This window comes from Caulobacter sp. 05L422 (assembly GCF_056397765.1).
In genome coordinates this window covers 1-54,926 of record NZ_JBFTOB010000017.1, presented here as the reverse complement: position 1 = coordinate 54,926, position 54,926 = coordinate 1, and the positions used below count along the sequence as shown (strand labels likewise).

Sequence of the window (54,926 nt, the reverse complement as noted above, 5' to 3'; positions counted from 1 at the left end):
CCTCGCGACGGCGGCCGGTGACCACGACGCGGTCGCCGGCGGCCAGGGCCGCCTTGGCAATTTCGGCGCCGAGGCCGCGGGCCGCGCCGGTGACGAACCAGATCTTGCTCATGGGGTATCTCCTTGTCTGTGGCGCTATTGAAGGCCTCGGGACCCCATGGACGTTAGGGCGTTGCTCGCAAGCTCTTGCACGATCCGATCAGTCGCGACGTCTCGCGCTTGATGCGCGCGCTCGGCTGGGCGCATGTGGAGGCATGGATCCGTTGACCGAAATCCGCGCGCTGCTCGACCGCCACGCCCCCGAGGGAACCTGGGAGACGCCGGTCCCCGGCCTGACCCTGTTCCTGGCCAGCGCCCCGACCGAGCCGATGCCGATCGTCTATCAGCCGCTGCTGTGCCTGATTGTGACCGGGGCCAAGCACACGGTGCTGGGCGATCGGATCTTCCGCTACGACGCGGGCAAGTTCCTGACCGTGTCGGTCGACCTGCCGGTCACCGGCCAGGTGATCGAGGCGCCCTATGCGGCCCTCGCCGTCGTCCTGGACCCGGCCAAGATCGCCCGCCTGATCCTGGAGGCGCCCGCGCCGGCGACTCCGGTCGCGCCGGGCGGCCTGCAAGTGAACGAGGCGGGCCCTGACCTGCTGGACGCCATCCTGCGGCTGCTGCGTCTGCTGGATCGGCCGGCCGATATCCCGGTGCTGGCGCCGATGCTGGAGCGGGAAGTGCTGTGGCGGTTGCTGCAAGGGCCCACCGGCGGGATGGTCCGGCAGATCGGCCTGGCCGAAAGCCGTCTGTCGCAGGTGAACCGCGCGATCCAGTGGCTGCAGGCCAATCTGGCCGCGCCCATGCAGGTGGAGGCCCTGGCGCGCCTGGCGGGCATGAGCCCGGCCTCGTTCCATCGCCACTTCAAGGCGGTCACGGCCATGAGCCCGCTGCAGTACCAGAAGCAGCTGCGCCTTCAGGCGGCGCGGACCCTGCTGCTGACCCGGCCGGGCGACGTGGCCGGAGCCGGCTTCAGCGTCGGCTACGACAGCGCCAGCCAGTTCAGCCGCGAATACGCCCGCCTGTTCGGCGCGCCTCCGGGCCGCGACGCCGCCCGATTACGGGCGTCTCCCCAGGCCGCGTTCGCCGTGGCCTGAGGCGAGCGTCTAGCCGCCGGCGTTGGGCGGGACGAACCGTCTGGAGCAGGCCTTGCCGATCGGTAGGCGTTCGATGGTTTCGGCCTGGGTCTCGCCGAAGCGGATCGCGGCCCGGCGAGCGTCGACCGTGGCGGGGTCCTTGGTCGTCCAGATCGCCCAACGAGTCCCGTCGCACACCGCCTGGCTGCCGTAGACCTGCGGCTTGCCCTTGTACATCTCCACCCGGTCCAGCAGCAGGGCGTAGTCGTGGCCGTTCACCTCGCCGCGCCGGGCCAGCGGGGCCATGGCGGCCAGGCTGCGGGCCATGAAGGCGTTGTCGGGCGAGTGCTGGACGATCAGCCAGGCGTTGGTGGCGGTCTGCACGCCGTCGCGACTGTTGCGGAACCAGCCGTCCTTGGGAACCAGCGCCTTCAGGCGTTCGGTATTGGCGGCGTCGAGAGCGGTGATGTCGCGCCACATGGCCGCCTGGGCGGCCTTGGCCTCGGCGTCGCTCAGGCTGTCGGGGACGTCCTTGCTCTTGCGGGCGGTCTGGTCGAGCTCGACCATGCGGGCGATCTCGCCGGCGGTGCTTTCCGGCGGGCCTGCTTGGCGATGCCGGGCGCGCACGGCGTCCATCTTGGCGCGGAAGGCCTCCAGCGCCGCCTGGGCGGGCGGGGAAAGGGGCGTCGGCGCCGCATCCGGCGAGGCCAGCACGGCGAAGGCGAGCAGGATCGAGATCATGCCCGCAGCTTCACCGTTCCAGCCTAGGGTTGCAACGCCCTAGACGGCGCCTAGTCGACGCAGATCGCGCCAGTCGCCTTGCCGCCGACGATCTTGGCGTAGCAGCCGAACTGGACGTTGGTCTTCTGGCACTGGCCGGTGGTCGCGCCCTGGGCTTCCAGATTGCCCTCGGCGATGCAGGCGCCCTGGCAGTCGGCCTTGTCCGAGCAGGTCTTGCCGGCGTCGGCATAGGGCACGACGCAGGTGGGGCGCTGCATTCGGCCGACCGGCTGCATCGAGCCGCCACGCTGGGCGCATGAAGCGTCGGCGCTCTGGGCGGCGGGGGCAGGCGCCTGGGCCGTCGGGGCGCAGGCCGCCATCAGACTGACGGCCAGGCTCGCCGCGGCGAGGATCGAGAACTTACGCATGCCAAACTCCGAGAAGGCGGGATGGAGCCGCATCGCGCGATGCGGCTCCTTGGTTCCGGTCTGTGCGGTGCGTCTATGTCCGCGTGATGACGCCCGTCTAGGTTAGGCGGCGCCCATGAAGCCCGGCAGCCAGGCCTCGTGGGCCGTGCGCAGGGTTTCCAGCGGGATGCTGAACAGGTCGGTCGAAGCGAAGGCCTCGCCGCCCGCCACGCCGGCCACGATGGCGTGGACGCCGGCCTCCTTGGCCGCGGCCAGCACCGCGTCCGGGTCGGGCGTGGCGACCAGGTAGCGGGCCTGGTCCTCGCCGAACAGATAAGGGTGGGCGTGGGCCTGGCTGGTGGCGTTCAGGGTGACGCCGACCTTGCTGGCCAGGGCGATGTCGGCCGCGGCGATCAGCAGGCCGCCGTCCGACAGGTCGTGCAGGCCCGCGACCAGGCCGGTCGGGATCAGGCCGCGCACGAAGTCGCCGTTCTTGCGCTCGACGGCCAGGTCGACCGGCGGCGGGGCGCCGTCCTCGCGGCCCAGGATCTCGCGCAGATAGATCGAGGCGCCCAGTTCGCCGTGGGTCTCGCCGATCAGCACCAGGGTGTCGCCCTCGGCCACGTTGCCGAAGCCCATGCGCAGGTCGTAGTCGTCGATCAGGCCCACGGCGCCGACCGTCGGGGTCGGCGGAATGGCGACGCCGTTGGTCTCGTTGTAGAGGCTGACGTTGCCGCTCACGACCGGGAAGTCCAGCGCCCGGCAGGCCTCGGCCATGCCGTCGGTGGCGCGGACGATCTGGCCCATGGTCTCGGGCTTTTCGGGGCTGCCGAAGTTGAGGTTGTCGGTGATGGCGATCGGGGTCGAGCCGGCGGCCGTCAGGTTGCGCCAGGCCTCGGCCACGGCCTGCTTGCCGCCCTCGTAGGGGTCGTTCTGGACGTAGCGCGGGGTGACGTCGCTGGTCACGGCGATGGCCTTGCCCTTGCCGTGGATGCGCACGATGCCGGCGTCGCAGCCGGTGGCGCTGTCCTCCAGGGTGTCGGCCATCACGTGGCGGTCGTACTGCTCCCACAGCCAGCGCTTGGAGGCCATGTCGGGGCTGCCGACCACCTTCAGCACGGCGGCGTTCCAGTCGGCCGGGGCGGCGATCTTGCCCGGGTCCAGGTGCGGATGCAGCGTCGGCTGGACCCAGGGGCGGTCATACAGCGGCGCATCGTCGAACAGCGGGGCCAGCGGCACGTCGCAGACGGTCTCGCCGTGGTGCTTGAGCACCAGGCGGCCAGTGTCGGTGGTGTAGCCGATGACGGCGGCGTCCAGGCCCCACTTCTCGAAGATGGCGTGGCCGTCGCGCTCGCGGCCGGGCTTCAACACCGCCAGCATGCGCTCCTGGCTTTCCGAGAGCATCATCTCGTAGGCGCTCATGCCGGTTTCGCGCTGGGGCACCATGTCCATGTTCAGCTCGATGCCGACCCCGCCCTTGCCGGCCATCTCGACCGACGAGGAGGTCAGGCCCGCCGCGCCCATGTCCTGGATGGCGGCGACGGCGCCGGTGGCCATCAGCTCCAGCGTGGCCTCGATCAGCAGCTTCTCGGCGAAGGGGTCGCCGACTTGGACGGTGGGGCGCTTCTCCTCGGAGTCTTCCGAGAATTCGGCCGACGACATGGTCGCGCCGTGGATGCCGTCGCGGCCGGTCTTGGAGCCGAAATAGACCACGGCCAGGCCCGAACCGGGGGCGGCCGAGTAGAAGATCTTGTCGGCGTCGGCCAGGCCCACGCACATGGCGTTGACCAGGATGTTGCCGTTGTAGCCCTTGTGGAAGTTGGTCTCGCCCGCGACCGTAGGCACGCCCACGCAGTTGCCGTAGCCGGCGATGCCGGCCACCACGCCGTCGACCAGGCGCTTGGTCTTGGGGTGCTCGGGCTCGCCGAAGCGCAGGGCGTTCAACAGGGCGATCGGCCGCGCGCCCATCGTGAAGACGTCGCGCATGATCCCGCCCACGCCCGTCGCCGCGCCTTGGTAGGGCTCGATGTAGGAGGGGTGATTGTGGCTCTCCATCTTGAAGATGATGGCGTCGCCGTCGCCGATGTCGATCACGCCGGCGTTCTCGCCGGGGCCGCAGATCACCCGCGGACCGGTGATCGGGAACTTCTTCAGCTGGTTCTTCGACGACTTGTACGAGCAGTGCTCGGACCACATCACCGAGAACACCCCCAGCTCGACCAGGTTGGGCTCTCGGCCCAGGCGGTCGAGGACGACGCCGTACTCCTCCGCGTTGAGGCCAAATTCACGGGCCGTGTCGGCCATGGACTTCGTGGGGGAGGGCGAGGTGCTCATGGGCGGGCCTTCTAGCGCGGCCGGGGGGATTCCGCTATATTCTAGAAACGTCAAAGGTGGTTCTAGAATGGGCATTAGCATCAAGCGCGCCGATACAGAGGACCTCGTCCGCAAGGTCGCAGCCGCGACAGGCGAGAGTTTGACCGAAACAATTCACCAGGCCGTGGCGGAAAAGGCGTCGCGGCTGGAGCCCGACGGATCTGCGCAGGCCAAGCGTAAGGCTGAGCTTGCGGCCTTCTTTGCCGAATTGGACGCCCGCCCGAGAAATGGCCGTACGCGTGAAGAGATCGAAGCCGAGATGTACGGCGAGTTCGGCGAACTCATTTGATGGTCGTCGACACCTCGGCAATCTACGCCATGATCGCTGGCGAACCCGAGCGGGATAGGTTCTCCGAAGCCATGGAAGCCGCCGCCTCCAAATGGGTCTCGACCATGACCTTGGTCGAATGCGCTTCGGTCTTGCTTGGCAAAGATTTCGAGGGGGAGCCAACGGACATCCTGGACGAATTCATCCGGCTCTATGACCTGACGGTGGTTCCGTTTGACCAAGCGCAGCAGCGCTTGGCGACCGAAGGCCTGATGCGCTTTGGCAAAGGCCGCCATCGCGCCAAGCTCAACATCGGCGACAGCGTAGCCTACGGCCTTTCGCGCAGCCTCGATCAGCCGCTGCTGTTCAAGGGCAACGACTTTGGCCTCACGGACGTAAAGCGAGTTTTCGAATGATCTCCCGCCGCCATCTGCTGGCGCTCGCCGCCGCCCTGCCGCTGACCGCCGCGGGGGCCGCGCCTGTCCGGGTGCGGATGGTCACGGATCTCGGGCCGATCGTCATCGAGCTCTATCCGGACAAGGCGCCGATCACCGTGGCCAATTTCCTGGCCTATGCGGACCAGCATTTGCTGGACGGCGGCGCTTTCTACCGGACGGTCTCGCCGAAGAACGACAACAACCCCGCCACCATCAGCGTCATCCAGGGCGGGCTGAACCGCGACGACAGCCCGCTGCCCGCCATCACCCACGAGACCACCAAGGTCACGGGCGTGCTGCACACCGACGGGGTGATCTCGATGGCGCGTGACCAGCCGGGCTCGGCGGGTTCGGAGTTCTTCATTTGCATCGGCGACAATCCGGCCCTGGATTTCGGCGGCGCCCGCAACAAGGACGGCCAGGGCTTCGCGGCGTTCGGCAAGGTGGTCGAGGGCATGGACGTGGTCCGCAAGATCCACGACGCCCCCACCGTGACCAAGGCCGACGACCCTTATATGAAGGGGCAGATTATCGAAAATCCGGTGAAGATTCAAAAGCTAAGCCGGAACTAAGGCAGCTTGGCGCTGGGAACGGGGTGAATCCCGAGCCGTTTTCTCCTTCGTGCGCGATCGGCGCGCTGTCCAAGGAGAAAGCCATGGGTGAAGACAAAAAGACCCGGAATCCGCAACAGCAGCAGAACGACCCGCAGCGACAGTCCCCGGGTCAGCAGCAGCAACAGGGCGATCGCAATCGCCAGAACGAACAGGGCCGCAATCCGGGCGGCCAGGCCAACCAGGCCGATCAGCAGCGGCGCGACCGCTGACGACGACTGCTCCGTGAATGTGAAGGAGGGCCGGAGGCGCAAGCCTCCGGCCCTTTTCGTTGTAACTGACCACTTGCCCCCTACGGGTCGCTTCGCGACCGTCTTCCCCCATTAGGGGGAAGAGGAACGAGCACGCATCCTCCGCCCCCTATGGGGGCGGACAGACCGCGCAGCGGGCAGGTGGGGGCAAGTCCGTGAGCTACTGAGCCACCACCGGCAGCTCGATGAAGCTGGCCGTATCCCCCGCGTGATAGACCCGCTGCGTCGCCTTCACATAGTCCGCCGGCTTGGCGAAGAAGATGTTGGGCACGAAGGTCTGCGGGTTGCGGTCATAGAGCGGGAACCAGCTGGACTGCACCTGCACCATGATCCGGTGGCCCGGCTGGAAGGTGTAGTTCGCGGTCGGCAGGATGAACTGGTACTTCAGCGGCGCATTGGGCTTCAGCGCCTTGGGATCGCTGAAGCTCTCGCGATAGCGGCCGCGGAAGATGTCCATGCCCACGGCCAGCTGGTAGCCGCCCAGTTCGGGCTGGCTGGGGACCTCGTCGGGGAAGACGTCGATCAGCTTGACCACCCAGTCGCTGTCCGTCCCGCTGGTCGAGGCGGTCAGGTTGACCTTCGGCACGCCGGCGATCTTCAGCGGCGCGGTCAGGGGCTCGGACACATAGCTGAGCACGTCGGTGCGGTCGGCGACGCTGCGCTGGTCGGTGACCAGCCACGGCGTCCAGCGGCTGCGGTCGCCGAACTGCATCGGGCGCGGGATGTAGGGCACGGGCTTGGCCGGATCGGAGACATATTCGTCATAGGCCGCCGGACCCTTGGCGGCCGCCGGGGCGCTGAAGCCCAGGCCGCCGTTGGGCTCCAGGTACAACGCCTTGGTCCCGCCTTGCGGCCAGGACTTGTAGCGATCCCAGTGGTTCTGGCCCGGATCGTAGATCAGCACCGGCGGGGTGTCGGCCTTGGGCGCGCCGTCCTTTAGGTACTGATTGAAGAACGGCAGCAGGACGTCGCGGCGGAACTGCAGGGCGGTGTCGCCGTCCCACTTGAAGACGCCCAGGTTGAAGGCGTCGTAATTGACCTGGCTGTGCCGCCAGGGGCCCAGCACCAGGTAGTTCTTGTCGTTGGCCCCGTCCTTGGGCTCGACGGCGGCGTAGCTGTGCACCGCGCCCCACATGTCTTCCTGGTCCCACAGGCCCTGGATCCACATGGTCGGCACCGTCAAGGGCTGCTTGGCCATGGTCTTGTCGAGGGCCTGCTCCTGCCAGAAGGCGTCGTAGGCCGGGTGTTCGCTGACCTTCTTCCACCAGGGCAGGGCGTCCAGGCCGTGGGCCTTGGCGAAGTCGCCGGCCGAACCGGCCTTCAGGAAGGTCTGGTAGTCGTCATAGGCGCCGCGCTGGACGCTTTCGCCGGCGCCGCGCTTGGTGGTCTGGCCGGTGAAGTAGTCGAAGTTCGGCTGGCGGAAGGCGCCGTGGTGGAACCAGTCGTCGCCCATCCAGCCGTCGACCATCGGGCTCATCGGCGCGGCGACCTTCAGCGCCGGGTGCGGGTTCACCAGCGCCATCACCACGGTGAAGCCCTCATACGAGCTGCCCAGCATGCCGACCTTGCCGTTGGTCTCGGGCACGTTCTTGGTCAGCCACTCGATGGTGTCGTAGGCGTCGGTCGAGTGGTCGACCTCGCTGTTGTTCAGCGGCCCCTTCAACGGCCGGGTCATCACGTAGTCGCCTTCCGAGCCGTACTTGCCGCGGATGTCCTGGATGACGCGGATGTAGCCGGCCTGGACGAACACGCCGTCGCCCTCGGCCAGGGTGGCCAGCATGGACGGGCTGTCGTTGCGCGCGGTGCGCTTGGCGGCGTTGTAGGGCGTGCGGGTCAGCAGGATCGGGGCGTTCCTGGCGCCCTTGGGCACCACGATCACGGTGTAGAGCTTGGTCCCGTCGCGCATCGGCACCATGACCACGCGCTTGTCGTAGTCGTAGCCGGCCTTGGGCGCGGCGTACTTGCCGTCGATGTCCGGCGTGAGCGGCGGGGTCTGGGCGTGGGCGGTGGTCGCGACGAAGGCGGTGAGGGCGGCGGCGGCCAGCAGGCCGGCGCGGAGGTTGGACGCAAGACTCATGGAAAAGCTCCCCAATGGCGTCGGCACCTTAGGAGCGGTTTTCAGGGGGCGCTATAATATAACAGCGTTTCGGCGACGCTAGCGCGCGTAGACGCCGTCGAAGCTCACCGAAGCACCACCGCAGCTTCCGCTGTCGGCGACGACCATGTGCTTGCCCACGCGCCGCATGCGGACATCGCAGAAGGGCTCCGTGCCTTCGGGGTCGGCATATTCGGCGCTGACGCCCTTGACCTCGATCGGGCCCTCGAAGGAGCCCACGTGCTGGGAGGCTGGGCCGGTCCAGACCGCGTCGCCGACGGCGCGCAGGCCCTTCTTGTCGCGCTTGATCGTGATCTGGTTGTCGCCGAAGCTCCAATCGCCCAGCCAGTCGCCTTCGCCGGAGGGAGCGACGGCGGACTTGATCAGGTCCGCCTTCTTCAGCCAGCCCACAGTATGGCGCTCGCCGCGTCCGTACCAGGCGCAGGCCCAGCCGTTCTCGACCTTGCTGACCAGCACCTCGTCCTGGACGACGAGATAGCTCTTCAGCCGGCAGCTTGGGGTGTCGGGGCAGCCCTGGCCGTCATTGTGGAAGTAGGCCCGTCCCTGGCTGGGCGGCGAGACCTTGTAGACCGCCACCCCGTCCTGGGCGAAGTGGACGAAATCGCCGTAGCCGCAGCGGTCGTCGGCGGCGTGGGCGACGGCGGCCATCGACAGCGCGGCGAGGAAGGCGGTTCCAGTGGCGGCTAGGCGACGCATTGAAACCCCCACTTTCTGTCGTCAGGCGCTGGCGAAGATGCTTCGGAACAGGATCGCGCCGTCTTCCGACCCCAGGTCCGGGTCGAACGAGCGGTCGGGGTGGGGCATCAGGCCCAGCACGTTGCCGCCGGCGTTCATGATGCCGGCGATGTCGCGGGCCGAGCCGTTGGGATTGTCCTGGTAGCGGAACACCACCTGGCCTTCGCCCTCGATGCGGTCAAGGGTTTCGATGTCGGCGAAGAAGTTGCCTTCGCCGTTGCCGACGGTCATCACCGCCTCGCGCTGCTCGCCGAAGCTGGCGGTGAAACGGGTCTGGCTGTTGACCACGTCCAGGGCCACCGGCTTGCAGATGTATTTCAGCTTCTCGTTGCGCAGCAGGGCGCCGGGCAGCAGGCCCGCCTCGCACAGCACCTGGAAGCCGTTGCAGATGCCGACGACCGCGACGCCCTTGGCCGCCGCGTCGATGACTTCGCGCATCACCGGGCTCTGGGCCGCCATGGCCCCGCAGCGCAGGTAGTCGCCGTAGGAGAAGCCGCCGGGCAGGACGATCAGGTCCAGGTCGTCCGGCAGGGCCGTCTCCTGGTGCCAGACCATTTCAACGCGGGCTCCGGCGGAGCGCTCGATGGCGACCTTGCAGTCGCGATCGCAATTGGAACCGGGGAAGACGACGACGGCGGCTTTCATGGCGCGGGCCTGTAGCACCGTTCGCGGAGGATGTCAGCGGCGCTTCGCCCTTAAACGCTCGCCAAGCCGCGAACTTCCGCCAGGGCCAGGTCCACCTCGGCCGGGCTGTTCATCAGGCTGGGCGTCAGCCGCACGTGCGGGATCGCGTAGGGGGCGGCCGAGGCGATGATCCGGCGGCGGCGCAGGGTGGCGACCGCGGCGTCGGTCGACAGGCCCTGGACGTCGAACGAGACGATGCCGGCCGACAGCCTGGGATCGCGGGGCGTGACCAGCCGCACATGGGGCATCAGCGACAGCCCGGCCTTCAACTGCTCGGCCAGTTCGGCCGTGCGGGCGGCCACCTGGGCCTTGCCGATCTTCTCGTGGAATTCGATCGCCACGGGGATCGACCATAGGTGCTCGAACGCCTTGAAGCCGCCGGGCGACATCAGCGGGCCGTCGTTGTTCTCCAGCAAGGGCGCGTTGTTGATCCAGGCGGTCCAGGCGGCGCTGTCGACATAGCTGGGCACCGAAGGGCGCATCCGCTGCCAGCCCAGGGTGTTGGCGGCGATGACGCCGGTGCCGCGCGGACCGAACAGCCACTTGTGGCAGCCGGCGATGAAGATGTCGCAGCCCAGGCTGACCAGGGTGGCGTCCTGGTTGCCGAAGCCGTGCACGCCGTCGACCGCCAGGATGATCCGCTCGGGCTCCTGGCGCGTGGCGTTCACCTGGGCCAGGGCGGCCGAGATGGCGGCCAGGGGCAGTTTCAGGCCGGTGCTGGAATGCACCCAGGTCAGGGCGAAGGCCCGTGTGCGCGGGGTGACCGCCGCCATCAGCCGGGCGACCATCTGGGCCTCGGACACCGTCTCGATGCTGTCGAACAGATCGATGCGGCGCACCACCGAACCGTTGCGAAGGGCGGCGCGACGCAGGCTCTCGTGGGTGATGTAATAGTCCTGGTTGGTGGTGACGATCTCGTCGCCATAGCCCAGCTTCAGCCCGCCGTAGACCAGGGCCGCGCCCAGGGTGGTGCTGTCGGTCAGGGCCACCTGGTCGCCGGCGACGCCCAGATAGCGGCCGGCGGCGGCGCGGCTGTAGCTTTGGAGGCGGCGATTGTTGTCCTCCAGATAGGTCACCGGCCGCCAGTCCAGCTCGCGGCGGAACTGGTCGATCGCCCGGCGCACCGGCAGCGGGTGGGTGGCGATCAGCATGGCGCTCATGTTGATCTCGTCCGGCGCGGTCTGGAACTGGGCCTTCACGGCGGCCCAGTCGACCGGCGGCAGCGGCGCGCCGGACGGCGTGGTCGCGGGGGTCGGCGTCGCGGGTGCGGCGCCGGGCTTGGCGTACGAGGTCGTTGGCGCTGGTTTGGGGTACGAGGTCGGCGGTGTCGGCTTTGCAGAGCCGCCGGGCGAAGCCGGGCCGGGGTAAGAGCCCGGCGGTATCTTGGGCGGCGCGGGAACGGCGACCTGTCGCGCCAGGGCCGACCCGGCGGCCATCGCCAAGCCGGATCCCAAGAGGAACTCCCTGCGGCCTACGCCCATCACAATGTCCCAGCCAGGGCGCGAGGCCCTGCTGAAACAACTCACGGACGGGCGAAGCGTTCAGATGGTCGCTAGGCGCACTCGTCCAGCACCGGCTCCACGCTCGCCTCGTCCGGGGCCGGGAAGGGGATCTTGAAGGTGAAGGCCTCGGGCGTCGGGCCGTTGGCTTCGAGCAGCGCCAGTTTCTCCTTGGCCTCGTCGATCGTCGGGCGGTGGCCGGCTGGCACCCACCACAGGACCATGTAGAGGTCCATGTGTTCGAACCACTCGCGGCGGCGGCGCATGAACTGGATGTGGCCGCTGCGGTAGACGAAGGCGCCCAGCGACGGAATGTCGGTCCAGACCGACATGTTGATCGCCATCAACGGATCTTCGAACGGCTGTAGATCGGAGGCGTTGTTGCCCTCGCCCTTCAGCCGCCAGACGAAGCCGGGCGAGGCCTCGGCCAGGGCGTTGATCGGGTCGAGATTGTCGAAGAAGTCCTTGATCATCGGGTGATCGACCGGCGCGTGCAGGCGACCGATATTGACCTGGGCCAGTTCGAACTTCGCGCTCATGGGATCCCTCCGCCGGTTTGATCGAACATGGTGCGGCGAAGTTTGGAGGGAAGGTCCAGACAAAGAAAAAGCGCCGCTCCGGAGGAGGGCGCTCGTTCCTTGGGCGAACCCGCGAAGACCGTCAGGCGATCTCGACGCGGTAGCTTTCGATGACCGTGTTGGCCAGCAGCTTGTCGCACATGGCCTTGACTTCGGCCTCGGCCTTGGCGGCGTCGGTCTGGGTCAGGTCGAACTCGATGGTGCGGCCCACCCGCACGCCCGAGACGTCGGCCCAGCCCAGGCCGTGCAGGGCGGCTTCGACGGCCTTGCCCTGAACGTCCAGGACGCCGGGCTTGAGGAACACTTGGACCTTGGCTTTCATCGCGCTTCCAACCTTTTGCACCCTCTCCCCGAGGGAGAGGGAGGGACCCAAGCGAAGCTTGGGAGGGTGAGGGGTTACGGGGCCTGACGGTTGAGGGTGTAACCCCTCATCCTCCCACGCCTGCGGCGCGGGCCCCTCCTTCTCCCTCTGGGAGAAGGTTCAATCCGCTAGTGCACGCCGCCTTGGATGACGGTGGGCATTTCCTTCATGATGCCGAGGCGGCGGGCCACCTCGGTGTAGCTTTCGATGACATTGCCCAGGTCGCGGCGGAACCGGTCCTTGTCCATCTTCTCGTTGGTGGCCGTGTCCCACAGCCGGCAGCTGTCGGGGCTGATCTCGTCGGCCAGGATCACGCGGCTGAAGTCGCCTTCGTAGACGCGGCCGAACTCGATCTTGAAGTCCACCAGGGTGATGCCGACGCCGCTGAACAGGCCCGACAGATAGTCGTTCACCCGCAGGGCCATGGCCATCATGTCGTCGATCTCCTGGGTGGCGGCCCAGTTGAACGCGGTGATGTGCTCCTCGGAGACCATCGGGTCGCCCAGCTTGTCGTCCTTGTAGTAGAACTCGATGATCGAGCGCGGCAGCGGGGTGCCTTCGGTCAGGCCCAGGCGCGTGGCGATCGAGCCTGCGGCGATGTTGCGCACCACGACCTCGAGCGGGATGATCTCGACTTCCTTGATCAGCTGTTCGCGCAGGCTCAGGCGGCGGATGAAGTGGTTCTGCACGCCGATGCCGTTCAGGCGAGTCATGATGTACTCGCTGATGCGGTTGTTGATCACGCCCTTGCCCTCGAGGACCGCCTTTTTCTGGGCGTTGAAGGCGGTGGCGTCGTCCTTGAAGTACTGGATGAGGGTGCCCGGCTCGGGGCCCTCGTACAGGATCTTGGCCTTGCCTTCGTAGATCTTCTTGCGGCGGGTGGTCATGGCTCTCGTCGAGGCCCTTCTGGTTGCGGGCGCGCCCCATCCCGGAATTATCCGGAGAAACGAAAAGCGCGCGCGGCGGATAGCTGCGCGCGGCGTTCGACTCAAGGCCGCTCACGAAAAATGTCGTCTCGAAACTAGCTGAACGCGGCCCTTGGCGCAAACAGCCCTAGTCTCATCGGCGGGATTGTGAGCGGATCGGCGAGGATGCGGCGTTGCTTACGATTGCCGGGCGGCTCGCCACGGGATATGCAGCCGGCTCAGAGACTATTGGGGCTTTCATGACCACCTTCGACGAACGCGAACAGGGTTTCGAACGCAAGTTCGCGCTGGAGCAGGAACAGGAATTCAAGGCGACCGCCCGTCGCAACCGCCTGCTGGGCGAATGGGCGGCCGGTCTGATGGGCCTGGCCACCATCGAGGAGTACGCCCGCGCCGTGGTGAAGTCCGATTTCGAGCAGCCCGGCGACGAGGACGTCCTGCGCAAGGTCGCCGGCGACCTGAAGGGTTCGGGCGTCAATGTCGGTGAAGGCGAAGTTCGTCGGAAGATGGACGAGCTGCTGGCCCTGGCCCGCGGCCAAATCGCCGCCGGCGAATAAGGCTTTCGAGCTTTCGATGCTGAAAGGGCCGCCCCGAGGGGCGGCCCTTTTGCATTTTAGAGTTTTTGTTTGTCGCGTTTTCTTCACGCGAACCGGCGTCCACTTCGCTCGAAAACGCTTACCAGACCCGCGAGCGGGCTTCCGGCGCGAGATAATAGGTGTCGCCGGGCTTGACCCCGAACGCGGCGTACCAGGCGTCGACGTTGCGGGTGGGGCCCACCACGCGGAACGACGACGGCGAGTGCGGGTCGGACGCCATTTGCTGCTTGAGCGAGTCGGGGCGCGACTTGTCCTGCCAGGACTGGGCGAAGGCCAGGAACAGGCGCTGGTCGCCGGTCAGCCCGCCGATCACCGGGGCCGGCTTGCCGCCCAGCGAGGCGTGGTAGGCGTCCAGGGCCACCTGCAGCCCGGCCAGGTCGGCGATGTTCTCGCCCATGGTCAGCTTGCCGTTGATCTTGCTGCCCGGCACCGGCTCGTAGGTGTCGTACTGCTTGCCCAGCACGTCGGCCTGGGCGTCGAAGCGCTTGGCGTCCTCGGCGGTCCACCAGTCGCGCAGCTTGCCCGTGGCGTCGATCTTGCGGCCCTGGTCGTCGAAGCCGTGGCTGATCTCGTGGCCGATCACCGCGCCGATCGCGCCGTAGTTCACCGCCGGGTCGGCGGCCGGGTCGAAATAGGGCGCCTGCAGGATGCCGGCCGGGAACACGATCTTGTTCTCCAGCCCGCCGTTGTAGGCGTTCACGGTCTGCGGGGTCATGCCCCACTTGCCGTGGTCGACCGGCTTGCCCAGGTCGCTCAGCGTGTAGGCCCACTCGAAGCGCCGGCTGGCCGTGACGTTGCCGTACAGGTCGTTGACGTCCAGCTTCAGGCCCGAATAGTCGCGCCACTTGTCCGGATAGCCGACCATCACCTGCATCTTGCTGAGCTTGGTCAGGGCCTCGGTCTTGGTGGCCGGGCTCATCCACGGGGCCTTCTGGATCCGCGCCGCCATGGCCGTCTTCAGGTTGGCGATCAGCTCGACCATCTGGGCTTTGGAGCTGGGCGGGAAGTACTTGGCGACGTAGGTCTGGCCGACCACCTCGCCCAGGCTGCCGTCGACCAGCTGCACGCCGCGCTTCCAGCGGGGCCGCAGGGCCGACTGGCCGGTCAGGGCCTTGATGTACTCGAAGCGGCTGTCGACGAAGCGCTTGGACAGGTAGGGCGAGGTCTCGGCGATCACGTTGAAGGTCTGCCAGGCCTTCAGGGTCTCCAGCGGCGTCTCGTCATAGACCTTGGCGATGTCGCGCACGGCGGTCTTCTCGCCCAGCACCACATTGGTCAGGCCCGGCATGCCGGCCGCGGCCAGGTAGGGCGACCAGGGGAAGGGCGCGTAGCCGTTCAGCTCGGTCACGGTGGTCGGGTTGTAGGTCTTGTCGATGTCGCGGCGCTCGGCGACTTCCCAGCTGACCTTGGCGATCTTGGTCTCGAAGGCAAACACGTCGGCGGCCGACTTGGCCGGATCCGGATAGCCGGCCATCTTCAGGGCCCGCTCGACGAAGGCGGTGTAGGCCTCGCGCTGCGGCTTGAAGCCGTCGGTCAGGTAGTAGTCGCGGTCGGGCAGGCCCAGGCCGGCCTGGCCGATATACAGTGTGTTGATCTCGGGGTTCTTGGCGTCCGGATAGATGTCCAGCGAGAACACCCCGCTGCCGAACCCGCCCTGGGTGTGGCCCATGGCGACGGCGAAGTCGGCCTTGGTCTTGATCGCGGCGATCTTGGCCAGGTCCGCCTTCAGCGGCTTGTCGTCGACCGCCTCGACCTTGGCCTCGTCGACGAAGCTCTTGTAGAGGGCGCCGATCTGGGTCGAGGGCTCGGCCGTCTCGATCAGGGTGCGCAGCTGGTCCTGCGAGCGGTTGTAGACGTCGTACCCGACCCCAGCCGAGCCCTGGTCGGCGGGGATCTCGGTGCGCGCGGCCCAGGCGCCGTTGGCGTACTTGTCGAAATCGGCGCCGGGCGAGACCGACTTGTCGCCGGCCGTCAGGTCGACGCCCCAGTCGCCGTACATCGGCTTCATGGGCGGATCGGCCGCGAAGGCGGCGGTGGATGAAATCGCGAGCGCCGAAACGGCGGCCAGCAGGATGTTGCGCATGACGTGGTCCTGAAACAGCCCCAAACCTCGATGCTGCCCTAGATGCCGGACGGGCGCAGATGAAAACATTGTAATGTGGAGGCTGGCCCTAAGAGACTGATGCGGCGCCCGCCGTGAAAGCGTTTTCCTTCCGGCGAATTCAATGGTCTGATGACTAGCTGCTCATGGTCAGACCATGGGTGGACGCATAAGGCGGCCAAAGCCGCCACATCCGGGAGGACGACATGAAGGATCTGGCCAACAGGCGCGGCTTTCTGCTGGCGGCGGGACTCGCCGGCGCGGCGTCGGCCTTCCCGGCCCAAGGCGCGTCCTATGAGGGCGCGACCCAGGAGGTGGCCGCGCCGGGCATGGACCCCACGCCCAAGCACCGCATCCGCTTCTCGGTGATCGGCCTGGACCACTACCACATCATGAGCATGACGGCGGCGGTGAAGCGGGGCGGCGGCGAGCTGGTCTCGTTCCTGGCGACCGACCCCAAGCAGATCGCCGACTTCCGCAAGCAGTTCGGCGACGTGCCCCTGGCGCGCAGCGAGGACGAGATCCTGCAGGACAAGTCCATCCAGCTGGTCGCCGCCGCCCCGATCCCCGACCAGCGCACGCCCCTGGGCCTGCGGGTCATGGCCTCGGGCAAGGACTATCTGGCCGACAAGCCCGGCATCATCACCCTGGAACAGCTGGCCCAGGTGCGCGCGGCGGTGAAGAAGACCGGCCGCAAGTACGCGATCATGTATTCCGAGCGGCTGGAAGTGCCGGCGGCGGTCAAGGCCGGCGAACTGGTCCAGGCCGGGGCGATCGGCAAGGTGGTCCAGACCGTCAACCTGGCCCCGCACCGGATCGGGACCGGGCGCCCCGACTGGTTCTGGGACAAGGCCCGCTACGGCGGCATCCTGACCGACATCGGTTCGCACCAGGCCGACCAGTTCCTGTTCTACACCGGCAGCAAGACGGCCAAGGTGGTCGCGTCCCAGACCGGCAACCTGGCCAACAAGGACCATCCGAAGTTCGAGGACTTCGGCGACATGACCGCGGTCGGCGACGGCGGCACCGGCTATGTCCGCGTCGACTGGTTCACCCCCGATGGCCTGGGCGTGTGGGGCGACGGCCGGCTGTTCCTGCTGGGGACCGAGGGCTATATCGAGCTGCGCAAGTACGTCGACCCCACCGGCCGGCCCGGCGGCAACCACCTGCTGATCGTCGACAAGAAGCAGGCCCGCTACATCGACTGCTCGCAGGTCGTCCTGCCGTTCGGCCCGCAGTTCGTCGCCGACATCGTCGAGCGCACCTCGGTCGCCCAGGACCAGGACCAGGCCCTGCTGGCCGCCGAACTGGTGCTGACCGCCCAGAAGACCGCCACCCGGCCGGTCACGGCCTGAGCGGGGAGGGGATCATGAGCAAGCTTTCCCGTCGTCACGTCCTGCAGGCCGGGGCGGCCGCCGCCGTGGCCTTCCCGACGATCGTGCCCTCGACCGTGTTCGGCCAGAACGCGCCCAGCAACCGGATCAATGTCGGGGTGATCGGCGTGGGCCGCATCGCCCGCGGCCACGACATGGCCGAGACCTTCAAGTACGACCACGCCCAGATCCTGGCGGTCTGCGACCTGGACTCCAAAAGGCTCGAGGCCGGCAAGGTCCTGGTCAACGAGACCTATTCCAGGAAGTTCGGCCGCACCTGGGACGGGGCGCTCGCCTACGACGACCACCACGCCCTGCTGGCCAACAAGGACATCGACGCGGTGATCATCGCCACGCCGGATCACCAGCACGCCATCCTGGGCGTCCACGCCGTGCGGGCGGGCAAGGACGTCTATCTGCAGAAGCCGGCCTCGCTGACCATCGCCGAGGGCCGCTATCTCAGCGACGCGGTGGCCGCCACCGACCGCATCCTGCAGATCGGCTCGCAACAGCGCTCGCAAAAGCCCTGGCCGCAGTTCCTGCGGGCCTGCGAGCTGGTCCGCAACGGCCGGATCGGGGCGCTGAAGCACGTGGAGGTCGGCCTGCCGGGAGACCCTTCGGGCCCCGAGGCGCCGCGGATGCCGATCCCGCCGAACCTGAACTACGACGCCTGGCTCGGCTCGACGCCGGAGGCCTACTACACCGAGCTGCGGGTCCATCCGCAGGGCTCGTTCGACCGGCCCGGCTGGCTGCGCTGCGAGCAGTTCGGGGCCGGCATGATCACCGGCTGGGGCGCGCACCACGTCGACACCGCCCACTGGGGCATGGACATGGAGCACACGGGTCCGGTCGAGATCTGGGGCTCGGCCGAGTTCCCCAAGAGCGGCCTGTGGAACGTGCACGGCAAGTTCCTGACCCACGCCCGCTACGCCAACGGCGTGACCATGGACATCTCGGGCGACTTCCCCAACGGCGTGAAGTTCATCGGGACCGAGGGCTGGATCTTCGTCGCCCGCGACGCCCCCGTCACCTCCAGCGACCCCAGCTTCGGCGCCAAGCCGACCCCGGCGTTGGCGGCCAGCGATCCGAAGATCCTGGACAGCGTGATCGGTCCGAACGAGATCCACCTGCGCCGCAGCACCGAGCAGCACGGCGACTGGCTGGTCTCGATCCGCAGCCGCGAGCCGCCGTCGGCTCCCATCGAGATCGGCCACCGCGCCTGCTCGACCTGCCTGCTGCACCACGCGGCCATGAAGACGGGCCGACGGCTGCACTGGGACCCCAAGGCCGAGCGCTTCATCGGCGACGACGCCGCCAACGCCCTGCTGAGCCGTCCGCAGCGCAAGCCCTACACCTTCTAGGAACAGCCACATGAAGATCACCAAGCGCGACCTCGCGATCGCCGCCGGCGCGGCTGTCCTGACCCTGGCGGGCGTCGCCGTCGCCCAGGCCCCGAAGCCGGCCCTGATCGGCCCCTCGGTCTGGCCCTGGGAGGAGATGAAGCCGCACGACACCGACGTGGGAACCTACGCCCAGGTCGCCAAGGGCCCGACCGCGACGCTGGAGGAGCTGGAGCTGCACGTCACCACGCTGAAGCCCGGAACCAGCTCGCACCCGCCGCACACCCACCCGAACGAGGAGCTGGTGATCATCCGCGAGGGCCAGGTCGAGACCCTGTCGGGCGGCGTGTGGAAGAAGGTCGGCCCCGGCGGGGTGATCTTCAACGCGTCGAACAGCCCGCACGCGCTGCGCAATATCGGGACGACGAACGCGGTCTATCACGTGATCAACTGGAAGGGCGCGAAGGCGGGGTGATCCGAATCCCTCTCTCATGGAGAGAGGGAGGGACCCGCGCCGAAGGCGTGGGAGGGTGAGAGGTTTCACTCTCTCAGAACGAAGCTCTGACATATCCGCTGATGACCGTATGCGAGCCTGCCTCTGCCCTGCGAAGGCGCTGAAACGACCGTGATCTGCCGGCTGGCGGTGTAACCTCTCACCCTCCCACCGCTGCGCGGCGGGCCCCTCCCTCTCTCTATGAGAGAGGGGTTTGGTGCTCGTCCCCTAGCCAGGGCGCAAGCTGACCCCAAGCCTGGGCCTTGTGCGCAAACGTCCGCGCGGCATGCGCTGGGGATGACGAGGGCAGGGCGATTGTTGGGACACGCTCCCCGATCAGCCGGCCGCCCAGCTTAGCCGCCGTGCCGCCGTTGAAGGCCACCAGCCGCAGGGCAGGCAGGCTGTCGATCAGGGCGACCAGGTCGTTGGCCGCCGGATCGCGGATGGCGGCGTCCAGGCTGCCGGGGCGTTCGGCCTCGGCGATCACGTCCCACAGGCCCACGCCGCGCGAGAGCAGGGCGGCCAGGCGATCCTCGTAGGCCAGCGGGACCAGGGGCGTGTCGAGCACGCCCTCCATCAGCCGCCAGAAGGCGTTCCTCGGATTGCCGTAGTACTGGGCGACGGCTAGCGAGGCCTCGCCCGGCAGGCTGCCCAGGATCAGGACGCGGGTGCTTGCGTCGACGACCGCCGGAAAGCCTGCCTTGCGGGCCACTGGGCGCAAGTTTAGGCCTGCTCGCCGAAGACCCGCTTGAAGATCACGTCGACATTCTTGGTGTGGTAGCCGTAGTCGAACAGCTCCTCGAGCTCGGCGTCCGACAGGGCCTTGGACACGACCGGGTCGGCCTTCAGGAAGTCGATGAACCGGCCTTCGCCGCGCCACACCTTCATCGAGTTGCCCTGCACGGCGGCATAGGCGTCCTCGCGCGACACGCCCTTCTGGGTCAGGGCCAGCATCACCCGCTGCGAGAACACCAGGCCCCCCAGCTTGTCCAGGTTCTTGGCCATGTTGTCGGGATAGATGTTGAAGCGCTCTATCACCCCGGCCAGGCGGCGCAGGGCGAAGTCGAGGTGGATCGTGGCGTCCGGCCCGATGCCGCGCTCGACCGACGAGTGGCTGATGTCGCGCTCGTGCCAGAGGGCGACGTTCTCGAGGGCCGGGGTCACGGCCGAACGGACCAGACGGGCCAGGCCGGTCAGGTTCTCGGTCAGGATCGGGTTGCGCTTGTGCGGCATCGCGGACGAGCCCTTCTGGCCGACCTCGAACGGCTCCTCGGCCTCCAGCACCTCGGTGCGCTGCAGGTGGCGGATCTCGGTGGCCAGGCGCTCGACCGACGAGGCGACCACGCCCAGGGCGCAGAAATAGGCGGCGTGGCGGTCGCGCGGGATCACCTGGGTCGAGACCGGCTCGACCACCAGGCCCATCTTGTCGGCCACGTGCTGTTCGACGCGCGGATCGACGTTGGCGAAGGTGCCGACGGCGCCCGAGATCGCACAGGTGGCGATCTCGAACTTGGCCATGGCCAGGCGCTCCTTGGCGCGCTGGAACTCGGCATAGTAGCCGGCCAGCTTCAGGCCGAAGGTGATCGGCTCGGCGTGGATGCCGTGACTGCGGCCGACGCAGACGGTCATCTTGTGTTCCAGGGCCCGGCGCTTCAGGGCGGCCAGGATCAGGTCGACGTCTTCGATCAAGAGGTCGGTGGCCTTGCTGAGCTGCACGGCGAAGCAGGTGTCCAGCACGTCGCTGCTGGTCATGCCCTGGTGCAGGAAGCGGGCCTCGGGGCCGACGATTTCCGACACGTGGGTCAGGAAGGCGATGACGTCGTGCTTGGTGACGCGCTCGATCTCGTCGATGCGGTCGCTGTCCCAGACCGCGTCGCGGCCCTTTTCCCAGATCGTCTCGGCGGCGAGCTTGGGGATGACCCCCAGCTCCGCCATGGCGTCGGCGGCGTGGGCCTCGATCTCGAACCAGATCTTGTACTTGGTCTGGCTGGACCAGATGGCGGCGGCTTCGGGGCGGGAATAGCGGGTGATCATGAGGCGGGCGTTTGGTCCCGTCCGCCGGGGGAGTCAAGGGAAGGGGATTATTACTTGGGCGCGGAGGCGTCTTGATCACCCTCTCCCGGAGGGGAGAGGGAGGGACCCGCGCCGAAGGCGTGGGAGGGAGAGGGGTGACGCCCTGTCCGGTTTCACGCGAACGCCCTGCCGGCACGCCGTTGAACTCAGCAGCCCCTCACCCTCCCGCCGCTGCGCGGCGGGCCCCCCCTCTCCCTCTGGGAGAGGGTTCAAGAGCGTCCATGCTCGGCGTTCAGCGAATGAAGCTTAGCGATTTCAACGGCCTAATTTTTCTCGACCAAACTTATCCTCACCCCTTCGAACCACCCCCATACTGCTTGCACCTGAGAGCATGGGGAGGGCGCACGTACGGCGACCGATGCGGCTTTCGGGGGTGGTCGAGCGGGAAGCGTTCGTCGGTGGTCTTTGGTGACAGCCTTCGCGACGGTCCTGGGCAGGTGCCTTGCAACACAGGACGAAACCCAGGCGGTGAAGGATCGGCGGACGCCGCAGGCATGGGCTGAAATCGCTCATGCGGTCCGGGACGCGCCAACGTCCTGCCCGTCGGGGGCTTCCATCGGAGCGGGTTAAAAATCCGCGATCCGAAGGCTCCCGGATAACGGCCGCGCGAAGCGTCTGACCTTCGTCGAAACGGTACTTACAACTGCAAATCATCCGGGCGAGGCCCGGGCGCTTCGCACCTTTCCCATCAAGCTCAGCGGTGAACCGCGTGAGGACGAGAGATCGCGTCCACGATTGGGGACAGGCCCATGGGCCTGTCCCCAGCCTTGTCTTAGGCCTGCGCCTCGGCCCGGTCCTTCATGTGCTTGACCATGCCGATCGCGGCCAGGGCGTAGTGCAGGGCGGCCCAGGCGTAGAAGCACAGCGAGACGATGATGCCCTGCTGCGTCGCTCGCGCCATGGCGCCGTGGCAGGCCTTGGCCAGGTCGGCGGGCGAGCCCTTGGGGGCCAGGCCGCCGGGGCACTGGGCGTTGAAGCTGGCCGCGCCGGGGTCGGTGAACGAACCGCCCAGGGCGTGGAAGATCGTGGAGGCTTCGGGATGATTGAAGTGGAACCGCGCCAGATGGTCGATCAGCCAGCCGGTGAACACCGGCCCGCCGCCCAGGGCGATCAGGTTCAGGAAGAAGAACAGCAGGGCCGTGGCCGTGGCCCGGCGACGCGGCTCGACCGAGTTCTGGACCACGCCGAAGGTCGGGGCCAGGTAGGTGTAGTGGAAGATGCCCGGGACCAGCAGGATCAGGGCGGTGGTCTGCCAGTTGGTCTGCAGGTAGGCGGCGATGTAGATCGGGGTGCAGATCAAGAGGCCGATGGCCGGCACCAGGGCGTACCACTTGGCGCTGCGCTTGCCCGACCAGTCGGTCAGGAAGCCGCCGACAAGGGTGCCGACCCCGGCCGAGAAACCGCCGATCAGGCCGACGATCAGGCCCACCTGGGCCAGGCCAAGCCCATAGGTCCGGACGAAATAGGGCGGCACGAACGCGCCCGAGCCGTACGAGCCGAACGAGGCGATGGTCACGCCCAGCATCATGTGCAGCACCGGCCACTTGCCGAACAGCACGGCCATGACCGCGCCCAGCTCCTTGAACTCATTGGCCAGCGAGAAGGGCGGCTTGGGCGGTTCGACCACCACGTCCTCGGCCTCGAGCGGGCGCTCCTTGATCTCCGAATGGCCGCGGGGCGGTTCCTTGACGATCAGCTTGACCAGCACGGCCAGCAGGATGCCCGGCAGGCCGACGATCACGAAGGCCACGCGCCAGCTGAACTCCTGGGCCAGCCAGCCGCCGGCCACCGCCCCGAACATCGTGCCCAACGGGATGCCGAACGAATAGATCGACAGGGCCGAGGCGCGCTTCTTGGGCTCGTAATAGTCGCTGATCAGCGAGTGGCTCGGCGGCGAGCAGCCGGCTTCGCCGACCCCCACGCCGAAGCGGTAAAGGGCCAGTTGGGCGAAGCTGGAGGCGCTGCCGCACAGGGCGGTGAAGCCCGACCAGATCACCAGCGACACCGAGATGATCGTCACCCGGTTCCAGCGCTCGGCCATCCGGGCGATCGGAATGCCCAGCAGGGTGTAGAGGAGGGCGAAGTACAGCCCGCCCAGCAGGCCCAGCTGGGTGTCGGTCAGCTTGAGGTCGACCTTGATGGCCTGACCGATGGTGGCGATGATCGTGCGGTCGATGAAATTGAAGGTGTAGGTGGCGAGCAACAGCGCCAGCACTGTCGCCTTGTAACCATTGGAATACAGCGGCTTCGCGCCGCCAGGCGTGTTCGCCTGCGCCATCCTGGGCCTCTCCCTTCAAACATTTGTTCTAATCGTTGGGCCGACCATAGACGTAACGGAAGCCGCAAGGCCAGAGGGGAAACGCCGCAAGGCGATCAGCGCGGTTTTGCGGCCTGAAGATGAATGGCGGACAACGACGGCGCCCATGTCCGTTCAGGCCGACGGGTCTCTACTGGCGGCTTCAAGCGGCCGCGTCAGACGGTCGTCATCAGGAGGTCCGCCATGCACGCCCTGTCCCGCCCGCAACCCAACGCGCCGCCCCGCAGCGCGGAGATCGTCTCGTTCGCCGAGCTGAACCGCGCCCGATCGCACCGCGCCCTGGATCTGGCGTCGGACCACGGTCCGGTCGAGGCCCATCCCTGGGCCTACTGTTTTCCGAGGGCCGCGACCCTGTCGCCCCGACGCTAGGCGACCATCTCCTCGCGGATGGTCTTGCGGGCGGTCCAGAACAGGCCGAACGCCACCAGGCCCAGCAGGGTGGACAGGATCAGGGCCCAGCGCACGCCCTGCGCCTCGCCCAGTCCGCCCGGTCCGGCCAGCAGGTCGCTCAGCGCCCCGACCGCCACCGGTCCCAGGCCGAGCCCGATCAGGTTGATGATCAGCAGCAGCACCGCCGAGGCCGTGGCCCGCATGTGCGGATCGACGATGCTCTGGGCCGTGGCGTAGACCGGCCCGTACCACAGCGTGCCCAGCAGGACCGGGATGGTCAGGATGCCGATCGCCGCCATCGGCGATCCGACGCTGACGGCCAGGATGTAGAACGGGATGGTCACCAGCGAGGCGATGGCCGGCACGATCACATAGGCCCGCAGATCCTTGGCCCCCAGGCGATCGGCCAGGATGCCGCCGAACCAGGCTCCGATCACGCCGGCCGTGCCGCCGATCAGGCCCAGGGCCAGGCCCAGGAAGCCGGCCGACTTCAGCCCGAAACGGGCGGCCAGTTCGGCCACCTCCGGTCCGTGGACGCGGAAGAAGAACGAGGCGGTGAACGGCGCGTGGCCATAGCCGACGAAGGCCTTGATCGAGGCCGCCAGGGCCACCAGCCAGAAGGTCTTCTTGGTGGCCAGCACCGCCAGGGCCGCGCCGAAGCTGATCTTCGAGGCGGCGCGGGCGGCGATGTCGGCGGCCAGTTGCCGGCGGGGCTCGACCAGGGTGAAGGCGGCGATCAGGGCGAACAGCACGCCGGGCGCGCCCGCCACCATGAAGGCCACGCGCCAGCCGTAGGCGTCGGCCACCAGTCCGCCCATCGCCATGCCCGCCAGCGTGCCCAGCGGCGTTCCGATCGAATAGAAGGCGATGGCGCCGGCCCGCTTCTCGCGCGGCACGTAGTCGGTGATCAGCGAGTGGGCTGGCGGGGTGCAGCCCGCCTCGCCGACGCCCACCCCGATCCGCGCCAGGATCAACTGCCAGAAGTTCTGGGTGAAGCCGCACAGGACGGTGAAGGCGCTCCAGGCCGCCACGGAGGCGCCGATGATGAACGGGCGGTTCTTGGTCTCGGCCATCCGCGCGATCGGGATGCCCAGCACCGTGTAGAAGATCGCGAAGGCCAGGCCGGTCATCATGCCCAGCTGCCAGTCGGCCAGGCCCAGGTCGCGCTTGATCGGCTCGGCCAGGATGTTGACCACCTGCCGGTCGAGGAAGTTCAGCGTGTAGATGATCAACAGCACCCAGAGGGCGTAGCGGCGATAGCCGGACGAAACAGGATTGATCACCGGCGACGGCATCGCGGCTTCCGCCATGCGGACCTCCCTCGAACAGTTGTTCTAATCGTTGAGGCGACTGTATGCGCGAGGTAAGGCCAATGGCCACCCCCGTTCGCAGATCAGGAGTCCGCCATGGAAATCGTCGTCGGCACCAAGAAATGGTCCAGCTGGTCGCTGCGGCCCTGGCTGGCGCTGAAGCATACGGGCGAGGCGTTCAAGGAGACCCTGGTCGAGCTGCGCCACGTCGGGACCTCGGAGGCCGAGATCGCCAAGCACTCGCCCAGCGCCCTGGTGCCGGTGCTGAAGGACGGCGATCTGGTGGTCTGGGACTCGCTGGCCATCTGCGAATACCTGGCCGAGAAGTTTCCGGCCGCGAAGCTGTGGCCGGCGGATCCCGCTCTGCGGGCCCTGGGCCGCTCGGCCGCCGCCGAGATGCATTCGGGCTTCTCGTCGCTGCGCGGCGAATGCCCGATGGCGCTGGAAGAGGCGCCGCGCGTCGTGGCGATCTCCGAGGCCACCCAGAAGGACGTGCGCAAGATCGTCGAGCGCTGGAACCAGCTGCTCAAGCGCTCGGGCGGGCCGTTCCTGGTGGGCGAGTGGTCGATCGCCGACGCGTTCTACACGCCGGTCGCCAGCCGCTTCCGGACCTACGGGATCCATCTGTCGGACTATGGCGACGCCGGTCCGGCCGGCGCCTATTGCGAGCGCCTGCTGGAGACGCCGGAGTTCCTGGCCTGGGAGGCCGACTCCCTGGCCTAGGCGGTCTTGGGCGTGGGGCGGCGTCCGGGCCGGCGCTCGACCTCGCGCTCCAGGGCGACGGCGCTGATCAGGGCGCCGTCGGCGGCGATGATCGGGAAGACGTCGATGGCGCAGAGATAGGCTTCACCCGACTTGCGGTAGTTCACCAGGGTGGTGCTGTGCCGCTCGCCGTTGCGCAGGGCGCGGGCCAGACGCTTGCGCGCCGCCAGACTTGTGGCTGGCCCTTGAAAAATCCGAGGATTTTTCCCCAGGATTTCGTCCTGGTTGAAGCCCGTCATGCGCTCAAACGTTGCATTCACATACAGGATGTGAGGCCCCGGCGGAGACAGTTGGCCGTCGGTCAGGACAACGCCGACATCCAGGTCGTCGGCCAGGGCCGAGATGAGATCACGCAAAGGCATACTGTATTCCGGGGCTTAGCCGCTCGTGCCTATACACCCGCAGAGCTTTTTCGCCCGAAAAATCGGAATTAACGCCTCATTAATTGGCCAAAAAGAGTAATGCCCTTGTCGTACAAGGGATTTCTGGTTCCATTTTGAGTTGTGGTCGGGCGCCGTTTTCCAATTAGCATGCCATTAAGCATCATTGTGCCTAAAGCTCGTCTTCAGCTGCATTTAGTCGGCAACGAGGGCGACAATGTTTTCAGGTCAGAAGCCGGCCCGCCAGGCCGAGGCGCGGCGGATCCAGGACCTGGAGGCCCAGGTCGCGGCCATGGACCGCTCGCAGGCGGTGATCGAGTTCCAGCTGGACGGCACGATCATCCGCGCCAATCCGAACTTCCTGAGCGCCTTGGGCTATACGTCGACCGAGATCGAAGGTCGTCACCACAGCCTGTTCGTGCCGCCCGCCGAGGCGCAAGGCGCCGACTACCGGGCGTTCTGGGCGCGGCTCAACAGCGGCGAGTTCGTCGCCGCCAAGTTCCTGCGGATCGGCAAGGGCGGCAAGGAGGTCTGGATCCAGGCCTCCTACAATCCCGTGCTCGACGCGACCGGCAAGCCCTACAAGGTCATCAAGTTCGCCACCGACGTCACCGACATCGAGCTGGAACGGGCGCGCGGCGAGGCCGAGCGTCGCCTGGCCGACGAGGAGCAGGGCGCGGTGGTCTCGGCCCTGGCCGACAGCCTGCGTCGCCTGGCCAAGGGCGACCTGACCGCGGATATCCAAGCCCGGTTCGAAGGTCGCTATCAGCAGATCAAGGACGACTTCAACACCGCCATCGACAGCCTGCGCGACGCCATGGGCGCCATCGTCACCGCCACCGGCGGCCTGCAGGCGGGCTCCGACGAGATCGCCGCCGCGTCCGACGACCTGTCGCGCCGCACCGAGCAGCAGGCCGCCTCGCTGGAGGAAACCGCCGCGGCCCTCGACGAGTTGACCGCCACGGTCCGTCGCAGCGCCGTCGGCGCCAAGGAAGCCTCGTCCGCCGCGTCCGGCGCCCGGGAAGACGCCGCCCGCTCCGGCGAGGTGATGCGCGAGGCGGTCGCCGCCATGGGCGAGATCGAGCAGAGCTCGGGCCAGATCACCCAGATCATCGGCGTCATCGACGAGATCGCCTTCCAGACCAACCTTCTGGCCCTGAACGCCGGGGTCGAGGCGGCCCGTGCCGGCGACGCCGGCCGAGGCTTCGCCGTCGTCGCCCAGGAAGTCCGGGCCCTGGCCCAGCGCTCGGCCGAGGCGGCCAAGGAGATCAAGACCCTGATCGCCAGCAGCACCGCCCAGGTGTCGCGCGGCGTCCAACTGGTCGGCGACACCGGCCAGGCCCTGAACGGCATCGTCGGCAAGGTCTCGCAGATCGACGTCCTGATCTCCGAGATCGCCCAGTCCTCGCAGGAGCAGGCCACCGGGCTCAACCAGGTCAACGCCGCCGTCAATCAGATGGACCAGGTGACTCAGCAGAACGCGGCCATGGTCGAACAGGCCACCGCCGCCGCCACGAACCTGCGCACCGAGGCCGGGGAACTGGCCCGGCTGGTGGCGCGGTTCGAGACGGGGCAGGGCGCCTCGAGCCGCCCGGCGAGCCGGGCGCGGGCCGCTTAAGGGTCAGTCCCCGGACGGGAACATCGCGAAATAGGGCTCGGCCTCCTGCAGCACCCGCACGAACGACGGGCGGGCCAGCAGGCGGTCGAGATAGGCCGAGACGTTGGGGTGATCCTCGCCCAGCGGCGCCAGCTTGTTGGCGTAGAACAGCGCCGGGGCGGCCGCGCAGTCGGCCAGGCTGAAATCCTCGCCCGCCGCCCAGGTGCGGCCCGCAAGTTCCGCTTCGAGCAGGTCGTAGGCCATGGCCAGCTGTCTGCGGGCCTGGGCGACGCCGTAGGGGTCCTTGGCGACATCGGCCGGCCGGATCCGGTCGCCGACGATCGCCTGCATCGGCGTCATGACATAGAGGTCGAACAATCGATCCATCAGGCGGGTGCGCAGGGCGGCGTCAGGATCGTCGGGAATGAACCGGACGGGGCCGGGATAGGCCGTCTGCAGGTACTCGATGATGATCGAGGTCTCCGGCACCGTCCGGTCCCGCGCCGTGTCACACAGCAGGGGCATCTTGGTCGTCGGCCAGAGCGCCTTGAACCCGGCGACCACCGCGGGATCGCTCAGGTCCAGCACGCGGGCCTCGAACGGCGTGTCGTTCTCGTAGAGGGCGATCAGCGCCTTCCAGCAGTACGAGGACAGCGGGTGCATGTGCAGCGTCAGGGACATCTTCTACTCCGTGGATCGGTCGGGCGCGCATTCACCCTCGGCGCTCATGACGCTCGGCGAAGCCTCGAGGGTGGGTGCGCGTCCCCCAGTTCGTGGCGGGGCGTTCGCTAGGCCTCCGCGCCTTCGCGTTCGACTTCTTCCGCCAGCCGGTCGTACAGCTCGCGGCAGCCTTGCTCGCGCTGGGCCGGGAAGTCGAAGCCGTCGAGGAACGCGCCCTGTTCGGTGTAGGTCAGGCGCGTCTTCTTGCCTTCGGGCTTGATCTCGATCGTGGCGACCGACACCGAGATGCGGTTGCCGTCGATGTCCATGGCGTAGGCCATGATCAGCCGCTGGTCGGGGACGATGTCCCAGTAGGTCGTCTCGTTGATGATCTCCATCTTGCCGTCGGGGCTGAAGCGGCCTCGCTCCTGGCCGCCGACCCGGAAGTCGTAGCTGTACTCGGCCACGGGCCAGCCCTCGGACTTCACGAACCAGCGGTCGCGGGCTTCGGAGTTGGAGAACGCCTTGAACACCCGGGCGGGCGAGGCGTCGTAGACCTTGTTGATGACGAAGGTGGCGTGGACGACGGAACGTTCGGTCATGATCCTATCCTCTTGAATTTGAAGGTCAGTCTTCTTCGTCGCCAGCCGTGGCGCGCAGATACTCCCCCAGGCGGTCGAGTTTGCGTTCCATCAGCACGCGGCGTTCGTTGATCCAGGTCTCGGCGGCGCTGAGCGCCTCCGGCTCCAGACGGCAGGTCCGCACCCGTCCGACCTTCTCCGAGCGGATCAGGCCGCTGCCTTCCAGCAGCTGCAGGTGCTGCATCACCGAGGGCAGGGACATGGCCAGGGGCTGGGCCAGTTCGCTGACCGAGGCCGGGCCGGCGCAGAGCCGCTCGACGATGATCCGCCGGCTGGGATCGGCCAGCGCCTGGAACATCAGGTCGAGCGAGGGTTGTTGGTTAGGCATGTGCCTAAGTATCTACACGGCGCGCCGGGCGTCAAGAGATACTTTGTCGATTGCCTAAGTATCGAGCCGCGCCCAACGAAAAACGCCCCGGACACGAGGTCCGAGGCGTTCGACGCGAGCGTGGCTCGCCGACCAAAAGGGGAGGATCGGCGGCGAGCCGCTCAGCCCTAGAACCGCGTCGACAAGGTCACGAACCCTTGGCGAGGCGGAATGGGGAAGGTCGAGTAGCTGCCGGCCGGCTGCGAGACGGTGACGTTCAGGTCGCCCTTCTCCTGGCCCAGGTTGGTGATGTTGGCGCTCAGCTTCAGGTCCTTGATCGGCCAGCTGGCCGGAGTCTGGAAAGCGTAGCTGACCTGCAGGCTCAGCAGCATGTAGCTGTCGACCTTCAGGTCGTTGGTGTAGGTCGCGAACCGCTCGCCGACGAAGTCGCCGATCAGTTGGGCCTCGAAGGCGCCGAAGTTGGCGCTGGCCACGAACTTGTTCATCCATTCGGGGCTGCCGGGCACCTTCTTGCCGGCGATGCGCACGATCGTCGGGGTGACCACGCCGCCGACCGTGGTCGAGCCGCTGGTGTAGTCGTCCTGATAGACCGAGCGGTTGTAGGAGACCGCGTCGTAGAACGAGAAGTGGTCGCCCAGCTCCAGGGTCAGGGCGAGGTCGACGCCGTCGGTCTTCACCGCGCCGACGTTCTGGACGATCGCCGCGCCGCCGACGATCGAGATCGCCGCCGCCGACGGGGCGACGCCCAGCAGGCGGTTGCTGAAGTCGGTGTGGTAGACGCTCAGCTGGCCGTCGACGCTGGTGATCGGACCCAGGGCGACGTCGCGCTTGCCGCGCACCCCGGCCTCGTAGGTCCAGGCCGTTTCCGGCTCGGCGCTCTTCTTGAACTGGTCGAACGCCGCCTGGCTGCCCAAGCTGAACGGCGACAGGCCGCCGCCGCCATAGGTCTGGAAGTGGCGCAGGTTCTTCTGGACGTTGACGAAGGCCTCCAGGCCGGCGTCGAAGGTCCAGACCGCGCCCAGCTGCGGCAGGAACCACTCCTTGGTCTCGATATTGCCCACCGGCAGGCCGGTCGAGTTGACCAGCGAGCCGACGATCGGCTGCACCGGCACCGCGCCGGTGGCGTCCTGCACGCTGCTCTTGAAGCCGCCTTGCAGCACCAGGTCGTCGCGGATGCGCCACTGATCCTGGATGTAAAACTGGTAGACCTTGTTGTCGATTTCGCTGCCGTACTGGGTGATCAGCCAGCCGGTCGGCACGTCGTAGGGCGTGGTCGGATGGTTGACGTCGAACGGGTACCAGCGGCGATAGGCCGACGACTTGTTGTGCTCGTACCAGAAGCCGGCCTCGATCTGGTGGTCGCCGACCGTGGCCTTCAGGGTCGAGATGCCGCCCAGGCGGTCGATCTGGTACTCGGTCGTACGGGTGGCGTAGCCCGAGTTGCCGAACACCTGCTTCAGGTTCTGGTTCGGGAAGTAGAAGTTGAACAGGGCCGGCAGGCCCGCCACCCGGATCGGGCCGGCGACGATGCCGCGGCCGTGGTCGTCGTGGTAGTAGACCTGGTTCGACCAGGTGACGTTTTCCGACAGCTTGGCGTCGTACTGCAGGTAGCTCAGATAGTCGGTGCGCTGGGCTGCGCTGAAGTAGTTGCGATAGTTCTCGCCTTCCGAGGCGGGGTAGTTGCCGGCGGCGTCCAGATAGTCGAGCGCGGCGTGGAAGTCCGGATAGAAGAACGGGCGGGTATAGGGCTGGTAGGCGTCGGTCGGCTTGCCCGCGCGGCTGGGGAAGTAGCGGGTGGTGCCGTCTTCGTTGGGCTCGATCTTGTCGGAATAAGACAGATAGAAGGTCAGCTTGCCGGCGTCGCCGTCGCGCACGTATTTCAGGTTGGCCTGGTCGCCGCCCTGGTGGCCGCGGAAGTCCCAGGCCCGGGCGTCCTGGTGGGCGTAAGCCAGGTACAGCGCGTTGTTCCCGGCGAACGTGCCGGTGTCCAGGCGCACGAAGGTGCGGGTGGTGTCGTAGCTGCCCAGGGTCTCGTTGAACTGACCGCCGAACTCGGCGCGCGGATCATTGGTGAAGGTCTCGACGGCGCCGCCGAGGTTGCTGGTCGAGGCGGTGCCCAGCGAGCCCGCGCCCGATGACAGGATGACCTTGCCGACCACTTCGCTGATCACCGCGCGCTGCGGCGACAGGCCGTTGTAGTTGCCGTAGCTCTGGTCGCCCAGCGGCACGCCGTCCAGGGTGTAGCCCAACTGCTGGCCGTTGAAGCCATGGATGAACAGCGAGGTGTTCTGCTCGTTGTTGCCCCACGGGTCGGCGGTCACATAGAGCACGCCCGGCAGGGTCTGGATGGCCTTCAGCGGCGACAGGCCCGGCAGGATCTTCTGCATTTCCGAGCCGCTGAGCTGCACGGCCGAGCGGGTGGTCGACAGGCTGGTGACCAGCAGCTGCTCGACGGCGTCGGCGGGCTCGGCGGCGAGCGGCGCGGCGACCGGCGCGGGGGCGTCCGCGGCCTGGGCGATCGATGCAAACGCGAGCACGCCGAGCGCGCTGGCCGCCAGCAAGGCATGGCGAGCAGATTGGATGAACATGGAACCCCTCCGACCTCGGCCCTTTGCGGGCGTTGAAGGTCCGGGGTGTTAGGGCAAGCCTGCGACGCTTCCGCGAGCGTTGAGCGAAGGCTTTGTGACGCGCCCTCAATCGGCCGCTGGATGGGCCTTTTTCCAGGCGGTGTAACGGTCCAGCGCCTTTTTTGGGCTGGTGTTGAACCATGCGTAGCCATTGCGCCGCTCTAGGGTCAGCTCGTTGACGTCGTCATGGATGGTCTTGTCGCGATCGCCGAACACCGGGGTGTTGGTGGCCGCTGCGTAGTAACGAGCCCACAGCGGACCGGCGCCGGGCTTGGGCGTCAGGCGGCGGCCGCCTTCGGTGTCCTTCCCGCCGGTCCAGGCCTGGTCGTGGATGGCGTTGGCGGCCAGGTAGCCGGCGCCGGCGTGCACCGCCGCCACCAGGGTCGGCGACGGGTTGGGCAGGCTCATCAGATAGACCAGCAGGTCGGCGCTTTCCTCGGTCGACAGCTCGGCCGGCTCGAAGTTGCGGCCGGCGACCGGTTTGAGGGTCAGGGCGTCGTGCTGCTGGGCCCAGATGGTGCGCTTGCCGTTGACGACCACCTGGGTGGCCAGGACGCAGGCCAGCGCGCGATCGGCGGCCCCGCCGGCCTGCCTGCGCAGATCGGCGGGGGCGAAGGCGTAGTCGCCCTGGCCGTTGGCGACGTCGGTCAGCAGGGAGGCGGCCTCGGTGACGGCGTTGTCGTTGTAGGTGATGGCGTCGTGATAGCCGCCCTCCAGCGGCCAGACCTGCGGCCAGCCGCCGTTCGGGAACTGGGCGGCCAGCAGATAGCGCACGCCGCGGAGGAAGCTGTCCCGCCAGGCCTGGCCCTCCGTGCCCGGCGCCTGGCCGGCGACCCGGGCCAGGAACCGCAGCTCGGTGATGGTCGCGTCGTTGTCCAGCGTGCCGACATAGTTCCAGCTGGGATCGTGCGGCGTGTCGAAGTCGTCGGCGGCCAGGTACTTGGAGACGTTGTTGGACGCGTAGGGCTGGCCGGGCTGGCGTACGGCGTTGCGCGGCTGGTTCTTGCTCCAGCCGCCGGCCGGGGTCTGGAAGCTGACGATCACGTCGGCCACGTGGCGGGCCTCGGGCGTCGCGTACCAGGCCGCGTTGCGGTCCAGCGGCATGGCTCTGGCGCCGCCGGCGCCTTCCGCGGGCGGCGGCGGGGCCGGCTGGCCGGGCTTCAGCTCGGCGGCCAGGGCGGCCCGGTCAGCGAGGTTCTGTTTTTCGGAGCGCGCCAGATAGGCCTTCCAGGCGTCGCGATCCTTGGCCGGCAAGGCGTCGATGCGCGCCGCGCTGATCGCCTGTGCCGGGGTGTTGGTCCCGATCACGGCGGCTTGAGCGACGCCGCACAGCAGGACGGCGCTCAGGGCCAGGACGGCGGGGAAGGGGCGGAAGATCATGCGCGGCATCCGACATCCGGCCGAGCTCGACCGTCCGCGAAACGTCCGCCCAAAGCCGTCGGAACGCACCCCATTTTTCGGCCCGGCGACGGGCCGGGTTTACGCGCGGCCAAGGGGCGGCTTTCATCCGGGCAGCACGGGAGGGATGCAATGGCGACGCCAGGCGCGGCGGAGGTCTTGGCCGACGATTTCGCCGATCCGCTGGTCGGTCGGATCGTCGCGTTCCTGCGCCGGATCGGGATCCCGGTCGAGGCCGCGACGCTGGAGGACGGGACCTTCCTGCCCGGCGTGGTGGTGGTCGACGGCGGCTTGCGGGTGGATCCGTCACGCCTGGCCTGGCCCGGCGACCTGCTGCACGAGGCCGGCCACGTCGCCGTCGGCGATCCCGCGCGGCGGGACGACGGCGTCTCCGACGACCCCGGCGAGGAGATGGCGGCCCTGGCCTGGTCGTTCGCGGCCGCCATCCATCTGGGCCTGGATCCGTCGGTGCCGTTCCATGAGGGCGGCTATCGCGGCGATGGCGCGTCGCTGGCCGAGACCTTCAGCGGAGGCGGCTATGTCGGCGTGCCCATGCTGGCCATGTGGGGCCTGACCCGCGAACCTCACCGCGCCAAGGCGGCCGGCGTCCCGGGGTATCCGCACATGCTGGCCTGGCGGCGGACCTAGGGCAGGTGCGGCCCGACCCTGGCCTTGAGCAGGGTGATCAGGGTCGGATCCATGAAGGCGTAGTCGTCGGGGATGTTCAGGCAGATCACGCGGCCCTTGATGTGCCGCTTGAAGCGCTTGGACAGCTTGTTCCGGTGGGCCCGCTCCATCACGAAGATGATGTCGGCCCACTCGACGAGCTCGCCGGTCAGGGGCTCTTCCGCGTCATGATTGGTTCCGGCCGAGCTGGCTTCGACGCCAGGCCAGGTCGAGAACACCTGCTCGGCGGTGGGGCTGCGCAGCTTGTTCTGGCTGCAGACGAACAGGACCTTCTTCAGGGGAGGATCTGGCTTCACCGAGCGATCAAGCTGCCGCGAAGTCGCGGTGGAGCAGCAGGCCGCCCTGGTTGATCGGCAGGATGAAGCTGACCGTGGTGCCTTCGCCCGGGGTGGAGGTCATCTCCAGCGCGCCGTCGTGCATCTCGACCAGCGACTTGGTCAGGGCCAGGCCCAGGCCGGTGCCCTGGGTGGTCTTGGCGTGCTGGCTCTCGACCTGCTCGAAGGGCTTGGCCAGGCGGGCCAGGTCTTCCGGGGCGATGCCGATGCCGGTGTCGGTGACCGAGACCCGCACGCGCTCGCCCAGCGGATCGCGGCGCACCTCGGCCCGCACCGTGACGCGACCGGCGCGCGGGGTGAACTTGATGGCGTTGGACAGCAGGTTCAGCAGCACCTGCTTGACCGCGCGGTAGTCGGCCTCGACCTCGGGCAGGGCGGGGAAGTCGACTTCCAGCTTCAGCCCGGCGGCCTCGGCGCGGTTGCGCACCAGGCGCACGGCGTCCTCGGTGACGTCTTCCAGGTTGAGCGGCTCGAACTTCAGGTTCATCTTGCCGGCCTCGATCTTGGACATGTCGAGGATGTCGTTGATCAGGGCCAGCAGGTGCTGGCCGGAATTGTGGATGTCGAGGCTGTAGCCCTTGTAGCGCTGGTCGCCGAGCGGGCCGAACATCTCGTTCATCATGATCTCGGAGAAGCCGTTGATGGCGTTCAGCGGCGTGCGCAGCTCGTGGGACATGTTGGCCAGGAATTCGCTCTTGGCCTTGTTGGCGCCCTCGGCCTTGACCTTCTCCATCTCGTACTTGCGCGCCAACTCGGCCAGTTGCTCTTGCGACCGCTCCAGGCCGGTGACGGCGTACTGCAGCTGCTCCTCGTTGAGGCGGCGGGCTTCTTCCTGGTTCTTGATGGCCGTGATGTCGGCGGCGGTCATCACCAGGCCGCCTTCGGCCGTGCGGCGCTCGCTGATCTGGATCCAGCGGCCATCGTTCAGCTCGGCCTCGCGCACGCCCTTGGCGCCGTCAGGGGCGGGCTGGTCGTGCTTGATGGCCAGGGCGGCGAAGCGGTTGACCTCGTTGCGCGGCGCGCCGGGCTTGAGCAGCTTGGGCTCGAGATTGAAGACGTTGCGGTAGTTGCGGTTGCACATCAGCAGCCGGCCCTGGCGGTCCCAGAGCACGAAAGCCTCGGACACGCTTTCGATGGCGTCGCGCAGGCGGTTCTCGGCGGCCTGGGCGCGGGCCTGGGCCAGGCGCTCCTCGGTGACGTCCAGCGCCACGCCGATGATCCGCGAATAGCCGTCCTCGCCGGGCTTGCCGAAGCCCTGGCCGCGGGCGTCGATCCAGATGGCCCGGCCGCCGTCGCGCGACGGCACGCGGAACGACACGTCGAAGGCTCCGTAGGTCGCGGCGTTGGCCAGGGCCTGGCGGACCTTGTCGCGATGGTCGACCGAGACGCGGTCCAGCAATTCCTGACCCGGCACCACGCCGCCGCCGCCCCAGCCGAACATCGCGCCGGTGACGTCGGACATGAACACCTGGTCGGCGCTCAGCTCCCATTCCCAGATGCCGCAGCGGGCGGCTTCGACGGCGAGGCGGAAGCGCTGCTCGCTGTCGACGAATTCCTTTTGGGCGGTCTCGACCCGGCGGCTCTGCAGCATCAGCATCAGGGCCAGGGCGATGCCGACGGCCAGCGGAGCCAGCAGCGAGAAGGCGCCTTCCATGACCTGGCGATCGATGTTGGCGACCGTCCTTGGCTTGGCCGCGGCGGCGGCCAGCAGGTCGCCCTGGGCCAGGGGCTGGATCGCGACGTCGAGGGCCTGGCCGTCGACCGACTGGCCGCGCAGGGCCGCCGCGCCGTCGCCGATATCGTCCAGCGCCAGCGAGAAGGCTTCGCGCAGGTTGGTCGCGCCCTGGATCGGGCGGCCGCCGGCGGCCAGGATCCTGCCGTCGGACAGCATCAGGGCGCTGGCCGCGCCCTTGACGGGTTCGGAGATCAGCCGCGCCGGATCGCTGGAGGCGATGACGAAGCCGCGCCCGCCGCCGACCGGAGCGGCGATGGCGACATAGAGCCGGCCGGTCGTCCCGCCGCCGATCCACAGGCTGCGGCCCGAGGCGCCGGCCGCGCGGGCGGCGGCCTTCCAGTCGGCCGAGGCGTCGCGACCGGCGACGGCCAGCACGTCGGACGGACCGACCACGGCCACGGCCATGGCTTCGCCTCCAGCCGCGCGCAGGGCGGTCTCGGCCGCGTCGATCGGGGTGTTCGGATCACGTTGCAGCAGGTCGGCGGCGGCCGAGAGGCCGGCGCGCTGAGCGGCCAGATTGGTCTCGGCGGCGGCGGCGACCAGCTTGGCCTGGGCGGCCAGGTTCGCGCCGCCGGGCGGGGCGTTGGCCTCGTCCTTCAGGCGGTTGACGCCGAAGGCCGTGTAGATCGACAGCAGCAGCAGAGCGGCCAGAATCGCCAGGCGCACATAGGCCTGGGACGGCGACCGCGCGGCGCGCGAGCGGGCCGCGCCCGCCGCCGAAAGACCGGCCCCAGCCAGCCTCCCGGTTCTCGCCCCGCCACGCTCCAACGCCCAATGCTCCCGAAAGCCCTCGGCGAGTCACTTCGCCGACATGGTGAATCTACCGCAGGCGTAAGGGGTGCGTCACCGACGAACCGTGGTTTTGACCGGGCATGAGCCCTTTAGTCGCAACTGGCGCGCCGAAGAATCGTCTCAAGCTCGGCGCCAGCGGGAGCCGGAGCGTCAGTCCAGGGCCCGCGAGACCAGCTCCAGCACGTTTTTCGACAGGCCGACATGGCCTCGAATGCGCTCCAGTTGCTCACGCATCAGGGCGCCGAGCTCGGGGATATAGCGCCGCCAGGCCCCCAAGGGCTCGACCAGCCGGGCCGCCGTCATCGGGTTGAAGCCGTCCACGGCCAGGATCTGGTCGGCCAGGAAGCGATAGCCGTCGCCGCTCTCGTCGTGGAAACGGGCAGGATTGCCGCTGGAGAAGCCCTGGACCAGGGCCCGAAGGCGGTTAGGATTGCCGGCGTCGAAGTCGGGATGGGCGGTCAGGGCCAGGATCCGGCCGATCGCGCCTTCGCCCGGGTCGCGGGCCTGGGCGGCGAACCACTTGTCCAGCACCAGCGGTTCCTCGCGCCACTTGGCGTGGAAGGCCGCCAGGGCCTTTTCGGCCGGCTCGCCGCCGATCGTCACCAGGGCCGACAGGCCGCCCATGGCGTCGGTCATGTTGGCGGCGCTTTCGAAGTGGCCGACGACGCGTTCGACATTGACCGCGTGCGGATCGGCCGCCAGCAGGTCGCAGCAGGCGTTGCGCAGGGCGCGCTTGCCGGCCGCCCGGGCGTCGGCGGAGAACTCGCCGCCGCTCTGCAGGTCGCCGTGCAGCCGCCGCAGCAGGTCGCCCAGGTGGACGGCGATGACGGTCTTGAGGTGGCCGCGCGCGGCGTGGATCGCCGCCGGATCGACGGGATCGACGGCCAGGCTGAGGTCGCCCTCGGTGGGCAGGGCCAGCAACAGCGCCTTGAAGGCCGGGTCCGAGACCTCGTCGACCAGGGCCTTGCCCAGGGCGTCGGCGTAGCGCTCCTCGCCGACCTCGTCGGGCGCATCGGCGGCCCGGCCCAGGATCAGCTCGCGGGCCAGGGTCTGGCCGGCTTCCCAGCGGTTGAACAGGTCCGGATCGGCGGCGAACTGCACATAGCGGTCGACGGCGCGGGTGTCGGTGGTCAGGTTCACCGGGGCCGAGAAGCCGCGCAAGGCCGAGATCACCGGGATGCTCTCCACGCCTTCCCAGCGCACGGTCGTGGCGGCCGAGTCGAGCATCACGACCTCACTGTCGCGCAGCACCTCGCCGTCGCCGTCCAGCAGGCCGATGGTCACCGGCACGGGCAGGGGGCGCTTGGTCGGCTGGCCGTTGGTCGGCGCCGTGGACTGGGCCAGCGTGATCTCCAGCGCCTTGGCCGCCTCGTCATAGGCGTGGGTCAGCGACACCGCCGGGGTTCCGGCCTGTTCGTACCAGGCGAAGAAGTCGCCCATGTCGCGGCCAGAGGCATCGGCGAAACAGGCGATGAAGGCCTCGACCGTGGTCGCCTCGCCGTCGTGGCGCTCGAAGTAGAGGTCCAGGCTCTTGCGGAAGGTCTCGGCGCCCAGGATCGTCTTGAGCATCCGGATCAGTTCGGAGCTCTTCTCGTAGATCGTGGCGGTGTAGAAGTTGTCGATCTTCATGTAGCTCGACGGTCGCACCGGGTGGGCCAGGGGACCGGCGTCCTCGGCGAACTGGCGGGCGCGCAAGGCTTTCACGTCCTTGATCCGCTGCACGGCCTCGCCGCGCATGTCGGCGCTGAAGCTCTGGTCGCGGAAGACGGTCAGGCCTTCCTTCAGGCACAGCTGGAACCAGTCGCGGCAGGTGATGCGGTTGCCGGTCCAGTTGTGGAAGTACTCATGGGCCACGACGCTTTCGATGCGCTCGTAGTCCATGTCGGTGGCGGTCTCGGGCGCCGCCAGCAGCAGGGAGCTGTTGAAGATGTTCAGCCCCTTGTTCTCCATGGCCCCGAAGTTGAAGTCGCGCACGGCGACGATCATGAACAGGTCCAAGTCGTACTCGCGGCCGAACGCCTCCTCATCCCACTTCATCGAGCGCTTGAGGGCGTCGAGGGCGTAAGCGGCGCGCGGGGCCTGGCCGGGGTCGACGAACACCTTCAGCGCCACGGTGCGGCCGCTCATGGTGACGAAGCTGTCCTCCAGCACGTCCAGCTCGCCGGCCACCAGGGCGAACAGGTAGGCGGGCTTGGGGAAGGGGTCGTTCCAGACGGCGAAGTGACGACCGCCCTCCAGTTCGCCGGACTGCAGCAGGTTGCCGTTGCTCAGCAGGTGGGCGAAGGCCTTGTCGGCCTCGATCCGCGCCGTGAAACGGCTCAGAACGTCGGGACGGTCGGGGAAGAAAGTGATGGTCCGGAAGCCCTCGGCCTCGCACTGGGTGCAGAAGCGGCCGCCGGACATGTAGAGGCCCATCAGCGCCTTGTTGGCCGACGGATCGATCTCGACCTCGGTGGTCAGCACGAAGCTGTCCGGAACCGTGTGGATCGTCAGGCCTTCGCCGTCGAGGCTGTACTCGTTGGCGCTGAGCGCCTGGCCGTCGATGGCCGCCGAGATCAGCTTCAGCCGCTCGCCGTTCAGGAACAGCGGCTCGCCGGGCGCGCCGGTTCGTTTGATCGCCAGCGTCGCCCTGACCCGCGTGGCGGCGGGTTCCAGCTGGAACTCCAGGCCGGTGGTCTCGATCAGGAACGGGAACGGGCGATAGTCCGAGAGCCGGACGGGCTGGGGCGTGTCTGTGCGCATGACGGCAATGTATGCAAGGACGTGTGGCGGGGCGAGGGCGCACTTGACCCGATCGTCGATTTGTCCGCGAGTGCGCGCCGTCGATCTGGGATGGTCGATCCGGGGATGGTTCATGAGCGTGCGGGAATGCGGCGCGTGCGGTCAGTGCTGCAAGCTGATCGGCGTGCGCGAGCTGGAAAAGGCGCCGCACGTCTGGTGCCGCTACTACAAGCGCGACAAGGGCTGCGGTATCTACGAGGTCCGGCCCTCGGGATGCGCCGACTTCGCCTGCGACTGGCTGCTGGACGAACGGCTGAACGACGACTGGCGGCCTGATCGCAGCGGCTTCGTGCTGCATGCGGGGCAGGGCGGACGGGTCATCAATGTCGAGCTCGATCCGACCCAGCCGACCGCGTGGAGGCGCGCGCCGTTCGAGGCGACCCTGCGCGGCTGGGCCAGCGCCGGCGCGGCCGATGGGCTGGAGGTGCTGATCTGGGTCGGGCGGCGCTGCTGGCGGCTGACCCCGACGGGCGGCGAGATCGACCTGGGCGTCGTGCGGCCGGCGGTGGAGTTCGCCGCGCACAGCCGCCTGCGCCGTCCGGGCTCCGGGCGCGACTGGCCGCCAACCTGAACTGTTCTTCACTTGAACCCGACCGCCATCCCGCCAAAGCTGGGCTCAGTTTTCCGGGATTGTGCTTCATGTCGCTTACGGACGTTTCACCACCCGCTGGTCTCGATATCGGGGCGGAGCGCTTCCTGCATCCCGGACCCCTGCGCTGGCTGAGGTCGCTGGGCTGGGGGGCGCTGCTGTTCGTGGCCTTCATCTTCGCCTACGCGCTGGCCAGCAAGGTGGGCGAGCCCGCCGAGGGCGCCAGCGGCACGCCGCTCAGCGTCGTCCTGGTCGCCGCGCTCAGCGCCTTGGGGCTGGCGCTCTATGCCGGCTTCGTGCGCCTGGCCGAAGGCCGCTGGCCAAGCGAACTGGGCCTCGAGCAGGCCGCGCCGGAACTGTTGACCGGACTGGTGGTGGGAGCCGCGATGCTCAGCGCCGTGGTCGCGGCCCTGCTGATGTTCGGCCTCTACGACATTTCGGGACCGCGGGCGTCTTCGCCGTGGGCCATGGTCAATGTCGGTATCGCCTCGGGATTCTTCGAGGAGCTGATCTTCCGGGCGATCGTGCTGCGACTGCTGATGCGGGCCTTCGGGATCTGGCCGGCGTTGGGCCTGTCGGCGGCGTTATTCGGTGCGTTGCACCTGGCCAATCCCAACGCCACGCCTGTGGCCGCGATCGCCATCGCGGTGGAAGCCGGCCTGATGCTGGCCTCGTTCTACCTGCTGACCGGCCGCCTGTGGGTGTCGATCGGCGTGCACGCGGCCTGGAACTTCTCCCAGGGCTGGATCTGGGGCGCGCGGGTCTCGGGCATCGAGGTCAAGGAGAGCCTCTACCTGAGCGCGCCCAAGGCCGGCGCGCCCGACTGGCTGAGCGGCGGCGCCTTCGGTCCGGAGGCCTCGGTCCCGGCCATGGTGATCGGCACCGGCGTAGCGATGGTGGTGCTGTACTGGGCCTGGAAGCGCGGGAATTTCAAGCCGCGCTCGGAAGCTTAGCCCGCCTCGACGACGCCCGGCGCGGCCTCGGCGGCGGCCGGCACCTCGTAGAGGCCGCGTTCGATGGCCGAGGCGCGCTGGGCCAGGGCCACCAGGGCCGGCGGCGCGTCCTCGGGATTGTCGGCGGCCAGCTCGATCAGTTGGCGGGTCAGGGCGTGAAGCTGCGGCGCGGCGGCGATCAGCCGGGCCTGGAACTCGATCTTGCGCGGATCGCGATCGTATTCCGCGCCGGGCGTGCGCCAGCCGCCCCAGTCGTTGGGATCGGTGACCACCACCGGATAGGTGCCGGGATAGGGGTGGTGCAGGCAGTCGCTTTCCTGCTGCCACTTGTTGCGGGCCCGCAGGATGCGCCAGTTGGCCACCGCGGCGCCGCCGGATTCGTCGATGCGGTCTTCCGCCTTCAGCTCGCCGGCCTGGAACTCGCGACCCAGGCCCACGTCGTAGGTGACGCGCACGGGTTCGTCGAAGCCCTTGGCCCAGACCGGCACGATCTTCTCGATCGTGGCCCAGGCGCCGACGCTCTCGACCCACACCTTCTGGTTCCGCTGAAAGACGGTCTTTGCCACGCACGCGTTCTCGCTGAGTTCGGGACCGCCATAAGAACCTGAAATCCTTGACGCGAGGTCAATCTTTCCCTCGGGCGAACGATCGTTCATCGTGCCCTCAAGACGCGCCGCCACCCACAAGAGCGGGCGCCAAGGGAGGGAATCCAGGTGGATTTCGACTATTCCGACGACCAGAAGTTTCTGAAGGACGAGGCGCGCAAGTTCCTCGCCGCCCGTTGTCCCTCCTCGGTGGTGCGCGGCGTCCTCGACAATCCGGCCAAGAGCTACGACGCCGGACTGTGGAGCGCGGTGGCTGAACAGGGCTGGCTGGGGGCGGCCATTCCCGAGGAATACAACGGCCTGGGCCTGGGGCGTGTGGAGCTGTGCGCCATCGCCGAGGAGCTGGGCCGGGCCGTGGCGCCGATCCCCTTCGCCTCGACGGTCTACGTCCTGGCCGAGGCCGTGATGGCCCATGGCAGCGACCCCCAGAAGGCGGCCGTCCTGCCGCGCATCGCCGCCGGCGAGCTGATCGGCTGCCTGGCGACCTCGGAAGGCCCCGGCGTGATCACCCCCTCGGCCCTGCAGGCCAAGGTCGAGGGCGGCAAGCTCAGCGGCGTCAAGATCCCGGTCACCGACGGCGACGCGGCCGGCATGGCCCTGGTCCTGGCCAACGAGGGCGGCCGTCCCGGCCTGTTCCTGGTCGACCTGAAGGCCAGCGGCGTGAGGGCCGAGACCCTGGACAGCCTGGACCCGACGCGCGGCGTGGCCCGACTGACCTTCGACGGCGCGGTCGCCGACCGGCTGGGCGAGGCGGGGCAGGGGTTTGAGCTGGTGCAGGCGATCCTCGACCGCGCCGCCGTCCTGCTGGCCTTCGAACAGCTTGGCGGGGCCGATCGCTGCCTGGAGATGGCCCGCGAATACGCCCTGGGCCGCTACGCCTTCGGCCGCGTGATCGCCGGCTACCAGGCGATGAAGCACAAGATGGCCGACATGTACGTCAAGAACGAGGTGGCCCGCTCCAACGCCTATTACGGCGCCTGGGCCCTGAACGTCGACGCGCCGGAGCTGCCGACCGCCGCCGCCGCCGCCCGCATCGCCGCCTCGGACGCCTTCTGGTTCGCCAGCAAGGAAAGCGTCCAGGTGCACGGCGGCATGGGTTTCACCTGGGACGTCGACTGCCACCTCTACTACCGCCGCTCGCGACAGCTGAGCCTGGTGGCCGGTTCGCCCAAGCTCTGGAAAGAGCGGCTGGTGAGCGAGCTCGAGAAGAAGAACGCGGCTTAGGGACAAAGATCATGGATTTCAACGACTCCCCCGAAGAAGCCGCCTATCGCGAGAAGGCCCGCGCCTGGCTGGTCGAGGCCGCCGCCGCGCACCGCGCCGAGCATGGCGAGCCCAAGCCGACCACGCCCGAGCACATGGCGGCGGGCAAGGCCTGGCAGGCCCGCAAGGCCGCCGCCGGCTACGCCTGCATCACCTGGCCCGCTGGCGTGGGTGGGGGCGGGGGCACGCCGATCCAGTCGGTGATCTTCGGCCAGGAAGAGGCCAAGGCCGGTGTCGGCTACGGCTATTTCACCATCGGCCTGGGCATGTGCGTGCCCACCGTCATGGCCTTCGCCAATGATGAGACCAAGCAGCGCTTCGTCTCGCCCGCTGTGAAGGGCGAGGAGATCTGGTGCCAGCTGTTCTCCGAACCGGCCGGCGGATCGGACGTGGCGGCCCTGCGCACCCGAGCGGTCAAGGACGGCGATGACTGGGTGATCAACGGCCAGAAGGTCTGGACCACCGGCGCCCACTATTGCGACTACGGCATCCTGCTGGTCCGCACCGATCCCGACGTGCCCAAGCACAAGGGCCTGACGATGTTCTGGATCGACATGCGCGATCCGGCGGTCGAGTGCCGGCCGATCCACCAGATGTCGGGCGGGCGCGAGTTCAACGAGGTCTATTTCACCGACCTGCGCGTCAAGGACAGCCAGCGGCTGGGCGCGGTCGGCGACGGCTGGAAGGTGGCCCTGGTCACCCTGATGAACGAGCGGCTGGCGGTCGGCGGTTCGGCCGGTCCGGACTATCGCCAGGTGATGGAGTTGGCGCGCGGTCTGTCGGGCGCCAACGGTCCGGCCCTGAAGGACACGGCCTTCCGCGAGAAGCTGGCCGACTGGTACGTCAATTCCCAGGGTCTGAAATATACCCGTTTCCGGACCATGACCGCCCTGTCGCGCGGCCAGACGCCGGGACCGGAGAGTTCGATCGGCAAGATCATCTCGGCCAACCAGCTGCAGGACCTGGCCAACACCGCCGTCGAGGCCCAGGGCGAATACGGCATCCTGACCGATCCGACCTTGTCGCCCATGGAGGCGGCGTTCCAGCAGAGCCTGATGTGGGCCCCGGGCCTGCGGATCGCCGGCGGCACCGACGAGATCCTCAAGAACATCATCGCCGAACGGGTCCTGGGCCTGCCCGGCGACGTGCGGGTCGACAAGGACGTGGCGTTCAAGGACATGCCTACCGGACGCTAGTCGCGGCCCGCTCAACGAGACTCGCCTTTAAGGTGCGTCTCGTCCATGCTCCCGTTCAAATGGGCGTGGAGGCGGGCGGATGCGCGCTAGAGCTTCGAAGGACGGCCTGACGGTCAGGGTCATCGCGGGGACGCACGCGGCCTTGCTGGCGTTCGACGTGGCCGACGAGCGCCGCGCCGGATGCCTGGGCTTTTCGATCGAGCGCACCGACGTCGGCACCGGCGACCGCCGCTGGCTGCCAAACTCGCTGCGCTTCATGAGCGATCCGAACCCGGAATGGGTGACGACCGCCCGGGCGCCGCTGCAGAAGTTCCGCTGGGGCGACTACACCACCGAGCCCGGGCGGCTCTATCGCTACCGGGTGGTCGCCCGCTACGGAACGCCGGCCGAGATCCTGGCCCAGGGCATTGACGCCGAGCGCCCCGGCGGCTTCGACGCCATCCCGGGCGGCGTCGCTCTGGAACTTCGCACCGAGGACTGCCGCAACGAGGCCACCTCGATCTTCTTCAACCGCGGGGCCGCGGCCAGCCAGGCCTACGTCAACAAGTTCGGCGACAACGACCCTGACGATATCCCCGAGGCCCTGACCTGGCTGTCGCGCGGCCTGGAAGAGGGGCTGGTGGCGTTCATCGCCAAGGCAGACGGGCCGGACTTCGCCCTGCACGGCTGCGTCTACGAGTTCGAGAAGCCGACGCCGATCCGGGCGCTGATCCAGGCCCAGAAACGCGGCGCCGACGTGCACATCGTCTATCACGCCCGAAAAGGGGGCAACACGGCCGACGAGAACAGGCACGCGATCGAGAGCCTGAACGTCACCTTCCCGACGACGCCCCGCACCCAGGGCTCGGCGATCATGCACAACAAGTACCTGGTGCTGCTGCGCAAGGACGCGGCCGGGTCGCTGAAGCCGATCGCGGTGTGGACCGGGGGCACCAACTGGACCGAGGGCGGCATCTACGGTCAGTTGAACGTCGGCCACGCGGTCTACGACGCCGGTGTCGCGGCGACCTACGAGGCCGGCTTCCAGGTGTTGGCCCAGGACCTGAGCATCAACGACACCCAGGCCAGGAACGACGTGATCACGCCCACGCCGCTGAGCCGGGCGGCGCTGCAGCACGGCGCGACGCCGCTGTTCTCGCCGCAGAACGGGCTGGCGATGCTGGATCTCTACGCCGACGTCTGCAAGACGGCCAAGGTGCTGATGGTCAGCGCGCCCTTCGCCCTGCACGAGAAGATCCGCAACGTGCTGGGATCTCCGACCGACGGGGCGATGCGGTTCATGCTGGCCGATAAGGAAGGGTCATACGGCGCGAAGGGCAATATCGACGCGCTCAACACCGACCCGGGCAACATGGCCGCCGTGGCCAAGCCGTTCGAGGGCATCAAGCTGGCCGACTTCCAGAAGCGAAAGCTGGATCGCGACCGGCTGATGATGGACGAGGGCTTCCACCACGCCGGCATCCACATCCACTCCAAGATCATCCTGGCCGACCCGTTCGGGCCCGACCCCATCCTGATCACCGGCTCGGCCAACTTCTCGACCAACTCGACCGTGAACAACGACTCCAACGTGCTGGTCTTCCGCGGCGACACGGCGGTGGCCGACGTCTACGTCGCCGACTTCATGCGGATGTTCGAGCACTACTGGTTCCGGTCGCGCAAGGACCAGAAGCTGGAGGCCAACCAGGTCTTCGCCCTCAAGGACACCGACGCCTGGTCCGAAAAGTACTTCACCCCTGGAACGCGCGAGCAGCGTGACCGCCTGGCGTTCCTGGGGCTGATCACCTAGCTCCCTTTCACGTCCTTGGCCGCCCGGGCCAACTGCACGAACTCGGCGCGCAGGCCGTAGGGGTCCTCGCCCCGTGCTCCCTGGGCCAGGCCGGTGACGGCGTCCCAGTCGAAACCGGTGTCGACCCACGGATCGCCGCGCAGCTTCTGGCCGTAGGCGGCCACGGCCACGGCGAAGCGGGTCGACTCCGGGGCGGCGGCCAGGCTCGGACGCACGTCGGCGGCGCCGATCGGTCGCTCGATCAGCCTGGACGTCGAGCCGCCCGGCGGCTTGTAGCGGATCTTCAGGAAGGCCAGCTCGCTCCCGCCCGCCGCCGCCGCCGCCGGCTTGCCGCCGTAGCGCAACGGATCGGACGAAGGCGTCGCCCCCACGGGGGTGATCTCGTAGATCGCCGTCACCGACGCGCCCGAACCGACCTCACCGGCGTCGACCTGATCGTTGTTGAAGTCCTCGCGATTGAGCAGCCGGGTCTCGTAGCCGATCAGCCGGTATTCGCTGACCTTGGCCGGATTGAACTCGACCTGGATCTTCACGTCGTCGGCGATAGGAAAGAGGGCGCTGTCGAAGTCGTCGCGCAGCAGCTTGCGGGCCTCCTGCAGGCTGTCGACATAGGCCGCCGTCCCGTTGCCGTTCTGGGCCAGGGCCTGCATCATCGTGTCGTTGTAGTTGCCGCGACCGAAACCGTAGACCGACAAGTAGACGCCGCTCTTGCGCTGGTCGGCCACGAAGTCCTTCAGGCGCGCCGGTTCGGCGATCCCGACATTGAAGTCGCCGTCGGTCACCAGGATCACCCGGTTGACGGCCTTGGGGTCGAAGTTCTGCTTGGCCAGGGCGTAGGCCAGCTCCAGGCCTCGGCCGCCGGCGGTCGAGCCGCCCGAGTGCAACGCGGTCAGGGCGCAGCGCATCTTCAGCTTCGAACGTCCGTCGGTAGGCGACAGCACCGCTCCGGCCGAGCCGGCATAGGCCACCATCGCCACGCGATCCTGCGGTCGCAGCTGATCGATCAGCACGTTCAGCGCCTTCTGGGCCAGCGGCAGGCGGTCGGGTCCGGACATCGAGCCCGAGGTGTCGATCAGGAACACCAGGTTCAGCGGCGGCTGGCCGGCCTTGGGCGTGGCGTAGCCCTGCACGCCGATGTGCAGCAGCTGCCGGTCCTTGGACCAGGGGGAGGGCACGACGGCCACGGTCGGCTTGAACGGCGGCTCCTTGGCGGTAGGGCGGGCGTAGCCGTAGTCGAAATAGTTGACCAGCTCCTCGACCCGGACCGCGTCGCGCGGCGGGGCGGCGCCCTCGTTCAGGAACCGGCGGACATTGGCGTAGGCGGCGGTGTCGACGTCGATCGAGAAGGTCGACACCGGCTCCTCGGCCACGCGCTTGACCGGATTGGCGGCCGCGCCGGGGTACTTCTCGGTGTCGCGGACGGGCGGTTGGAATCCGGGGCGACCAGGCGGGAAGGCGCCGATATCCGCCGCCAAGCCGCTGTAGGACATCGGAGCCGGCGGCGGGGGAGGCGGCGGGGGCGGAGGAGGCGGCGGACCCGCGAATCGTTCCTGGACCGGCGGGATCGGCAGGGGAGGCGGCGCGACGCCGGTCGGGGCGGTCTGCGTCAGGGTCGCTCGCTTTCGAGCCTGCGCCATATAGCCACCGTCATCGCGCGACGCATAGCCGAGCGCCGCGCAGGCCTCCGGCGTCGCAGCCCCATCGCCGGGCGACGGTGAGGCAAGGCTCGGGGCGCTCGTGGAACTGGCGATCAAGAGCGAAAGAGCGGTGGAGCCGAGGACGCGAACGAGACCTGACGCCATGATCTGAAATCCTCTCAAGGTTGCGCATCATGCTGGCGCGCGCCGTGTGGCGAAAGCTGGGCCATGACTGAAAACCCAGGGATTCTCCTGAGACGAGAATCCTTCTGTGGGCATCTTCATGACCGTCTTGCGAACAGCGTTCCCTGAGCTTGACAGTCACTACGGCCAAGCACATGAGTGATTTGGAAATCATGGTTAACGGCGTGCTGAGGGGGAGCGATGCACGAGACCAGCAATGCTGTTTCTCATCTCGCCGCCCTCAAGCGTGGGCTGGCCTATCTGGTCGAACATCGTGCGACGCTGATCCGCCGCGTGCCGGTCGGCGCCGTCGTCGCGGCGGTGGTGATTCCGCTGGTCGGCTGCGACACCGGACCCAACTTCCTGTTCCACAAGCGCGCCAGCGCCTGCCCTCGGCCCCAGGCCGCGCAGGGCGTTTCGGGCCAGTTCAATCAGCAGCAGCAGGAAATCCGCGCCCTTCGCCAGGGCGGCTTCCGCGGCGACTTCTTCGCCCAGCTGGAGCTGGCCCGTCGCTACGAGGGCCAGCGCGCGGTCGACAAGAATCTCGAAGACCCGGTCGAGGCGGCGGTCTGGTACGCCATGGCCCTGGCCAATTCCGGCGGCTATTCGCCGATCGCCGCCTATGAGCGCCGCAACGGCAAGGACAAGGGTCCGCTGTCGCGATTCGACGACTGCCGCGCCTTCGAACGGCATGCCGCCTATGGGGCGCTGGACCGCCTGCTGTCGCGGATGTCGACCGAGGAACGCGAGAAGGTCCGCAACCGCGTGATCTACGTGCTTTCCACCCAGGGGGCCGACGGCTACCGGGTGCTGGCGCGAATGCACGACGGCTTCTTCGGCCCGTTCGGCGAGCCGTCCGACAACCTGCAGGCCATCGAGGCCTACGGGTCGGCCAAGCGCACCGGCGCCCCGGCCGCGCTGGACCTGTTCCGCCGCAACGACGTCGACGCCTATCTCTACAATTACCTGGCGGTGCAGACCGGCGACGTGTCGGCTTATGTGATGCTCAAGGACTTCGAGCGATCGTCGCCGCAGCGCGCGTCGTACGGCGGCTTCGTCGAGACCAAGGCCAAGCGCTGGATTCCGCCGTACGAGTTCTACCCGCCGGAATCGCCCGACAGCGGCGTGCCGCATTCCGACGAGAGCGATCCGTCGGGCGACGCCAAGGAGGCGGCCCTGGCGCGGCTGAACGAACTGCCGTTCGTGCACATCGGCGAGGCCCTGGCCTATCTGCGGGTGATCCCGTCGCCCGTGCTCGACGAGCGGATGCTGAGCACCAACGACGCCCAGACCTTCCAGGCCATGATCGGCCGGCCGATCTCCGGGCGCCTGACGAACATCGAGAAGGTGCGGGCCGTCCAGTACGCGGCGGTCAACGGCTCGTCCAAGGCCCAGCTGGTGCTGGCCGTCATGTATTCCGAGGGCGTGGGCGTGCCGCGCGACTACGCCCGGGCCTATCACTGGTACGAGGAGGCCGAGCGCCAGGGGTCGGCCGAGGCCAAGTACGCCATGTCGACCTTCTTCTCGCTAGGCCTGCAGGGCGTGGCCGACCAGGACCGGGCCAAGGCCGTGGTCTATCAGCTGGACGGGGCCCTGGCCGGCTTCAAGCCGTCGGTCTGGCGGCTGCAGCAGCTGCTGTCGCAGGTCTCGCGGCCGCCGCGCGCCGCCAGCGAGCCTCGGCCCCAGCCCTATGCCGAAAGGGACTATCGATGATCCGCCTCCGCACGCTCATCGCGGCCTTGGCGGCCGGGATCATGGTGGTCGGCGGCCTGGCGCTCGGCGTCGCGCCGCAGGTCGCCGTCGCGGGATCGCCCGACGCCAAGATCGACCAGCAGATCCGCCCGTGCTTCGGCCTGCTGCTGGATCCGAACCTGTCGTCCGGCTGCCGGACCAAGCACTATCGCAAGCACAAGCCGCGCTACGGCACGGGCTACGGCTACGGCCGGGCCGGGCGCTATCGCACCTGGGTGGACTGCGACCGGGCCTATCCGGGCGAGGTCAGCGAGGTGCTGGAGCGGCTCTATGACGGCGACACCCTGACCCTGCGTTCGCGCGGCGGCGGGGCCTGCGTCGACTCGCTGAACATCACCCGCTCGGTCAACATCGTTGTGGAGGGCTATGTCCCGTCGCGCGGCCGGCCGATCCTGGTCGCGCCGATCGATCAGCCCTGCATCCGCATCGCCCCGGGGGTGGCCTATGTGGTGATCGAGGGCGTGGGCATCGACGCGATGCGGGCGGGGTCCGCCTCGTGCATCACCGGCCGCGCCACCGAGCTGGCGCTGAAGGACGTGGTCATCCGCTACGACGGCGAAGGGTCGGCGCTGGACCTCACCGACAGCCGCCTCGAGGTCGCCAACACCACCTTCATCGGCCGCACGCGCCAGGCGGTGGTCAAGGCGACCGGCACGGTCATGGTCGACAATGTGGAGGTCGCCGCCACCGCCATCGGCGCGGCGTTCGAGGCCGGCGACGACAGCCGCATCCGCGACATGCGGGTCATCCGCCTGGGCGACTGGACCGGCTCCAGCCGCAGCCGCAACTCGGCCGGCTTCGTGCTGGCCGGTATGAACCGCTCGCAGCTGGTGCAGATCGAGGGCCTCTATGTCGACGGCTTCTCGCGCGGCATCTATGTGGGCGGCGGCGACGAGACCACGCTGCTGCGCCCGGTGGTCCGAGACAGCGACTGGGCCGTGGTGCTGGAGAACGCCGACCTGCGGGTGCTGGAAGGCAAGCTGGAAGCCACCGACGTCGGCATCTATGCCGGTTCGGGCACAGTCTACGCCTCGGACAACGCCATCGCCGGGGTGATGCGCGCCGGCCTGTTCGCCGACAACGGCGCCCAGGTGCGGGCCCGCGACAACCGCGTCTACGCCAAGCCCGGCGGCTGCGAGGCGCTGATCACCGGCTATTTCGACGGCAAGCTGACCTGCCAGCCTTGGTTCGAGGGACCGGAGCTGTTCCGCACGCCCCGCGACCGGGCGCGGCAGGACTTCGACGGCTATTGGCCCGCGCCGATCGTCACCGCCGGCGTCGCGGCGCCCGCCCTGGCCGGCGGTCCCGTCGATTCCCTGGACGCCTCGGCCGCCGCCGGCGGGCCGATCGGCCCCGGTTCGCCGCAACCCTATGTTCCGCAAGGGGGAACCTCGCGATGAGCAAGCTCGCTGTCGGCCTGATGGCCGCCTTGATCGCCTCGACCAGCCTGGTCGGCTTCGCCTCGGCCCAGGATCGCGGCCCCGGCGGACCCGGTCCCTCCAGGCGCCCCATGCCCTGCGGCGCGCCCCTGACCGGCGAGGCGCCCGATGTCATGACCTATGACCGCGCCACCGGCACCCAGGTGTTCGTCGGCGGAAAAGGCCAGACCGAGGTCAGCGCCTTCAACCGCGAGACCGGTTCGTCGGCCGCGCTGCGCGGCGATCTCAGCCGGCCCGGCGTCACCGAGTCCTGCGCCGTCGACAAGCTGTCGGGAGACGCCTACCGCGTCAATTCCGACGGTCCTGGCGACATGGCGGTCAGCGGCCGCACGGGCCAGACCGGCGAGCGCTGGGCCTTCCGCGCGCCGGACGGCTCGACCCAGTACTGGGACCCGCGCGCCGACAACCGCTGCTTCCGCGACGGCCTCGGCCTGGGGCCGAACGGCAGCCTGCCGCCGGGCCCGCGCCCCGACGGACGTTCGGGATGCTGAGGACGGCCCTGCTGCTGGGCGGACTGCTGCTGGCGCTGGGCGCCTGCGGGCCGCGCTATCCCTACTATCCGCCGAACGGAGGCCCGCCGCCGGTTCCGGTGGATCCCTCGCGGGTGACCCCGCCGCCGCCGCCTGTCGACGTGATCCGACCGAAGGTCTGAGGTCCCCCTCCGCCGGCTTCGCCGACACCTCTCCCTGAGGGGAGGACCTACTTCTCCGGCGCCACCGTCTTCAGGAACTTCGGATCCTTGCGCTTCATCGTCGCCTGTTCGTAGGCGTAGCCCAAGTTCAGCAGCCGCGCCTCGCTCCAGGCCGGGCCGATGAAGCTGAGGCCCACCGGCAGGCCGCCGACGTCGCCCATCGGCACGGTCAGGTGCGGATAGCCGGCCACGGCGGGCAGGGTCGTGGACGAGCCGCCGTAGTGGTCGCCGTTCAGCGGATCGATGGTCCAGGCCGGGCCGGTGGTCGGGGCGACGATGGCGATCGCGCCGGTGTCCTTCAGGATCTTGTCGATGCCCTCGGGCCCGGCCAGGCGCTTTCCGTCGGCGACGGCCTTGATGTACTCCGGATCGTCATAGCCCTTGGTGGCCTGGGCCTTCTCGAAGCTCTCCTGGCCGAACCATTCCAGCTCCTTCGGGGTCGCCTCGTTGAAGGCGATCAGGCCTTCCAGCGTGCGGGTCTTGACCTTGGCCGGGTCGGTCGAGGCCAGGTAGGCGTTCAGGTCGACCTTCAGCTCGGTGTAGAGCACCACGCCCTCGGCCTTGCCGATCGGGCCTTCGTCGAAGGTCTTCACGTCCACCAAGGTCGCGCCCTGGGCCTTCAGGTCCTTCAGCGCCTGCTCGAACACCGCGTCCGTGCCCGGGGAATAGCCGGTGTAGAAGCGGGCGACGGCCAGGGTCACGCCCTTCAGCGCGTCCTTCGACAGGCCCTTGGCGTAGTCGGTCTTGCGGGCGTCGGCCTCCTTGGTCGCCGGGTCAGCGGGATCGGAACCGGCGATGGCGGTCAGGACCAGGGCCGCGTCGGTGACCGTGCGGGTCATCGGGCCGGCGGTGTCCTGGCTGTGGCTGATCGGCACGATGTGGGTGCGCGACACCAGGCCGACCGTGGGCTTGAGGCCGACCAGGCCGTTGATCGCGGCGGGGCAGGTGATCGAGCCGTCGGTCTCGGTGCCGATCGCCGCCGGGGCCAGGTACGCCGCCACCGCCGCCCCCGAGCCGCTGGACGAACCGCAGGCGCTGCGGTCCAGCACATAGGGGTTGCGCACCGTGCCGCCCACGGCGCTCCAGCCGCTGATCGAGTGGTTGGAGCGGATGTTGGCCCATTCCGACAGGTTGGTCTTGCCCAGGATCACCATGCCGGCGTCGGTCAGCCGCTTGACCAGCGGGGCGTCGCGACCCGTGACGTTGTCCTTCAGCGCCAGGGAGCCGGCGGTGGTGGCCGTGTCGTCGGCGCTCTCGATATTGTCCTTCAGCAGGATCGAGACGCCGTGCAGCGGCCCCCGGACCTTGCCCGCCTCGCGCTCGGCGTCCAGCGCCCGGGCGTCGGCCAGGGCGTGCGGGTTCAGGGCGATGATGGCATGGAGCTTGGGGTTGTGGATGTGATAGGCCCAGAGCAGGAACAGGGTCTGGTCCTTCGCGGTGGACTTGCCGCGGCTCAGCAGAGCCTGAGTCTCGGTGATCGAACCGCCACGCGGCATGATCATGCCGGAGGCGCCCGGCGCCGTCAGTGACTTGAGGAACTCGTCCGGCGTCTTGGCGTCCATGGCGATCGAGTTGGCGGGGTCTGGGGCCGCCAGTGAAGGCGTCGCGCAGGCCAAGAGCGCGGCTAACGCGCCGCCGATCAGCAAGGTCTTCCGAGTCACGCGTCTTCCCCCAACTTGGCCAGCCCTCAGATGAACACCGCGACGTTCTGGCGCGCAACGATCAACGGCGTTCCGGCCCCGTCCCAGAGCGTCATGCCCTGGGTCGAATAGCCTTCGCCGATGGTTTCCGCCCGACTGCGCAGCAGGCGCCAGCCGTCGTCGTGCGGAGCGGGCAAGCCGACGATGTCGAGGGCCCAGGTCATGGTCGAGATCGGGCCGAAGGTCGGGAACAGGGTCATGGCGGGCGGCGGCGGGGTGTCGGCCAGGGCGACCAGGGCCGACAGCGAGCGGGCGGCCGGATCGCGGTGGCGGATCCACAGCAGATATTCCGGGGCCCCGCCCGACAGCGGCCGTGCGCCGCCGGCCATCCGCACCTCGAACTGGCCCGTGAAGTTGGGGCCGCCGCGCTCGCCCGGGAAGAAGGGTTCGCACGCCTCGGGCGGGGCGACGGTAGGGCAGGGGATCTCGCCATAGGCCACCACCGACGTCCGCGCCGCGCCGAAGGTCAGCACGCCGTGGGTGGCCACGCCTTGCTCGCCCAGCAGATCGACGGCGACGAACAGGGTCGACTTGCCCTGGCGCAGCGGCGTGACCTGGATCGACAGTTCGCCCGCCGCCGGACCCACGAAGGCGAACTGGGCCGAGCGCAGGGGCGGGGCTGCGGGAAAGGTCCGCTGGGCGGCCTCGACGCACAGCGCCGCGCTGAGCCCGCCATAGGTGGTGCGGCCCTGGCGCCAGTCGTCGGTGACCTGGGCGGTGAAGCCGGTGTCGGTGGCGGTCATGGCGGCGAGCAGATCGGTGTAGGAGGTCACGCGGCGGCTTTCGGTTGTTTCGTATGCGAAGGTTCGTCTTCTTTCGCTACGGAAGTCAAATGCGGAGGGCTTGGCGCGGCGACCACTTGCCCCCTACGGACCGCTTCGCGGTCGTCTTCCCCCAAAGGGGGAAGAGGCGCGTCCTCCGCCCCCTGTGGGGGCGGACAGGCGGCGAAGCCGCCAGGTGGGGGCAAGTGTTTCGCGGGCACGGCGCTGCAAGCTCACGCCTTCGGCTGTGAGAGGGAATGGAAAGGGTCGCGGAGCGCCGGACGACGTCCGGAGTTCTTTGTGTTGTTACCGTTTCGACGAAGCCAGTCGCTCCGCGCCATCGTTATCCGCCAGCATCCGGTGGGCAGCCCTGTTGAGGCTTAGCCGGACCCGGTCTCGATCCCTTTCGGGAGAAACCGGCCGCCGRGGGCGCGGGCCAATGGGCAATACACGCGCTTTGTCCCCGTTCGACGCCGACGGCGGGCGGGGCCTGCAACGCCAGGCTCCCCGGACACGCTGAAGTAACCCCCTCCAGCCCAGTCCCGCTCGATCGCCCCCCGCCGCCGCA

The 54,926-nt window shown here is 68.4% G+C and carries 51 protein-coding genes (1 of these 51 running past the window's edge); 21 read left to right on the top strand and 30 right to left on the bottom strand.

Features of this window, described 5'->3' with window-relative positions; translation table 11 throughout:
• Positions 1 to 112, bottom strand: the 5' end (the start) of a protein-coding gene (locus AC1DMQ_RS16790) for an oxidoreductase (protein WP_477034696.1). The gene continues 764 nt to the left of window position 1, outside the view; 112 of the gene's 876 nt are visible here — the first part of the coding sequence; it begins with the start codon at positions 110 to 112; its stop codon lies beyond the left edge, outside the window.
• Between the two features lie 142 nt (positions 113 to 254).
• On the opposite strand from AC1DMQ_RS16790, the gene AC1DMQ_RS16785 reads away from it, so the two are divergent.
• Positions 255 to 1,139: an AraC family transcriptional regulator gene (locus tag AC1DMQ_RS16785; protein WP_477034695.1), complete on the top strand. Its 885-nt coding sequence runs from the start codon at positions 255 to 257 to the stop codon at positions 1,137 to 1,139.
• A gap of 9 nt (positions 1,140 to 1,148) precedes the next feature.
• Here the strand turns inward: AC1DMQ_RS16785 and AC1DMQ_RS16780 are convergent, their stop codons facing one another.
• From AC1DMQ_RS16780 to purL, 3 genes are all read right to left on the bottom strand, one after another.
• A complete protein-coding gene (locus AC1DMQ_RS16780; protein ID WP_477034694.1) occupies positions 1,149 to 1,859 on the bottom strand; it encodes a DUF6624 domain-containing protein in 711 nt (236 codons plus the stop codon).
• 50 nt (positions 1,860 to 1,909) lie between these two features.
• Entirely contained in the window at positions 1,910 to 2,266 is a 357-nt protein-coding gene (locus AC1DMQ_RS16775; RefSeq protein ID WP_477034693.1) for a hypothetical protein, read from the bottom strand.
• A 102-nt stretch (positions 2,267 to 2,368) separates the two neighbouring features.
• Complete coding sequence (purL, locus tag AC1DMQ_RS16770; protein ID WP_477034692.1) at positions 2,369 to 4,579, bottom strand: phosphoribosylformylglycinamidine synthase subunit PurL; 2,211 nt, start codon at positions 4,577 to 4,579, stop codon at positions 2,369 to 2,371.
• Positions 4,580 to 4,646: 67 nt separating this feature from the next.
• Here purL and AC1DMQ_RS16765 point away from each other — a divergent pair, with 67 nt between their 5' ends.
• The 3 genes from AC1DMQ_RS16765 to AC1DMQ_RS16755 are packed head-to-tail and all read left to right on the top strand — an operon-like array spanning position 4,647 to position 5,895.
• Positions 4,647 to 4,907: a type II toxin-antitoxin system VapB family antitoxin gene (locus tag AC1DMQ_RS16765; RefSeq protein WP_477034691.1), complete on the top strand. Its 261-nt coding sequence runs from the start codon at positions 4,647 to 4,649 to the stop codon at positions 4,905 to 4,907.
• Positions 4,907 to 5,302, top strand: coding sequence for a type II toxin-antitoxin system VapC family toxin (locus tag AC1DMQ_RS16760; protein ID WP_477034690.1), 396 nt, complete (start codon positions 4,907 to 4,909; stop codon positions 5,300 to 5,302). The genes AC1DMQ_RS16765 and AC1DMQ_RS16760 overlap by 1 nt, the downstream gene beginning before the upstream one ends.
• Complete coding sequence (locus tag AC1DMQ_RS16755; RefSeq protein ID WP_477034689.1) at positions 5,299 to 5,895, top strand: peptidylprolyl isomerase; 597 nt, start codon at positions 5,299 to 5,301, stop codon at positions 5,893 to 5,895. The genes AC1DMQ_RS16760 and AC1DMQ_RS16755 overlap by 4 nt, the downstream gene beginning before the upstream one ends.
• Here the strand turns inward: AC1DMQ_RS16755 and AC1DMQ_RS16750 are convergent.
• The 8 genes from AC1DMQ_RS16750 to purC all read right to left on the bottom strand — a co-directional run bounded on the left by AC1DMQ_RS16750 (position 5,892) and on the right by purC (position 13,045).
• Entirely contained in the window at positions 5,892 to 6,188 is a 297-nt protein-coding gene (locus AC1DMQ_RS16750) for a hypothetical protein (RefSeq protein WP_477034688.1), read from the bottom strand. The two genes, AC1DMQ_RS16755 and AC1DMQ_RS16750, sit on opposite strands and share 4 nt — an antisense overlap.
• A 157-nt stretch (positions 6,189 to 6,345) precedes the next feature.
• Positions 6,346 to 8,262 carry a CocE/NonD family hydrolase gene (locus tag AC1DMQ_RS16745; protein ID WP_477034687.1) on the bottom strand — a complete coding sequence of 639 codons (1,917 nt, stop codon included), beginning with the start codon at positions 8,260 to 8,262 and terminating at the stop codon, positions 6,346 to 6,348.
• Between the two features lie 78 nt (positions 8,263 to 8,340).
• Positions 8,341 to 8,997 (bottom strand): hypothetical protein, encoded by a 657-nt coding sequence (locus tag AC1DMQ_RS16740; protein ID WP_477034686.1) that lies wholly within the window; start codon positions 8,995 to 8,997, stop codon positions 8,341 to 8,343.
• A gap of 21 nt (positions 8,998 to 9,018) precedes the next feature.
• A complete protein-coding gene (purQ, locus tag AC1DMQ_RS16735) occupies positions 9,019 to 9,681 on the bottom strand; it encodes a phosphoribosylformylglycinamidine synthase subunit PurQ (RefSeq protein WP_477034685.1) in 663 nt (220 codons plus the stop codon).
• A 50-nt stretch (positions 9,682 to 9,731) separates the two neighbouring features.
• A complete protein-coding gene (locus AC1DMQ_RS16730; protein ID WP_477034684.1) occupies positions 9,732 to 11,156 on the bottom strand; it encodes an aminotransferase class V-fold PLP-dependent enzyme in 1,425 nt (474 codons plus the stop codon).
• Positions 11,157 to 11,272: 116 nt separating this feature from the next.
• Complete coding sequence (locus tag AC1DMQ_RS16725; RefSeq protein ID WP_477034683.1) at positions 11,273 to 11,758, bottom strand: DUF3291 domain-containing protein; 486 nt, start codon at positions 11,756 to 11,758, stop codon at positions 11,273 to 11,275.
• 121 nt (positions 11,759 to 11,879) lie between these two features.
• Positions 11,880 to 12,119: a phosphoribosylformylglycinamidine synthase subunit PurS gene (gene purS / locus AC1DMQ_RS16720; RefSeq protein WP_056756332.1), complete on the bottom strand. Its 240-nt coding sequence runs from the start codon at positions 12,117 to 12,119 to the stop codon at positions 11,880 to 11,882.
• Positions 12,120 to 12,286: 167 nt separating this feature from the next.
• A complete protein-coding gene (gene purC / locus AC1DMQ_RS16715) occupies positions 12,287 to 13,045 on the bottom strand; it encodes a phosphoribosylaminoimidazolesuccinocarboxamide synthase (protein WP_477034682.1) in 759 nt (252 codons plus the stop codon).
• Positions 13,046 to 13,323: 278 nt separating this feature from the next.
• Here purC and AC1DMQ_RS16710 point away from each other — a divergent pair, with 278 nt between their 5' ends.
• Positions 13,324 to 13,641 carry a DUF1476 domain-containing protein gene (locus AC1DMQ_RS16710; RefSeq protein WP_477034681.1) on the top strand — a complete coding sequence of 106 codons (318 nt, stop codon included), beginning with the start codon at positions 13,324 to 13,326 and terminating at the stop codon, positions 13,639 to 13,641.
• 118 nt (positions 13,642 to 13,759) lie between these two features.
• Here AC1DMQ_RS16710 and AC1DMQ_RS16705 read toward each other — a convergent pair whose 3' ends face one another.
• Positions 13,760 to 15,763 (bottom strand): M13 family metallopeptidase, encoded by a 2,004-nt coding sequence (locus AC1DMQ_RS16705; RefSeq protein WP_477034680.1) that lies wholly within the window; start codon positions 15,761 to 15,763, stop codon positions 13,760 to 13,762.
• Between the two features lie 224 nt (positions 15,764 to 15,987).
• Here AC1DMQ_RS16705 and AC1DMQ_RS16700 point away from each other — a divergent pair, with 224 nt between their 5' ends.
• From AC1DMQ_RS16700 to AC1DMQ_RS16690, 3 genes are read left to right on the top strand one after another with little or no spacing between them, the layout of a single operon-like run.
• Positions 15,988 to 17,136: a Gfo/Idh/MocA family protein gene (locus AC1DMQ_RS16700; protein ID WP_477034679.1), complete on the top strand. Its 1,149-nt coding sequence runs from the start codon at positions 15,988 to 15,990 to the stop codon at positions 17,134 to 17,136.
• A gap of 14 nt (positions 17,137 to 17,150) precedes the next feature.
• Complete coding sequence (locus tag AC1DMQ_RS16695) at positions 17,151 to 18,515, top strand: Gfo/Idh/MocA family protein (RefSeq protein WP_477034678.1); 1,365 nt, start codon at positions 17,151 to 17,153, stop codon at positions 18,513 to 18,515.
• A 10-nt stretch (positions 18,516 to 18,525) separates the two neighbouring features.
• Positions 18,526 to 18,969: a cupin domain-containing protein gene (locus AC1DMQ_RS16690; protein WP_477034677.1), complete on the top strand. Its 444-nt coding sequence runs from the start codon at positions 18,526 to 18,528 to the stop codon at positions 18,967 to 18,969.
• Positions 18,970 to 19,186: 217 nt separating this feature from the next.
• Here AC1DMQ_RS16690 and AC1DMQ_RS16685 read toward each other — a convergent pair whose 3' ends face one another.
• The 3 genes from AC1DMQ_RS16685 to AC1DMQ_RS16675 form a co-directional block, all read right to left on the bottom strand.
• Positions 19,187 to 19,699, bottom strand: a complete 513-nt coding sequence (locus AC1DMQ_RS16685; protein ID WP_477034676.1) for a DNA-deoxyinosine glycosylase — start codon at positions 19,697 to 19,699, stop codon at positions 19,187 to 19,189.
• A gap of 11 nt (positions 19,700 to 19,710) precedes the next feature.
• The gene (gene purB, locus AC1DMQ_RS16680) at positions 19,711 to 21,021 is read right to left on the bottom strand and encodes an adenylosuccinate lyase (RefSeq protein WP_477034675.1); all 1,311 of its coding nucleotides are present in this window, start codon (positions 21,019 to 21,021) and stop codon (positions 19,711 to 19,713) included.
• 811 nt (positions 21,022 to 21,832) lie between these two features.
• Positions 21,833 to 23,338 carry a spinster family MFS transporter gene (locus tag AC1DMQ_RS16675; protein ID WP_477034674.1) on the bottom strand — a complete coding sequence of 502 codons (1,506 nt, stop codon included), beginning with the start codon at positions 23,336 to 23,338 and terminating at the stop codon, positions 21,833 to 21,835.
• A gap of 222 nt (positions 23,339 to 23,560) precedes the next feature.
• Here AC1DMQ_RS16675 and AC1DMQ_RS16670 point away from each other — a divergent pair, with 222 nt between their 5' ends.
• On the top strand, positions 23,561 to 23,746 hold the full coding sequence (locus AC1DMQ_RS16670) for a hypothetical protein (protein ID WP_477034673.1): 186 nt from the start codon (positions 23,561 to 23,563) through the stop codon (positions 23,744 to 23,746).
• Here AC1DMQ_RS16670 and AC1DMQ_RS16665 read toward each other — a convergent pair.
• Positions 23,743 to 25,077, bottom strand: a complete 1,335-nt coding sequence (locus tag AC1DMQ_RS16665) for a spinster family MFS transporter (protein WP_477034672.1) — start codon at positions 25,075 to 25,077, stop codon at positions 23,743 to 23,745. The two genes, AC1DMQ_RS16670 and AC1DMQ_RS16665, sit on opposite strands and share 4 nt — an antisense overlap.
• Before the next feature lie 96 nt (positions 25,078 to 25,173).
• Between AC1DMQ_RS16665 and AC1DMQ_RS16660 the strand changes: the two genes are divergently transcribed.
• Complete coding sequence (locus AC1DMQ_RS16660; RefSeq protein ID WP_477034671.1) at positions 25,174 to 25,800, top strand: glutathione S-transferase family protein; 627 nt, start codon at positions 25,174 to 25,176, stop codon at positions 25,798 to 25,800.
• Here AC1DMQ_RS16660 and AC1DMQ_RS16655 read toward each other — a convergent pair.
• Positions 25,797 to 26,201, bottom strand: coding sequence for a PAS domain-containing protein (locus AC1DMQ_RS16655; RefSeq protein WP_477034670.1), 405 nt, complete (start codon positions 26,199 to 26,201; stop codon positions 25,797 to 25,799). The genes AC1DMQ_RS16660 and AC1DMQ_RS16655 overlap by 4 nt on opposite strands.
• A 235-nt stretch (positions 26,202 to 26,436) precedes the next feature.
• Between AC1DMQ_RS16655 and AC1DMQ_RS16650 the strand changes: the two genes are divergently transcribed.
• Positions 26,437 to 27,837 (top strand): methyl-accepting chemotaxis protein, encoded by a 1,401-nt coding sequence (locus AC1DMQ_RS16650; protein ID WP_477034669.1) that lies wholly within the window; start codon positions 26,437 to 26,439, stop codon positions 27,835 to 27,837.
• 3 nt (positions 27,838 to 27,840) lie between these two features.
• Here AC1DMQ_RS16650 and AC1DMQ_RS16645 read toward each other — a convergent pair whose 3' ends face one another.
• The 5 genes from AC1DMQ_RS16645 to pelA form a co-directional block, all read right to left on the bottom strand.
• On the bottom strand, positions 27,841 to 28,497 hold the full coding sequence (locus AC1DMQ_RS16645; protein ID WP_477034668.1) for a glutathione S-transferase family protein: 657 nt from the start codon (positions 28,495 to 28,497) through the stop codon (positions 27,841 to 27,843).
• 107 nt (positions 28,498 to 28,604) lie between these two features.
• Entirely contained in the window at positions 28,605 to 29,078 is a 474-nt protein-coding gene (locus AC1DMQ_RS16640; RefSeq protein WP_477034667.1) for an SRPBCC family protein, read from the bottom strand.
• 25 nt (positions 29,079 to 29,103) lie between these two features.
• Positions 29,104 to 29,445: an ArsR/SmtB family transcription factor gene (locus AC1DMQ_RS16635; RefSeq protein WP_477034666.1), complete on the bottom strand. Its 342-nt coding sequence runs from the start codon at positions 29,443 to 29,445 to the stop codon at positions 29,104 to 29,106.
• 167 nt (positions 29,446 to 29,612) lie between these two features.
• Positions 29,613 to 32,033: a TonB-dependent receptor gene (locus AC1DMQ_RS16630; RefSeq protein ID WP_477034665.1), complete on the bottom strand. Its 2,421-nt coding sequence runs from the start codon at positions 32,031 to 32,033 to the stop codon at positions 29,613 to 29,615.
• A gap of 105 nt (positions 32,034 to 32,138) precedes the next feature.
• Positions 32,139 to 33,452 (bottom strand): pectate lyase, encoded by a 1,314-nt coding sequence (gene pelA, locus AC1DMQ_RS16625; RefSeq protein WP_477034664.1) that lies wholly within the window; start codon positions 33,450 to 33,452, stop codon positions 32,139 to 32,141.
• 150 nt (positions 33,453 to 33,602) lie between these two features.
• Here pelA and AC1DMQ_RS16620 point away from each other — a divergent pair, with 150 nt between their 5' ends.
• Entirely contained in the window at positions 33,603 to 34,118 is a 516-nt protein-coding gene (locus AC1DMQ_RS16620) for a hypothetical protein (RefSeq protein WP_477034663.1), read from the top strand.
• Here the strand turns inward: AC1DMQ_RS16620 and AC1DMQ_RS16615 are convergent.
• From AC1DMQ_RS16615 to pepN, 3 genes are all read right to left on the bottom strand, one after another.
• Positions 34,115 to 34,453 carry a low molecular weight protein tyrosine phosphatase family protein gene (locus AC1DMQ_RS16615; RefSeq protein ID WP_477034662.1) on the bottom strand — a complete coding sequence of 113 codons (339 nt, stop codon included), beginning with the start codon at positions 34,451 to 34,453 and terminating at the stop codon, positions 34,115 to 34,117. The two genes, AC1DMQ_RS16620 and AC1DMQ_RS16615, sit on opposite strands and share 4 nt — an antisense overlap.
• Before the next feature lie 7 nt (positions 34,454 to 34,460).
• Positions 34,461 to 36,995, bottom strand: coding sequence for a cell cycle histidine kinase PleC (gene pleC / locus AC1DMQ_RS16610; RefSeq protein WP_477034661.1), 2,535 nt, complete (start codon positions 36,993 to 36,995; stop codon positions 34,461 to 34,463).
• Between the two features lie 174 nt (positions 36,996 to 37,169).
• The gene (gene pepN, locus AC1DMQ_RS16605) at positions 37,170 to 39,761 is read right to left on the bottom strand and encodes an aminopeptidase N (protein WP_477034660.1); all 2,592 of its coding nucleotides are present in this window, start codon (positions 39,759 to 39,761) and stop codon (positions 37,170 to 37,172) included.
• A 112-nt stretch (positions 39,762 to 39,873) separates the two neighbouring features.
• Between pepN and AC1DMQ_RS16600 the strand changes: the two genes are divergently transcribed.
• Together AC1DMQ_RS16600 and AC1DMQ_RS16595 are read left to right on the top strand one after the other, a co-directional pair.
• A complete protein-coding gene (locus tag AC1DMQ_RS16600; protein ID WP_477034659.1) occupies positions 39,874 to 40,371 on the top strand; it encodes a YkgJ family cysteine cluster protein in 498 nt (165 codons plus the stop codon).
• A 68-nt stretch (positions 40,372 to 40,439) separates the two neighbouring features.
• Positions 40,440 to 41,342, top strand: a complete 903-nt coding sequence (locus AC1DMQ_RS16595; protein ID WP_477034658.1) for a lysostaphin resistance A-like protein — start codon at positions 40,440 to 40,442, stop codon at positions 41,340 to 41,342.
• On the opposite strand, the gene AC1DMQ_RS16590 is transcribed toward AC1DMQ_RS16595, so the two are convergent.
• Positions 41,339 to 41,908 carry a hypothetical protein gene (locus AC1DMQ_RS16590; protein ID WP_477034657.1) on the bottom strand — a complete coding sequence of 190 codons (570 nt, stop codon included), beginning with the start codon at positions 41,906 to 41,908 and terminating at the stop codon, positions 41,339 to 41,341. The two genes, AC1DMQ_RS16595 and AC1DMQ_RS16590, sit on opposite strands and share 4 nt — an antisense overlap.
• A 147-nt stretch (positions 41,909 to 42,055) precedes the next feature.
• Between AC1DMQ_RS16590 and AC1DMQ_RS16585 the strand changes: the two genes are divergently transcribed.
• The 3 genes from AC1DMQ_RS16585 to AC1DMQ_RS16575 all read left to right on the top strand — a co-directional run bounded on the left by AC1DMQ_RS16585 (position 42,056) and on the right by AC1DMQ_RS16575 (position 46,195).
• Positions 42,056 to 43,171, top strand: a complete 1,116-nt coding sequence (locus tag AC1DMQ_RS16585; protein ID WP_477034656.1) for an acyl-CoA dehydrogenase family protein — start codon at positions 42,056 to 42,058, stop codon at positions 43,169 to 43,171.
• A gap of 11 nt (positions 43,172 to 43,182) precedes the next feature.
• The gene (locus AC1DMQ_RS16580) at positions 43,183 to 44,406 is read left to right on the top strand and encodes an acyl-CoA dehydrogenase family protein (RefSeq protein ID WP_477034655.1); all 1,224 of its coding nucleotides are present in this window, start codon (positions 43,183 to 43,185) and stop codon (positions 44,404 to 44,406) included.
• 79 nt (positions 44,407 to 44,485) lie between these two features.
• Positions 44,486 to 46,195, top strand: a complete 1,710-nt coding sequence (locus AC1DMQ_RS16575) for a phospholipase D-like domain-containing protein (RefSeq protein WP_477034654.1) — start codon at positions 44,486 to 44,488, stop codon at positions 46,193 to 46,195.
• Here AC1DMQ_RS16575 and AC1DMQ_RS16570 read toward each other — a convergent pair.
• Positions 46,192 to 47,997 carry a vWA domain-containing protein gene (locus AC1DMQ_RS16570; protein ID WP_477034653.1) on the bottom strand — a complete coding sequence of 602 codons (1,806 nt, stop codon included), beginning with the start codon at positions 47,995 to 47,997 and terminating at the stop codon, positions 46,192 to 46,194. The genes AC1DMQ_RS16575 and AC1DMQ_RS16570 overlap by 4 nt on opposite strands.
• Before the next feature lie 219 nt (positions 47,998 to 48,216).
• Between AC1DMQ_RS16570 and AC1DMQ_RS16565 the strand changes: the two genes are divergently transcribed.
• The 4 genes from AC1DMQ_RS16565 to AC1DMQ_RS16550 are packed head-to-tail and all read left to right on the top strand — an operon-like array spanning position 48,217 to position 51,858.
• Positions 48,217 to 49,728 carry a tetratricopeptide repeat protein gene (locus AC1DMQ_RS16565; protein ID WP_477034652.1) on the top strand — a complete coding sequence of 504 codons (1,512 nt, stop codon included), beginning with the start codon at positions 48,217 to 48,219 and terminating at the stop codon, positions 49,726 to 49,728.
• Positions 49,725 to 51,167 (top strand): right-handed parallel beta-helix repeat-containing protein, encoded by a 1,443-nt coding sequence (locus AC1DMQ_RS16560; protein WP_477034651.1) that lies wholly within the window; start codon positions 49,725 to 49,727, stop codon positions 51,165 to 51,167. Before AC1DMQ_RS16565 ends, AC1DMQ_RS16560 begins: the two co-directional genes overlap by 4 nt.
• The gene (locus tag AC1DMQ_RS16555; protein WP_477034650.1) at positions 51,164 to 51,697 is read left to right on the top strand and encodes a hypothetical protein; all 534 of its coding nucleotides are present in this window, start codon (positions 51,164 to 51,166) and stop codon (positions 51,695 to 51,697) included. Before AC1DMQ_RS16560 ends, AC1DMQ_RS16555 begins: the two co-directional genes overlap by 4 nt.
• Positions 51,691 to 51,858 carry a hypothetical protein gene (locus AC1DMQ_RS16550; protein ID WP_477034649.1) on the top strand — a complete coding sequence of 56 codons (168 nt, stop codon included), beginning with the start codon at positions 51,691 to 51,693 and terminating at the stop codon, positions 51,856 to 51,858. The genes AC1DMQ_RS16555 and AC1DMQ_RS16550 overlap by 7 nt, the downstream gene beginning before the upstream one ends.
• A 47-nt stretch (positions 51,859 to 51,905) precedes the next feature.
• On the opposite strand, the gene AC1DMQ_RS16545 is transcribed toward AC1DMQ_RS16550, so the two are convergent.
• Positions 51,906 to 53,558 (bottom strand): amidase, encoded by a 1,653-nt coding sequence (locus tag AC1DMQ_RS16545; RefSeq protein WP_477034648.1) that lies wholly within the window; start codon positions 53,556 to 53,558, stop codon positions 51,906 to 51,908.
• Positions 53,559 to 53,584: 26 nt separating this feature from the next.
• On the bottom strand, positions 53,585 to 54,370 hold the full coding sequence (locus tag AC1DMQ_RS16540) for a thioesterase family protein (RefSeq protein WP_477034647.1): 786 nt from the start codon (positions 54,368 to 54,370) through the stop codon (positions 53,585 to 53,587).
• Between the last annotated feature and the right edge of the window lie 556 nt (positions 54,371 to 54,926).

Coding starts and splice junctions, on each gene's coding strand:
- AC1DMQ_RS16785 (WP_477034695.1), top strand. CDS start 255: ATGGATCCGTTGACCGAAATCCGCGCGCTGCTCGACCGCCACGCCCCC.
- AC1DMQ_RS16780 (WP_477034694.1), bottom strand. CDS start 1,859: ATGATCTCGATCCTGCTCGCCTTCGCCGTGCTGGCCTCGCCGGATGCG.
- AC1DMQ_RS16775 (WP_477034693.1), bottom strand. CDS start 2,266: ATGCGTAAGTTCTCGATCCTCGCCGCGGCGAGCCTGGCCGTCAGTCTG.
- purL (WP_477034692.1), bottom strand. CDS start 4,579: ATGAGCACCTCGCCCTCCCCCACGAAGTCCATGGCCGACACGGCCCGT.
- AC1DMQ_RS16765 (WP_477034691.1), top strand. CDS start 4,647: ATGGGCATTAGCATCAAGCGCGCCGATACAGAGGACCTCGTCCGCAAG.
- AC1DMQ_RS16760 (WP_477034690.1), top strand. CDS start 4,907: ATGGTCGTCGACACCTCGGCAATCTACGCCATGATCGCTGGCGAACCC.
- AC1DMQ_RS16755 (WP_477034689.1), top strand. CDS start 5,299: ATGATCTCCCGCCGCCATCTGCTGGCGCTCGCCGCCGCCCTGCCGCTG.
- AC1DMQ_RS16745 (WP_477034687.1), bottom strand. CDS start 8,262: ATGAGTCTTGCGTCCAACCTCCGCGCCGGCCTGCTGGCCGCCGCCGCC.
- AC1DMQ_RS16740 (WP_477034686.1), bottom strand. CDS start 8,997: ATGCGTCGCCTAGCCGCCACTGGAACCGCCTTCCTCGCCGCGCTGTCG.
- purQ (WP_477034685.1), bottom strand. CDS start 9,681: ATGAAAGCCGCCGTCGTCGTCTTCCCCGGTTCCAATTGCGATCGCGAC.
- AC1DMQ_RS16730 (WP_477034684.1), bottom strand. CDS start 11,156: ATGGCCGCCGGGTCGGCCCTGGCGCGACAGGTCGCCGTTCCCGCGCCG.
- AC1DMQ_RS16725 (WP_477034683.1), bottom strand. CDS start 11,758: ATGAGCGCGAAGTTCGAACTGGCCCAGGTCAATATCGGTCGCCTGCAC.
- purS (WP_056756332.1), bottom strand. CDS start 12,119: ATGAAAGCCAAGGTCCAAGTGTTCCTCAAGCCCGGCGTCCTGGACGTT.
- purC (WP_477034682.1), bottom strand. CDS start 13,045: ATGACCACCCGCCGCAAGAAGATCTACGAAGGCAAGGCCAAGATCCTG.
- AC1DMQ_RS16710 (WP_477034681.1), top strand. CDS start 13,324: ATGACCACCTTCGACGAACGCGAACAGGGTTTCGAACGCAAGTTCGCG.
- AC1DMQ_RS16705 (WP_477034680.1), bottom strand. CDS start 15,763: ATGCGCAACATCCTGCTGGCCGCCGTTTCGGCGCTCGCGATTTCATCC.
- AC1DMQ_RS16700 (WP_477034679.1), top strand. CDS start 15,988: ATGAAGGATCTGGCCAACAGGCGCGGCTTTCTGCTGGCGGCGGGACTC.
- AC1DMQ_RS16695 (WP_477034678.1), top strand. CDS start 17,151: ATGAGCAAGCTTTCCCGTCGTCACGTCCTGCAGGCCGGGGCGGCCGCC.
- AC1DMQ_RS16690 (WP_477034677.1), top strand. CDS start 18,526: ATGAAGATCACCAAGCGCGACCTCGCGATCGCCGCCGGCGCGGCTGTC.
- purB (WP_477034675.1), bottom strand. CDS start 21,021: ATGATCACCCGCTATTCCCGCCCCGAAGCCGCCGCCATCTGGTCCAGC.
- AC1DMQ_RS16675 (WP_477034674.1), bottom strand. CDS start 23,338: ATGGCGCAGGCGAACACGCCTGGCGGCGCGAAGCCGCTGTATTCCAAT.
- AC1DMQ_RS16670 (WP_477034673.1), top strand. CDS start 23,561: ATGCACGCCCTGTCCCGCCCGCAACCCAACGCGCCGCCCCGCAGCGCG.
- AC1DMQ_RS16665 (WP_477034672.1), bottom strand. CDS start 25,077: ATGGCGGAAGCCGCGATGCCGTCGCCGGTGATCAATCCTGTTTCGTCC.
- AC1DMQ_RS16660 (WP_477034671.1), top strand. CDS start 25,174: ATGGAAATCGTCGTCGGCACCAAGAAATGGTCCAGCTGGTCGCTGCGG.
- AC1DMQ_RS16655 (WP_477034670.1), bottom strand. CDS start 26,201: ATGCCTTTGCGTGATCTCATCTCGGCCCTGGCCGACGACCTGGATGTC.
- AC1DMQ_RS16650 (WP_477034669.1), top strand. CDS start 26,437: ATGTTTTCAGGTCAGAAGCCGGCCCGCCAGGCCGAGGCGCGGCGGATC.
- AC1DMQ_RS16645 (WP_477034668.1), bottom strand. CDS start 28,497: ATGTCCCTGACGCTGCACATGCACCCGCTGTCCTCGTACTGCTGGAAG.
- AC1DMQ_RS16640 (WP_477034667.1), bottom strand. CDS start 29,078: ATGACCGAACGTTCCGTCGTCCACGCCACCTTCGTCATCAACAAGGTC.
- AC1DMQ_RS16635 (WP_477034666.1), bottom strand. CDS start 29,445: ATGCCTAACCAACAACCCTCGCTCGACCTGATGTTCCAGGCGCTGGCC.
- AC1DMQ_RS16630 (WP_477034665.1), bottom strand. CDS start 32,033: ATGTTCATCCAATCTGCTCGCCATGCCTTGCTGGCGGCCAGCGCGCTC.
- pelA (WP_477034664.1), bottom strand. CDS start 33,452: ATGATCTTCCGCCCCTTCCCCGCCGTCCTGGCCCTGAGCGCCGTCCTG.
- AC1DMQ_RS16620 (WP_477034663.1), top strand. CDS start 33,603: ATGGCGACGCCAGGCGCGGCGGAGGTCTTGGCCGACGATTTCGCCGAT.
- pepN (WP_477034660.1), bottom strand. CDS start 39,761: ATGCGCACAGACACGCCCCAGCCCGTCCGGCTCTCGGACTATCGCCCG.
- AC1DMQ_RS16600 (WP_477034659.1), top strand. CDS start 39,874: ATGAGCGTGCGGGAATGCGGCGCGTGCGGTCAGTGCTGCAAGCTGATC.
- AC1DMQ_RS16595 (WP_477034658.1), top strand. CDS start 40,440: ATGTCGCTTACGGACGTTTCACCACCCGCTGGTCTCGATATCGGGGCG.
- AC1DMQ_RS16580 (WP_477034655.1), top strand. CDS start 43,183: ATGGATTTCAACGACTCCCCCGAAGAAGCCGCCTATCGCGAGAAGGCC.
- AC1DMQ_RS16575 (WP_477034654.1), top strand. CDS start 44,486: ATGCGCGCTAGAGCTTCGAAGGACGGCCTGACGGTCAGGGTCATCGCG.
- AC1DMQ_RS16570 (WP_477034653.1), bottom strand. CDS start 47,997: ATGGCGTCAGGTCTCGTTCGCGTCCTCGGCTCCACCGCTCTTTCGCTC.
- AC1DMQ_RS16565 (WP_477034652.1), top strand. CDS start 48,217: ATGCACGAGACCAGCAATGCTGTTTCTCATCTCGCCGCCCTCAAGCGT.
- AC1DMQ_RS16560 (WP_477034651.1), top strand. CDS start 49,725: ATGATCCGCCTCCGCACGCTCATCGCGGCCTTGGCGGCCGGGATCATG.
- AC1DMQ_RS16555 (WP_477034650.1), top strand. CDS start 51,164: ATGAGCAAGCTCGCTGTCGGCCTGATGGCCGCCTTGATCGCCTCGACC.
- AC1DMQ_RS16550 (WP_477034649.1), top strand. CDS start 51,691: ATGCTGAGGACGGCCCTGCTGCTGGGCGGACTGCTGCTGGCGCTGGGC.